Here is a 55,763-nt window from a genome sequence, read left to right on the forward strand (position 1 = left end):
AGCGCGTCGTAGCAATGCCCGCGCATGGTCAGCTCCACGGTATCCGCGATCGCCTCGCGCGAGGCCAGAGACGAGCGCATGCCTTCATGGCCCATGGCGATGCCGTCGGTGACGGTGATCGTGGTGAACTCGCGCGGGGTGCCGTGCGCCTCCTTGACGCCCATCTTCACCGCCTGGGCCTGCCGGTTCAGCGCGATGTTGCAGGGCGCGGCCTCGTTCCAGCAGGTCGCGACGCCGACGAAGGGCTGGTGGATCTCGGCCTCGGAGATGCCCATCGCGTAGTAATAGGACCGGTGCGGCGCGCGGGACGGGCCTTCGGTGACGTGGCGGCTGGGCAGGCGGGACTTGTCGATGGGGGGCATGGGCATGGCTTCCTTCGGGTCGTGTTGCCCTTGGGAATAGACGCCGCGGGAATGGGAGACAAGCGATTGATGGGCGCCGGGCGCCGGTCTAGGCTCGGCCGGTCAACGGACGCGGGCGCCATGCGATACCGACCCCACGAAAGCCTGATCCAGCCCGCCCGCGCCCGGCCCGAACTCTGGCGGCTGGTGGCGGGCGGCGTGATGGCCGTGGCGGTTCATCTGGGGCTGATCTACGCCGCCTTCGGGCTGGTCGCGGCGGCCAGCGGCACCGAGATCGCGGCCTCGGTCTTCGCGGGCGTGTTCGCCACCACGCTGACCGTTGCGGATGCCTTGTGGCTGCTGGCCTCCTTCGGTTGCCTGGTCGTGGGCACGCTGGTCGCGGCGCGCCTGGTGCACAACCGCGGGCTTGTCTCGCTGACCGGCCCGCCCGGGCGCGCCATCGCCGATTTCGCCCGCGTGCTGTGGGCGCTGGCGCTGCTTTACGCGGCGCTCTGGCTGATCCTGCCCACCGGCCTCGAGGTAACGCCAAATCTGGGGGGCGGGCGCTGGCTGGCCCTGCTGCCGCTGGCCCTGCCGCTGATCCTGTTGCAGGTCGGCGCCGAGGAACTGTTCTTTCGCGGCTACCTGCAACAGCAACTGGCCGCGCGCTTCAAAAGCCCGGCGATCTGGATCGGCCTGCCCGCCGCCCTGTTCGCCTGGGGCCATTACCTGCCCGAGCAAAGCGGCGGAAACGCGCTGATGGTGGCGGCCTGGGCGGGCCTTTTCGCGGCGGTGGCGGCCGACCTGACGGCGCGCACCGGCACGCTGGGGGCGGCGATCGCGCTGCATTTCGCCAACAATGCGGTGGCGATCCTGGTCATCGCCTTGCCCGGACCCGTCGCGGCGCTGGCGCTTTACACCTATCCGTTCGCCGCCGACGATCCGGCGCTCGGGCCGCTGTTCCTGGTCGACCTGGGGGTGATCGCCGTCTCGTGGTTGGCCGCCCGGGTGGTGCTTCGCGTCTGAGTTGAAGCCGCGCCGCCCCCGCGCTAGCTTGCTCCCGTCCACCCCTATGCCCGAGCCGCCATGCGATCCCCCCTATTCGAGGCCTTTGTCGAGCCCGCCCGCCTTTACCCCGAACTCTGGCGCCTGCTGCTGGGGCTGGGCGTGGTCGCCCTGATCTATGCGGGCTGCTTTGCGCTGATGCTGGTTGCGGCCTATCCTGTTCTCGGTCCGCTCAACTATTTCGGCTGGCTCCAGGGCCTGACCGCGCCCACCGCCCCGGGCCAGACGCTGTTCGTGCTGGCCACCTTCCTGGGCATGGGCCTGGGCGTGCTGATCGCCACGCCCGCGCTGCACTATCGCGAACCGGGCAGCCTGTTCGGCCCCCTACGCGACACGGCGCGCGGCTTTTTCACCGCGCTCGGCGCGCTGGTGCCGGTCTATGCGCTGCTGCTTTTCGTCAGCGGCGCGCTGATCCCGCTGGAGGGCAACCTGCCCCTTGGCGACTGGGCGCGGGTTTTGCCGCTGGCCCTGGGGCTGGTGCTGATCCAGACCGGGTCCGAGGAGTTGCTGTTCCGCGGCTACCTGCAACAGCAGCTTGCCGCGCGCTTTGCCTGGCGGGCGGTGTGGATGGGCCTGCCCGCGCTGATCTTCACCGCGCTTCACTTCAACCCGATGGCGGGCGGGACCGCCTGGGTCGTTCTGGTGGCGATCCTGGTCTTCGCGCTGGCCGCCGCCGACCTGACCGAGAGATCGGGCAGCCTCGGCTTTGCCATGGGCTGGCACTTCATCAACAATTGCAGCTCGCTGCTGTTCGTGTCGGTCAAGGGTACGATCACCGGGCTTGCGCTTTACGTCACGCCGTTCGACCTGACAGACGGCGCGATGGCGCCGCTGGCGCTGGGGCTCGACATCCTGGTGATCCTGGCGATGTGGCGGCTGTTGCGCGCGCTGATCTGACCGGCCGGGCCACGATTGCATTTCCCGGCCCCGCGGCTTATCTGAGCGGCCAGACCGTTCCGAGGGTGGCCCGCGCATGAACTGGATCAACAACTACGTCCGGCCCAAGATCAACTCGCTGTTCTCGCGCCGCGAGATGCCCGAGAACCTGTGGACGAAATGCGACGCCTGCGGAACGATGCTGTTTCACCGGGAACTCAGCGACAACCTGAACGTCTGCACCTCGTGCGGCCACCACATGGGAATCCGGCCCCGCGACCGGTTCCTGACGCTGTTCGACGGCGGCATCTTCACCGAGGTGCCGGTGCCCACGCCGCTGACCGACCCGTTGGGCTTTCGCGACCAGAAGAAATACCCCGACCGGATGCGCGCCGCCCAGAAGGGCACCGGCGAGAAAGAGGCGATGCTGGTCGCCGAGGGCGAGATCGGGCGTACCCCCGTGGTCTGCGCGGCGCAGGATTTCAGCTTCATGGGCGGGTCGATGGGGATGTATGTCGGCAATGCGATCATCGCCGCCGCCCAGCGCGCCGTCGAACGGCGCCGCCCGCTGATCCTGTTCTCGGCCGCCGGCGGCGCGCGCATGCAGGAAGGTATCCTCAGCCTGATGCAGATGCCGCGTTCGACCGTCGCGATCCAGATGCTGAAAGAGGCCGGGCTGCCCTATATCGTCGTGCTGACCCACCCGACCACGGGCGGCGTGACGGCGTCCTACGCGATGCTGGGCGACGTGCAGATCGCCGAACCCGGCGCGCTGATCTGCTTTGCCGGACCCCGCGTGATCGAACAGACGATCCGCGAAAAGCTGCCCGAGGGATTCCAGCGTGCCGAATACCTGCTGGAACACGGCATGCTGGACCGGGTGACGCCGCGCACGAAACTGCGCGAGGAACTGCTGACCATCGTCCGGATGCTGATGGGCCTGCCGCCCGCGGTGATCGCCGACCTGCCGCCGCCCGCCAGCTTCAGCCAGGGGCCCGCCGAGCCCGAGGCCGAGGATACCGAGAACGCCGCGCCGCCGCGCCGGCCCGCCCCCCCTGATGCCGAGCCGCCCGAGGCGGGCGCCAAGGGGTGAACGGCCTGTGAGCGGGGCGCAAAGCGACGCCCTTCTTTCCCGGATGATGGCGCTGCATCCCAAGATCATTGACCTGACGCTGGACCGGGTGTGGCGCCTGCTGGCGGCTCTCGACCATCCCGAACGGCGGCTGGCCCCGGTGATCCATGTCGCGGGCACCAACGGCAAGGGCTCGACGGTCGCGATGATCCGCGCCGGGCTGATGGGTGCGGGGCAGCGGGTGCAGGCCTATACCTCGCCGCATCTTGCGCGGTTCCACGAACGCATCCGCATGTCGGACGGGCTGATCGCCGAGGACGCGCTGGCCGCGGTGCTGGAAGAGTGCGAGCGCGCGAACGGCGGGCAGCCCATCACCTATTTCGAGATCACCACCTGTGCCGCCCTGCTGGCCTTTTCTCGCGACCCGGCCGATTTCTGCCTGCTTGAGGTGGGTCTTGGCGGGCGGCTGGATGCCACCAACGTGATCGACGCGCCGCGGCTGACCGTGATCGCGCCGGTCTCGCTCGACCACCAGCACTACCTGGGCGAGACCCTGCCCGAGATCGCCGCCGAGAAGGCGGGCATCCTCAAGCGCGGCGTGCCCTGCGTGGTCGGCCCGCAGGACGAGGCCGGGATGGAGGTGATCGAGGCGAAGGCCGCCCGCCTCGGCGCCCCGCTGATCGCCCACGGCCAGCACTGGCATGTGTGGGAGGAACGCGGGCGGCTGGTGTTCCAGGACGAGCACGGCCTGCTGGACCTGCCGCTGCCCCGGCTGATCGGCGCACACCAGGTGCAGAACGCGGGCATGGCGATTGCCGCGCTGCGTGCGCTGGGCATGGAAGAGGCCGCCTGCGAGGCCGCCGTCACCCGCGCCGAATGGCCCGCCCGGCTGCAACGGCTGCGCCTCGGCCCGCTGGTGGATGCGGCGGGCCGGGCCGAGCTTTGGCTCGACGGCGGGCACAACCCAGCGGCGGGCGTGGCCCTGGCCGAGGCGGTGACGCGCCTGCCCCCCCGACCGCTGCACCTGATCTGCGGCATGCTGAACACCAAGGATGTCGCGGGCTTCATGCGGCCGCTGGCGGGTGTGGCCGAGACCCTGACCGCCGTCTCGATCCCGGGCGAGGCCGCGACCCTTCCCGCCGAAACCACCGCCGCCGCCGCAACGGCCGCGGGCCTGCCCGCGACGACCGCCGACAGCGTGGCCGAGGCGGTGGCGCGGGTTGCCCGCGAGGTGCCGAACGCGCGGATCCTGATCTGCGGCTCGCTCTATCTTGCCGGAAAGGTGCTGGCCGAGAACGGCTGATCGCCCCGCCTCTCAGCCCCTGCCCCAGTCCGCCCCCTGCATCTCGCGCAACCGGCTGGCCGTGCGCTCGAACTCGAACGCGCCCTCGCCTTCCATATAAAGCATCTCGGGCACGTCCGCGGCCGACGCGATCAGCCGCACCCGGCCCTCGTAAAGCGCGTCCACCAGCGTCACGAAGCGCCGCGCCTCGTTGTAGTTCTCGGACGACAGCCGCGGGATATCCTCGAGGATCAGCACCCGCACGGCGTCCGCGACCGCCAGGTAATCGGCCGGCCCCAGCGGCTTGGCGCAGAGATCCCAGAAACTGGCGCGCGCCACCCCGTTGTGGAACCGTGGCAATTCCACGGCGCGCCCCTGCACGCGAAGGACCAGCGGCGCACCGGCGCCGCCGGTGAAATCGGCCCAGATCGCCTCCATCGCCTCGCGCGCCAGCCGGTCGGCCGGGGTGAAATAGACATCCGCCCCGGTCAGACGGTTCTGCCGGTAATCCGTGGGCGAGGCGAGGTGCATCACCTCGAGCCGTGCCTCGATCATGCGGATGAAGGGCACGAACCGCTCGCGCTGCAGTCCGTCCTTGTAAAGCGCGTCCGGTTCCCGGTTCGACGTGGTCACCACGGTGACGCCCGCGGCGAACATCAGCTCGAACAGGCGCCCCACGATCATCGCGTCGGTGATGTCGGTGATCTGCATCTCGTCGAGGCAAAGCAGCCTGAGCCCGCTGAACAGATCGGCCGCCACCGGTTTCAGCGCGTCGTCCGCCCCCTGCGCGCGGGCGGCGTGCAGGCCGCGGTGCACCTCCTGCATGAAGGCGTGGAAATGGACCCGCCGCTTGCCCTCGATCGCCACAGTGCCGTGGAAAAAATCCATCAGCATGGACTTCCCGCGCCCCACGCCGCCCCAAAGGTAAAGCCCCGGCACCGGATCGGGCGGCGGTGGCTTGCGGAACAGCCCGCCCCGCGGCGCGGGGGGCGGGTTTTCCAGCGCGGCGCGGATGCGCTCAAGCGGGCCCAGCGCCGCGATCTGCGCGGGGTCGGGGCGCAAGTCGCCCGAATTCACCCGGGCGTCGTAGAGGCGGCGCAAGCTCTGGTCCATGCCGTCAGGTCTAGGATGCTGCGGCGCAGAAGGGAAGGTGCGGAAATGTGCAGCTGCGCCGGATTGACGCAGGATCGCAACGGCGGTTAACTCGCCCGGCCTAGCCGGAGCCCCCATGGACCAGACCCGCGCCACCCTGTTCACGCCCGTCCTGATCGGCGGATGCCTGATCATCCTGATCAGCTTTGCGATCCGGGCCAGTTTCGGCGTGTTCCAGATCCCGATTGCCGAGGAGTTCGGCTGGCTGCGCGCCGACTTCTCGTTCGCCATTGCGATCCAGAACCTGGCCTGGGGCATCGGCCAGCCGCTGTTCGCCGCCCTCGCCGAACGTTTCGGCGACCGCAAGGCGGTGATCCTCGGCGCGCTGGTCTATGCGCTGGGGCTGGTGCTCTCGGCCTATGCGGTGACGCCCGGCCAGCACCAGTGGCTGGAGATCCTGGTGGGCTTCGGCATCGCGGGCACGGGCTTCGGCGTGATTCTTGCCGTAGTGGGCCGTGCGGCCAGCGACCAGCACCGCTCGCTGAGCCTCGGGATCGCGACGGCGGCGGGTTCGGCCGGGCAGGTGATCGGCGCGCCGACCGCCGAGGCGCTGTTGCGGGTGATGCCTTGGCAAAGCGTGTTCCTGGTCTTCGCGGGGCTGATCCTCCTGGTGCTGCTGGCCCTGCCGATGTTGCGCGCGCCGGTGCCTGCCGCCCGAACCGAAGGCCCCGGCATGGCCGCGGCGCTGGCCCGCGCGCTGCGCGACCCGTCTTTCGCGCTGATCTTCGTGGGCTTCTTTTCCTGCGGCTATCAGCTGGGCTTCATCACCGCGCATTTCCCCGCCTTCGTGACCGAGGTCTGCGGCGCCATCGACCCCTCTGGCCTTCTGGCCAGCATCGGGGTTGCCACGCCGTCCGCGCTGGGTGCGGTGTCGATCGCGCTGATCGGACTGGCGAACATCGCGGGGACGATCTACGCGGGCTGGCTCGGCAACCGCCATTCGCGCAAGTATCTGCTGGCGTGCATCTATCTGGGCCGCACGCTGGTCGCTGCGGCCTTCATCCTGACGCCGATGACGCCAGCCACGGTAATCCTGTTCTCGGTCGCCATGGGGGCGCTGTGGCTGGCCACCGTACCACTGACCAGCGGACTGATCGCGCAGATCTACGGGCTGCGCTACATGGGCACGCTTTACGGGATCGTGTTCTTCTCGCACCAGTTGGGCAGCTTCCTGGGCGTCTGGCTGGGGGGCAAGTTCTACGACCTTTACGGCAGCTACACGATGGTCTGGTGGGTGGGCGTCGGTGTCGGCGCGCTGTCGGCGCTGGTGCATCTGCCGGTGCGCGAGACGCCCATCGAGACCCGGACGGCGGCGGCCTGAGGGCTCACCGTCCCAGGAACGCCTCGATCGCGTCGTGCACCTGCGGCGCGTGGGTGATGGGAAGCACGTGGCCTGCGCCCGGCAGGGTCAGTTGCGCCGCCCCGGGATTCAGCCCGGCCAGCCGTTCGGACGCTGTGGGCGCGATCAACTCGTCCGCCTCGGCCCAGATCGCCAGAACGGGGAGGCCCGCCGCGGCGATCCGGCGGTGGTCGGGGGCGAAATCCCCGGCCAGCAGGTGGCGCATGCTGGACAGCATGGCGGGCAGGAAACCGCGATAGCGGGTTTCCTCGACCTGCGCCGCGATCAGCGCGCCGGGCACGTTCTGCGCCCGGCCGAGGATCCGCGCCACCGCCCGCACCATCACCCCGCCCAGCAACCCCATCGCCGCATCGCCCAGCCCCGGCAGGTCGCGGGCAAGCGCCGCGGGCCAGGGCGTGATCTGCCCCAGCCCCGCCGGGGCGATCAGGATCAGCCGGCCGACCCGCCCGGGCCGGTCGGCGGCCAGCGCCGTGGCGATGGCCCCGCCCATCGAATAGCCCAGAACGGTCAGCCCGCCGCCCACGCCCAGCGTGTCGAGTAACTCGTCGATCTGGCGCAGGAAGAAGGCGCGGGTCTGGGGGCCGGGCGGGCGGTCGGAAAAGCCACGCCCGTAAAGGTCGGGGACCAGCACCCGGTAGCCACGCCGTGCCAGCATCCCGGCCAGCCCCTCCGTGAACCAGCCCCCGGTCGAGATGCCATGCAGGCAGAGCGCGACGGGCCCGTTTTCCGGGCCGATCCAGCGGTAATGCGTGCGCCCCGAGGGCAGGTCCGCGATCTGGCCGGGCGCGCCCGCACGGGCGGCGGCATCCATCGGGCGCCGCCGTCCGGCCAGCAGGAAAAGCGCAACTGCCAGCGCCGCCAGAGCCCAGGTCATCGCCCGCGCCACGCCTCCAGGATATGGGCCGCAGTCATCAGGTCCAGATGCGCGCCGCCCCCGTTCTTGAACAGCGTGATATCGTCGTCCGACCGCCGCGCGAAGTTGCCCGAACCGAGGTCGTAGAAATCGGCCAGCACATCCGCCTCGCGGATTGCGCCACTGGCCAGCGGGATCTTCAACTCGCCGATATGGCCCAGCACCGTGTCGCGGCTGTCGACAAAAATCCGTGCCCGTTGCAGCGCCGCGTCGTCGGCCTCGCGCATGTCGGGGCGGAAGGCACCGATCAGGTCGACATGCTGGCCCGGGCGCAGCCAGTCGCCGCGGATCAGCGGCTGGGTCGCCATGGTTGCCGAAGTCACGATGTCGGCCGCGCGCACCGCGCTTTCCAGGTCGTCTGCCACCGCCATGCCCGGGCAGTCGGCGGCCAGCCGGGCTGCCGCGGCTGGCGTGCGGTTCCAGACCGTGAACCGCGCGTTCGGGAAGGCGCTGGAATAGGCCTCGTAAAGCGACCTTGCCACGGTGCCTGCCCCGACGATCAGGATGGTCTGGCTGTCCGGGCGGGCCAGCCTTGTGGCGGCCAGCAGGCTGTCGCCCGCGGTTTTCCACTTGGTCACGAGGTGGAAATCGACGATCGCCGCCAGCGTGCCGTCGGTGTCGGAATAGAGGCTGACGCCCCCATTCACCGCTGGCCGGTCCCGGGCCGGATTGCCCGGGAAGATCGTCGCCGATTTCACAGCGATCCCCAGCCCGTCGATCCAGGCCGCACGGTTCAGCAGCGTGTCGGCCCCGCGATAGACAAAGCTGTCGGCGATCGCGGCGCGCGGCAGGGTGTGGCCATGCTCCAGTGCCGCGCAGAGGCCGGGCCAGGTCAGCAGCCGCTCGCCCTCGGCGAAGCCGATGATCTCAGGCATGGATCGCAACCTCGGTCTGGTCCAGCACCCCTTCGGCCATCAGCCGCGCGGCCCAGCCCCCGGCGCCGTCGAACAGGTGGGTCTGCCAGCCGCGTGCCGCAGCCGCCGCGATGTTCTCGGGGCGGTCGTCGGTAAAGATCAGCCGGTCGGGGGCGATGCCGCTGTCCTGTTCCACGATCTCGTAGATCGCCGGGTCGGGCTTGATGACGCCCAGCCGCCCCGAGACATAGGCCCGGTCGAACAGATCGAAGAACGGATAGGCGGCGCGGGCGATGTCATAGGTCGGCACGCCGAAATTCGTCAGCGCGAAGACCGGCACGCCCCTGGCCTTGACCGCCCGCAGGATCTGCGCCGAGCCCGGGATCTCGGGGCTGGCCATGTCCAGCCAGTGGCTTTGCCACATCCGGATCGCGTCGGCCCAGCCGGGGTGCCGGTCGGCCAGTGCCTCGACCGCCTCGCCCAGGTCGGCGCCCAGGTCGACCGACAGGTTCATGCCATGCAGGTCGACCTCGGCAAACAGCGCGCACCGCCGCTCGGGGCCGAGGTGGCGGTCATAGAACGCCTCGGGCTGCCAGTCGATCAGCACGCGGCCGATGTCGAAGATCACTGCCTCGATGGGCATGGGGCCTCCTCTGCTCGGGTCGGCGGCAGGCTAGCGGCTGGCCCGGCTTCCCGAAAGGGGGATTCGGGCGGGCGCGCCTATCCGCCCCGGCGGGCGGCGCGCAACGCGCGTTCCAGCGCGTCGAGAAAGCGCGACCGGTCGGCCGCGGAGAATCCCCGGCCGCCGCCCTGCCGGAACGGATCGGCCGCGCGCAGGTCGGCCATCAGGTCGCGCGAGGCGAGTTTCGGGCCGATATTGGCCGGCGTGAACGCCTCGCCATTGTGGTTTAGAACCTGCGCCCCCGCCGCCACGCATTTCGCGGCCAGCGGAATGTCGGCCGTCACCACCACGTCGCCCGGCCCGGCAGTGTCCGCGATCCACTTGTCGGCCTCGTCCGGGCCTTGCGCCACATAGACCATGCGCGCCAGCGGATGATCGACCGGGCGGATGCCGCCATTCGCGACATAGTGGATCTCCACCCCGTGCCGCTCCGCCACCCGCAGCGCCTCGGCCTTGACCGGGCAGGCGTCGGCATCGACGAAGACGCGGCTCACCCGTACAGCGCCTCGGCATGGAAGGCGACGTGATCCTCCATGAAGGTCGAGACGAAGAAATAGCTGTGGTCATAGCCGCCCTGCATCCGCAGGATGCCTGCGTGCCGCGTCTCGGTGATCGCGGCGGCCAGTGCCTCGGGCATCAGCGAGTCGATGAACTGATCGCCGGTGCCCTGGTCGATCAGCATCGGCCCCTTGAACCCGTTCGCCCGCAGCGACAGGCAGGCGTCGTGCCGCGTCCAGTCCACCTTGCCCTCGCCCAGATAGGCATGGATCGGCTTCTTGGCCCAGTCCGACTGGCTGGGATGGGTGATCGGTGCAAAGGCCGACACCGACGCGAACCGCCCCGGATAGGCCATGGCGATGGTCAGCGCGCCATGCCCGCCCATCGAATGGCCGCAGATCGCCTGGCGTTCCTCGTCCACGGCGAAGGTGTTCACGATCACGCGGGGCAGTTCCTCGGCCACGTAATCCCACATCCGGTAATGCGCGGCCCAGGGATCTTCGGTGGCGTTGACGTAGAACCCCGCGCCCATCCCGAGATTGTACATCTCGTGATCCGCCACGCCCGCGCCGCGCGGCGAGGTGTCGGGAAAAACGAGCGCGATGCCCTGCTCGGCGGCCCATTGCTGGGCGCCCGCCTTGACCATCGCGTTCTCATGCGTGCAGGTCAGCCCCGACAGGTACCACAGCACCGGCACCGGGCCGTCCCCGGCCTCTTCGGGCAGGAACAGCCCGAAGGTCATGTCGCATTTGCAGGCATCTGAGGCGTGGCGGTAAACGCCCTGCATGCCCCCGAAGCATTTGTTCTCGGAAAGGGTTTCCATGGCTCTCGCTCCCTCGCTGGCCCGACCAAAGGGCTAGCGTGCCGATCCCGTTTCGGCAAGCTCAGAGCGTCAGGACCCAGGCGATCACCGCCGGAACCGTCAGGATCGAGGCCGCGGTCGAGATCAGGATCGACGTCGACACCCGCTGCGGCGCGACGCCGTAATGCTGGGCCAGCATGTAGACATTGCCCGCCACCGGCAGCGCGGCCGCCGCGATCATCACGCCCGCGGCATAGGGCGGGACATCGAACAGGACCAGCGCGGCCACCGCGACGGCGGCCGGGTGCAGCACCAGCTTGGCAAGGGACAACCAGCCCGCGACCGCCAGCCGTTCGGCCGACTTGGTGGCCAGCGAGGCGCCGATTGCGAACAGCGCGCCCGGCGTGGCGGCATTACCCAGCAGCGTCAGGAAGTCACCGGCCGGTTCCGGGATCGGCAGCCGGAAGGCCGACCAGCAAAGCCCCAGCACGATCGACACGATCATCGGGTTCTTCACCAGCCCGACGCCGACGGTGCGCAGGATGCCAAGCGAAACCCGCCCCTCGCGCGAGGCGGTGATCAGGATCACGATCAGGCTGGAAAACACGATCAGGTCTACCGCCAGCACCATCATCACCGGGCCGACCGATGCCTCGCCCAGCAGGACGGCCAGCATCGGAATCCCCAGGAACCCGGTATTGCCGATGGCCGCGCATTGCGCCTCGACCGCCGCCTCGGCCATGCCTCGGCCGCGCAGGAAGGCGACCGCGGTGGCCAGCAGGTAGACTGCCATCGTCCCGGTCAGGTAGGCCGCAAGGAAGGCGGGGTCGATCAGCTCCGCCACCGGCAGGTTCGCGGCAAAGCGGAAGATCATCGCCGAAAGCGCGAAGTAGAACACGAACTTGGTAAGGTACGCGGTCGCCTCGGGGGTAAAGAATCCGCTGCGCCCGGCCCCGTAACCAAGGCCGATCAGCGCGAAGAAGGGCAGGGTTTCCAGAAAGATCGCCAGCATGGGCGTGGGCTAGCATGCTGCGGCGGCCTTGGAAATGCCGACCTCGGTGTCAGGGCGCAGTGCCCGGCCGCGGCCCTAGCCCGACCCGATCAGGATGCCCGCGCCCAGCACCAGCGCGCCCCCCAGCACCACCTGAAGCGCGGCACGCAGGAACGGCGTTTCCATGTATTTCTTCTGGATCCAGGCGATTGCCCAAAGCTCGACGAAGACCACGACCATGGCGATGGTGGTTGCCGTCCAGAAATCTGGGATCAGGTAGGGCAGCGCATGGCCCAGCCCGCCCACCGCGGTCATAACGCCCGAGGCGAGCCCGCGCTTGATCGGCGAGCCGCGCCCCGAGATCTGGCCATCATCCGACGCCGCCTCGGTAAAGCCCATCGAGATCCCCGCGCCGACCGAGGCCGCCAGCCCCACCAGGAAGGTGGTCCAGGTATCCTGCGTGGCAAAGGCGGTGGCGAAGATCGGCGCCAGCGTCGAAACCGACCCGTCCATCAGCCCCGCCAGCCCCGGCTGCACCCAGGTCAGCACGAATTGCCGGTGCGCGGTGCGCGCCTCGCGCGTTTCGGCGTCCTCGCCGACATGTTTCTCGACCAGTGTGTCGGCCCGCGCCTCGTGCCCGGCCTCGGCGGCGGCCAGATCGCCCAGAAGCTTGCGGGTGCCCGCGTCCGATGTCCGCTGCGCCGCCTTGAGGTAGAAGGCATGCGCATCGCGCTCCATCATCTCGGCCTCGTCGCGGATGCGCTCGATCCCCAGGTTCTCGACCAGCCAGACCGGGCGGCGCGCGTAATAGCCCGAGACATGTTCGCGCCGGATCAGCGGGATCACCTCGCCGAACCGTTCGCGGTGCTTCTCGATCAGGCGCTGGCGGTGGCGGTCCTCCTCGCCGGCCATGTCCTGGAAGACCTTCGCCGTGTCCGGATAATCTGTGCGCAGCCGCTCGGCATAGGTGCGGTAGATGCGGGCGTCGTCCTCCTCGGACGAGATCGCAAGCGCAAGGATCTCCTGTTCACTGAGATCAGAGAAACGGCGGCGCTGGGTGACACCGGGAATCATCGGCGGCCTCTTTTTTGGAGCGGTTCCAAACTATTCCGCAAAAGGCGGATTTCAAGGGCATGTTTGCCGCATCCGCGTGGCCGGAACAGGGGGCCATTTGCCGCCCCGGTGCGGCTTGCCCCAAGTGAACCGGCCGGTTTAGACTGCCTCACCCAGCAAGCGACAGGCCATGCACGCCAATCCGGGACAGATCAGGAAGGGGCGCAAGTTCGAGCAGGTGCTGGAAGGCGCCCGCGACGTGTTCCTGCGCGATGGCTTCGAGGGGGCCAACGTGGACGCCATCGCCCGGGCGGCCGGTGTCTCCAAGGCGACGCTCTACAGTTACTTTCCCGACAAGCGGCTGTTGTTCATCGAGGTGTTCCGGCTGGAATGTGACCGCCAGACCATGGCCGCGCTGGACGAGATCGACTTTGCGGATCCGCCGGCCGTGGTCCTGCGCCGCGCCGCCGAGCACATGGTCGCCTCGTTCCTGTCCGAGTTCAACCAGGCCGTATTCCGGGTCTGCGTGGCCGAATCCGACCGCTTTCCGGAACTGGGCGCGGCCTTCTACCGCTCGGGGCCCCTGCGGCTGCATGACGAACTGGTGGCCTATCTGGCGCGGATCGACGGGCAGGGCGCGATGGCGATCCCCGATCCCCATCTGGCCGCCGACCAGTTCATCGAACTGTGCAAGGCCGATCTCTACCTGCGCCACCTGCTGCGCGTGACCGACACCTTCACGCCTGACGAGATCGCCCGAGTGATCGACGGCGCGGTGGCAACCTTCACCGCGCGCTACGCGGCCTGAGCCTCAGTCGACGCGGCGCACCTGCAACTGGTTTCCCACCTTGCGCGTCTCGAACCGTTTCAACTCGCTCACAAGGTCCGACAGCTTGCGCTTGCCATAGCTGCGCGTGTCGAAATCGGGGTTGTCGGCGGTGATGTACTGGCCCAGCTGGCCCAGCGTGTACCACTCGTCCTCCTGCTCGATCTTGTCCATCGCCCGGATGATCAGGTCGATCGCATCCTTGGGCGGCCGCTTGCCCGCGGGTTCAGCGGCGGGCCGGCCCTTGAGTGCGGGAACGGGCTCCTCGACGATGTTCTCGATCAGAACGAAGCGGTTGCAGACATTGCGCAGGGAAACCGGCGCCTTGGCCTCGCCGATGCCGATCACGTCCAGCCCGTGTTCGCGGATGCGGCTGGCCAGCCGGGTAAAGTCGCTGTCCGACGATACCAGCACGAAGCCGTCGAAGCGGCCCGAATGAAGGATGTCCATCGCGTCGATCACCAGCCCGATATCGCTGGCGTTCTTGCCCTTGGTGTTCGCCGTCTCCTGATGCGCCAGAAGGCCCAGCGCCAGAACCTTCTCGGCCCAGGGCTTCAGCCGGTCCGATGACCAGTCGCCATAGACCCGGCGCAGGGCCGGTTCCCCGAAGGACGTGATCTCCTTGAGGATCGCCTCGGCATAGCGGGCGGGGATGTTGTCGGCGTCGATCAGAACGGCGAGAAGGGGCGGCTTGGGATCGGGCATGACCTGACTGTTACCGGGTTTTCCCGCCGGTGCAATGGCAGATCGGCGCGCGATCCCGGGCCGCCCGCGACGCTGGCGGGCAGCGGTCCCGGCCCTGGAATGGAGCATCGCAGGGCAGGGTCCGGGATCAGGTCTTTTCGCGGAAGTCGTCGTGGCAGGACTTGCAGGTCTTGCCGATCTCCATCATCGACGCCTTGAGCGCGTCGAGCGAGCCCATGTCGGCCGCCGCGGCCGCCGCCTTCAGCGCCCCGGCCTTTTCGGTGAAGCTGCCGAAATCCTGCCAGATCGCCGGTTTCGCGGTTGATTCGGGGTCGTCGGCCTGGGTCTCGAACAGGGCGGGCGCGGTGCCTGCGGTCTCGGCGATCGCGGCGGCCGCGGCGCTGGCGGCGGCGGCGTCGAAGGCACGGTCGCCCTTGGCCATGTCACTGATCGTCTTCATGTTCTCGCCGATCTTCTCCATCGCCTCCTGGCGTGCCTTGACCGGCGGATTGGTGGCGTCGGCGGCATAGGCAAGCGTGGCGGTCGCGGCGACGAGCGCGGCGCAGGTCACGCGGGTCATGTGGCTGGGTGTCATGGCTGTCCTCCCTTTCCGGATGATGCCAAGCCTAGCCGATCGGGCGGCGGGCGGTGGTCACATCGCCGTGGGTGGCGAAGCCCGGCGAGCGGGGGCGCGCCGGGCGAAGCGCATGCGTGGGCAAGCCGCCGCCATGTCCGCCCGGCGGTCGCGACCGCGGGAATGTTGGCGGTCGCAAACGGATGCCGGGCGGGGTCTGGCGGGGAGTTTGGCTGATACCGCCCCGGCACGGTGCGGATCGCCGGGTTTCGCCCTGGCTGAGGCCAGGGCGACCCGCGCGGGGGGCGCTGCCCCCCGCGACCCCCCGGAGTACTTGCGCCAAGAAGAAGACAGGAACGCGCCTTTTCCGGATTGGAACCATCGTCGGGGGGAAGGACCAGGAAACGCGCGCCCTTGCGCCGCACAGGCCGTGGCGCGCTGTGCGGCGGCACCTGGTCATCGACATAGGGGGGAGACAAGCGAAGGCCCCGGTGCCGCAGGCTGGGTGGGGGCTATAAATCCGCGGCACCGGGGTAGCGTCTTCGCTATGAGGACAATGTCGCTCCGAATCCCGGCGGGAACACGGGGCATCCCGGGCCATCCAGGGGTATTTTTACGGCAAGATCCAGGCGGGTCTTGATTTGCCTGACCGGGAACGGCACGCTGTCGGGATGAATGTCGTGACGCCGACCCCGTTTCCCCGGGCCAGCACGCCCGAGCAGGTTTCCTTTGACCGGGCCGAGCTTGGGGCCATCCTCGCGGTCTATGGGCGGATGGTCGCCGCGGGCGAGTGGCGCGATTACGGCATTTCCTGCCTGCGCGAGATTGCAGTCTTCTCGATCTTCCGCCGCACTGCCGAGCACCCGCTTTACCGCATCGAGAAACGTCCCCGGTTGCGCAGCCGCCAGGGGATGTACGCGGTGATCGGGATGGACGGGCAGATCCTCAAGCGCGGCCACGACCTGAAGACCGTGTTGCGCGTGCTCGAGAAGGCGCTGATCCGCCCCGTCGACTAGGATGCGGCCCCATGATGTCTTGCCCAAAGCCGTGTGCATGGGATGAAGACGGCGGCTCGACAGGTGCGGGCGGATTTCCCGTATCGTGTTGCGATCTTCCGGACGTGTTCGAGCTTGTTGAAGACCTTCTCCACGAGGCTGCGCTGGCGGTCGATCGCGGCGGGATCGAACGATTGCTGGACCCTGCGGTCTCTATGGGTCGGAATGTGGCGTGCGTGGTCGTGGCGCTCCCATGGCGAACCTGTCCCATGGTGCTGTCATCCATCCCTTCGAAAGGATTGCACCATCAAGCCGTGGGATCAAACACCCAGGCCCGCGCCCGCCGCTAGAGCAGCAGCGCGAGCGCGACCGCCATGCCCCCGGCCACGGCGCCAAGCCCCACCCACAGCGCGGGGTGCAGCGCCGGGGCCCGCGATGGCGCGGGGTCGGGATTCGATTGCCGGATCAGCGCCGACTCGGCCAGTTCCGGCAGCCGCGGTCCGAACCGCGCCAGCACCCGCGCCGTCCGCGTCAGGTCGCGCAGCAGCGCCTTGGGTCCGATATTCTCCTTGATGTATTCCTCGACGATCGGCTTCGCGACCTCCCAGATATTGACCGAGGGGTTCAGCGAGCGCGACACCCCCTCGACCACGACCATGGTGCGTTGCAGCAGGATCAGTTCGGTCCGGGTTTCCATGCCGAAGCGTTCGGTCACCTCGAACAGATAGGCCAGCAGCTTGGCCATCGAGATATTGGTGGCGTCCATCCCGAAGATCGGCTCGCCGACCGAGCGCAGCGCCTGTGCGAATTCATCGATATCGCGATCGTAGGGCACGTAGCCCGCCTCGAAATGCACCTCGGCAACGCGGCGGTAATCGCGCCGGATGAAGCCGAAAAGGATCTCGGCATAGACGCGGCGGGTGTATTCGTCGATCCGCCCCATGATGCCGAAATCGAACACCAGGATATCGCCGTTCGGTCCGACCTTCATGTTGCCCTGGTGCATGTCGGCATGGAAAAAGCCATCCCGAAGCGCATGGCGCAGGAACATCGACAGCACCCGTTCGCCCAGGGCGCGGCGGTCGTGGCCCGCCGCATCCAGTGCCGCGTTGTCGCCGATCGGCTCGCCCTCGCACCAGCCCAGCGTCATCACCCGCTTGGCCGACAGGGGCCAGATCACCCGCGGCACGACGAAGCCAGCGTCGCCCTCTGTATTCGCGGCGAATTCGCCCGCTGCGGCGGTCTCGATCCGAAGGTCCAGTTCGCCCGTCACCACGCTGTCGAAATGCGCGATCACGTCCGTGGGCCGCAGCCGCCGCGAGAACGGCGCGAGGATCTCGATGGTCGAGGCCGCCAGGTAGAAGGCGTCGACATCCTTGCGGAAATCCCGCTCGATATGGGGCCGCAGCACCTTGACCGCGACGAGTTCGCCGGTCTCGCGCACCCGCGCCTTGTGCACCTGCGCGATCGAGGCCGCCGCGATCGGTTCGGAAAACTCCGAGAACACGTCGTCGGCCGACCGGCCCAGTTCGTGGCTGACGGTTTCCTTCGCGACATCGATCGGAAATGGCGGCAGCTTGTCCTGCAGCACGCGCAACTGCACCGCCATGTCGTCGCCTACCACGTCGGGGCGCGTCGAGAGGATTTGCCCGAACTTGATATAGGCCGGCCCCAGCGCGGTCAGCGCGCGGGTCACCGGCGGTTGCGCCGGATCGCCCTTCTTGCCAAGCCACTTGAACGGCCAGCCGAGGATGCGCGCGGCCACCCGCACGCTGGCGGGCGCGTCCATCGCCTCGAGCACGAAGCGGTTGGCGCCCGAGCGTTCGAAGGTGGCCAGCGTCTCGACCAGCCGCAGGATGTTGTGGGGACCGCGCACCTAGAGCTTCCACCCCGAATGAAGCGCCGCGATGCCCATCGACATGTTGCGGTATTTCACCTGCTCGAACCCCGCCCGCCGGATCATCGACGCGAAGGTCTCCTGGTCGGGGAACTTGCGGATCGATTCCACCAGGTACTGATAGCTGCCGCGGTCATTCGCCACGATCTGCCCCATCACCGGGATCACGTTGAACGAATAGCGGTCATAGGCCCATTGCATCATCGGGTTGGGCATCTGGCTGAATTCCAGCACCATCAGCCGCCCGCCGGGGCGCAGCACGCGATAGGCCTCGTTCAGCCAGTCCTGGATGCGGGTGACGTTGCGGGTACCGAAGGCGTTGGTCACCACGTCGAAACTGCCGGTCTCGAAGGGCAGCGCCATCGCGTCGCCCACCACCCAGTCCAGATCGTCGGCCAGCCGCTCGGCATCGGCGCGTTTCTGGCCTTCGACCAGCATCGACTCGGTCAGGTCGCAGACGACGGCCTGCGCCCCCGGCGCGCGTTTCAGGAACCGGAACGCGATGTCGCCGGTGCCCCCCGCCACGTCCAGCAGCCGCTGCCAGGGCTGCGGCGCCAGCCAGTCCATCATCGCGTCCTTCCAGACGCGGTGGATGCCCGCCGACATCAGATCGTTCATCAGGTCATAGCGCGAGGCGACGCGGGTAAAGACCCCGTGGACCATCCCCGCCTTTTCCTCTTCGGCCACCGTCTGGAAACCGAAATGGGTGGTGTTCTGGGCTTGCTCTGTCATGGGCCTTGCCGTTGATCTGCCGCGCCCTTCTTATAGGGCGCCCTGCGGGGACTACAATGCGAACCGGACCACAAGGAAGGCCCCGATGCCCGAATTGCCAGAGGTAGAGACAGTGCGTCGCGGCCTGTCGCCGGTGCTGGAAGGCCGGGTGATCGCGCGTGCGCAGGTCAACCGCCCCGACCTGCGCTGGCCCTTCCCCGAGGGCATGGCCGCGCGGCTGACCGGCGCACGGGTGATCCGGCTGGGGCGGCGGTCGAAATACCTGCTGGCCGATCTCGACACAGGCGAGACGCTGATCTGGCATCTGGGCATGTCGGGCCGGGTGCTGGTGTCGGGGCAGATGCTGGGCGACTATGTCCACGCCCATCCCGCGCCCGAGAAACACGACCATGTCGTTCTCGACATCGAGGGCGGCGCGCGCATCACCTTCAACGACCCCCGCCGCTTCGGCGCGATGGACCTGATCGCGACCGACTGTCTCGACACCCACCGGCTGCTGGCGGGGCTCGGGCCGGAACCCCTGGGCAACGCCTTCGACGAGCCCTATCTCGTCGCCCGCCTGCGGGGCCGCATGACCCCGATCAAGGCGGCGCTGCTGGACCAGCATGTCGTGGCGGGGCTGGGCAACATCTATGTCTGCGAGGTGCTGCACCGGGCGGGCATCTCGCCGAAACGGCAGGCGGGCCGGATTGCCGCACCCCGCGCGGCGCGCCTCGTGCCGGTGATCCGCACCGTGCTGGCCGAGGCGATCGAGGCGGGCGGGTCCAGCTTGCGCGACTATCGCCAGACCGACGGGGAACTTGGCTATTTCCAGCATGCGTTCCGCGCCTATGGCCGCGAGGGCGGGCCCTGCCCGACCCCCGGTTGTGGCGGGACAATCGTGCGAATCGTCCAGTCCGGGCGGTCGACCTTCTACTGCCCGCAATGCCAAAGATAGCTTGAAAGCCGCCGCGGGGCTGGTAAGGCTTCGGGCTCGAACGGAACGGAGGCGAGCCCGGATGGCTTACAAGACGCTGATCGTCGAGATCGAGGACCATGTAGCGCTGATCCGGCTGAACCGGCCCGACGCGCTCAATGCCCTCAACGCCGAGTTGATGGGCGAACTGGCCGACGCGGTGGCCCAGTCCGACGCCAATGACAAGGTGCGCTGCATCGTGCTGACCGGCTCGGAAAAGGCGTTCGCCGCCGGGGCCGATGTGCGCGAGATGAGCACCAAGAGCTTTGTCGACGTGTTCGCGGGCGACCTCTTCACCCCCGAAACCGAACGCCTGCTCGCCTGCCGCAAGCCGATCATCGCGGCCGTCTCGGGCTATTGCCTCGGCGGCGGCTGCGAACTGGCGATGATGTGCGATTTCATCATCGCCTCGGACACCGCCAAGTTCGGCCAGCCCGAGATCAACCTCGGCGTCGTGGCCGGCATCGGCGGCACCCAGCGCCTGACCCGCTTCGTCGGCAAGTCCAAGGCGATGGACATGCACCTGACGGGGCGCTTCATGGACGCCGAAGAGGCGGAGCGTTCGGGACTGGTCAGCCGCGTGGTTCCCGCCAAGAAGCTGATGGAAGAGGCGATGGCCGCGGCCACCAAGATCGCCGAGAAATCCGCGCTGACGGCGATGGCGGTCAAGGAATGTGTCAATCGCAGCTACGAGACGACGCTGCGCGAAGGCATGTTGTTCGAGCGGCGCATGTTCCACATGCTGTTCGCCACCGAGGACCAGTCCGAGGGCATGCAGGCCTTCGTCGAGAAACGCGAGCCGCAGTTCCGCGACAAGTAGGGGCGCGGCTCCGACAAAAGTCCGATGGAATTCCGATAGCGGTTTTCGGTCTTTCCTTCCGCCCGGATCTGACCTATAGGCCGGGGCTTACATGCGTGTGAGGCCCGCTTTGGCCGGAATCAGCCGGTAGTGCAAAACCCGGCCGGGGCTCGTATCGCGCGACAGTTTTGACGACGAGACCCGGAGAAGGGAACCACAACCGATGGCAAATTCACCCCAGGCCAAGAAGCGCGCCCGCCAGGCCGATCGCGCCTATGCCGTGAACAAGGCGCGCCGTTCGCGCATCCGCACATATCTGCGCAAGGTTGAAGAGGCGATCGCCTCGGGCAACCAGGAGGCTGCCGTTGCCGCCCTGCGCGAGGCCCAGCCCGAGCTGATGCGCGGCGTGACCAAGGGCGTCGTTCATAAGAACACCGCCGCCCGCAAGATGTCGCGCCTGTCGGCCCGCGTGAAGGCACTCGGCGCCTGATCGGCCATAAAAACAAGGCTTTTGAAGGGCGTGGCGCAGGCCGCGCCCTTTTGCATTTTCAGCGATTGTCCGGGGCGCGTGGCGCCTCTGCCACGAGGTCCGGATTCGTTTCCGGCAAAGCCGAAGTCAAGGTCGAAGTTCTGTTGCGCCTCTCGCGGGGGGCGGTCTACCGTCCTTGAAGCGATTCACAACGACTTGGGGGGACATGGCGCACGCGGTTCCCGTGAACGTTCCGAGGGCCGTCTGGTGCGCGGCCGGCACGTTCCCGGGGGTTATCCGAAATTCGCGACGAGGGGGATCCGCGAAGATCGGACGCGACACAGGCATTGCTCGAACGGCAGTATCCGGGCCCGCCTGAGCCTCATGTCCATGGTTGCCCGCGCGGAAGCGGAGCAGAAGAAACCGGAGCCGGTGCCTGGCAATCAGGCTTGACCGGGAGGTCTTTCTTTTGCCCGTCTGACCGGAAGAGGTGCGGGAAAAGACCTTGGAGTCACCCTTGTCGAGGGCGCAAGGGGACGGGTGTCTGCGGCCGGAAAGGCGCGGGCATTTCGTCTGCCAAATGGTCAGGGACGGAACGAAAGCGGGCGAAGATGACAGACGACACCTGGGGACGCGTGTGCAAGGATCTGGAGAGGACGATCGGAAAGAACAACTTCGTCACGTGGATCGCGCCGCTTGAATTCCGGGCGCTGGAGAACGGAGTCGCGCGGTTCGGCGTGCCCACGAATTTCGTGGGCGAGTGGGTGAACCGCAATTTCGGGGACAAGATCCTCGAGCAGCTGGGCCGCAACGGCGTTGCCGTCGACCGTCTGGAATTCGCCGTATCCAGCGTCAAGAGTCCGGCCAATGCCGCGTCGCGCCCGGCGCCCGTGGTTCAGGCCGATCAACGGTCGGACACCGATCTGCCCGGCGCGCCTCTGGACGCACGCTTCACCTTCGAGACCTTCGTCACCGGCAAGCCCAACGAACTGGCCCATGCCGCCGCGCGCCGGGTGGCCGAAGGTGGCTCTGTGACGTTCAATCCGCTGTTTCTTTACGGCGGCGTCGGTCTCGGCAAGACCCATCTCATGCATGCCATCGCCTGGGAACTGCGCGAGCGCGCGCCCGAGAAGAAGGTGGTCTATCTCTCGGCCGAGCAATTCATGTACCGCTTCGTGCAGGCGCTGCGCGAGCGCGACATGATGGGCTTCAAGTCGCTGTTCCGATCGGTCGACGTCCTGATGGTGGACGACGTGCAGTTCATCGCGGGCAAGGACTCGACGCAGGAGGAGTTCTTTCACACCTTCAACGCGCTGGTGGACCAGAACAAGCAGATCATCATCTCGGCCGACCGCGCGCCGGGCGAGATCAAGGATCTCGAGGACCGGATCAAGAGCCGCCTGCAATGCGGCCTCGTGGTGGACCTGCACCCGACCGATTACGAATTGCGGTTGGGAATCCTGCAACAGAAGGTGGACATGTACCGCCAGCAATATCCCGGCCTCGTGATCGCCGACGGGGTGCTGGAATTCCTCGCCCACCGGATCACCACCAACGTGCGGGTTCTGGAAGGCGCGCTGACGCGGCTGTTCGCCTTTGCCTCACTCGTGGGCAAGGAAATCACGCTGGACCTGGCGCAGGATTGCCTGGCCGACATCCTGCGCGCCAGCGAGCGCAAGGTCACCATCGAGGAAATCCAGCGCAAGGTCAGCGAGCATTACAACATGCGGCTGGCCGACATGGTCGGACCCAAGCGGCACCGCACCATCGCCCGCCCCCGCCAGATCGCGATGTGGCTGTCCAAGCAGCTGACCCAGCGCAGCCTGCCCGAGATCGGGCGCCGGTTCGGCGGGCGCGACCACACCACGGTCATGCACGCGGTCAAGCGCATCGAGGAGTTGCGGGTGGCGGACTTGCAGATCGCCGAGGACCTGGAGATGCTGCGCCGCATGCTTGAGGGCTGAGCCCGCGCGGCGATGGCCTTGACGCCCTTGCGAAAGTCTCGGACAGTCCAGAAAACGCTTGAGCCGGGGGGCCGAACCGCTAGGGTTCGCCTCCCGTCTGCATGAGGAGCGAGGGCATGAAATTCAGCATCGAACGCGGCACCCTGCTGAGGGCGGTCGGTCAGGCGCAATCGGTGGTCGAGCGGCGCAACACCATTCCGATCCTCGCCAACGTGCTGATCGAGGCGGAGGGCGACAAGGTCAGTTTCCGGGCCACCGATCTGGACATCGAGGTTGTGGACAAGGTGACCGCGCAGGTGGAACGGCCGGGCGCGACGACGGTGCCCGCGGTCACGCTGCACGAGATCGTGCGCAAGCTGCCCGATGGCGCGCTGGTGGAACTGGCCGATGACGGGGCCGCGGGGCGGATGACGGTGCGTGCCGGCCGGTCGCATTTCACTCTGGCAACCCTGCCGAAGGAAGATTTCCCGGTGATGGCCTCGTCGGAGTACAGTTCTAACTTCTCGGCCCCTGCGCCGGTGCTGCGCCGGCTGTTCGACAAGTCCAAGTTCGCGATCTCGACCGAGGAGACGCGCTATTACCTGAACGGCGTCTACATGCATGTGGCCGATGGCGAGGGCGGCCGGGCGCTGCGCTGCGTGGCGACCGACGGCCACCGCCTTGCGCGGATCGATGCGCCGCTGCCCGAGGGGGCCGAGACGATGCCGGGCGTGATCGTGCCGCGCAAGACCGTGGGCGAGTTGCGCAAGTTGCTGGACGATGACGACGCGCAGATCGCGGTATCGGTCAGCGAGACAAAGGTGCGCTTTGCCACGCCCGAGATCACCCTGACCTCCAAGGTGATCGACGGCACCTTCCCCGATTACAGCCGGGTGATCCCGACCGCCAATGCGCGCCGGCTGGAGGTGGACGCCGCCGAATTCGCGCAGGCCGTCGATCGGGTCGCGACGGTCAGTTCCGAACGCTCGCGCGCGGTCAAGCTGGCCCTCGAAGACGACCGGCTGACCCTGTCGGTCAACGCGCCGGACAGCGGCGCGGCCGAGGAGGAACTGGCCGTCGCTTATGGTGACGAGCGGCTGGAGATCGGATTCAACGCGAAATACCTGCTGGAGATCGCCAGCCAGGTGGACCGCGAGAACGCGGTGTTCCTGTTCAACTCGGCAGGCGATCCGACCCTGATGCGCGAGGGCAACGACGCCTCGGCGGTCTATGTCGTGATGCCGATGCGGGTCTAGGCCCGGCTCTGCCGGGCTGCCTCCGGCGGGGATATTTGCGGCCAGAAGAAGGACAGGGCGTGCCCAGGCTCGCGGTGACAGGGGTGACGCTGGCCCAGTTCCGGTCGCACGAGCGGGCGCGTCTGGCGTTCGATGGGCGCCCGGTGGCGATTTTCGGTCCGAACGGGGCGGGCAAGACCAATCTTCTGGAGGCTGTGTCGCTGCTGTCGCCGGGACGGGGGCTGCGCCGGGCGGCGGCCGAGGATCTGGCGCGGGCGCCGGGCGCGCTGGGCTGGAAGGCCGGTGCGGTTCTGCACTCGCTCTGGCAGGTGCACGAGGTCGAGACCTGGGCCGAGCCCGGCGGCACCCGGCAGCTTCGGATCGATGGCAAGGCGGCGTCGCAGGTGGCGCTGGCGCGGCTCGCGCGGGTGTTGTGGCTGGTGCCGGCGATGGATCGGCTGTGGATCGAGGGCGCCGAGGCGCGGCGGCGGTTCCTGGATCGGATCACGATGAGTTTCGAGCCGGGCCATGCCGAGGCGGTTCTGGCCTATGAAAAGGCGATGCGTGAACGCAACCGCCTGTTGAAGGACGAAGCCCGAGACGTTCACTGGTATGCCGCGCTCGAAGGGCAGATGGCCGAGGCGGGCGCGGCGATCGGGGCGAACCGGCGGGCGGCGCTGGCCCGTCTGGTGGTGGCGCAGGAGGGCGCCGAGACGGCTTTCCCGGTGGCGGAGTTGGCCCTGTCGGGGCCGGTCGGGTCCGATCCCGCGGATGCGGACGCACTGGCGGATGCGCTTGCCGCGGGCCGCGGGCGCGACATGGCCGCCGGGCGCACGCTGACCGGGCCGCACCGCGCCGATCTGGAGGCGGTGTTCGCCGCCAAGGGTGTGCCGGCGCGCCATTGTTCCACAGGCGAGCAGAAGGCACTGCTGATTGCGCTGATCCTTGCCAATGCCCGGGCGCTGGCAGAGGATTTTGGGGCGCCGCCCCTGCTGCTGCTCGACGAAGTGGCGGCGCATTTGGATGCCGGGCGGCGCGCGGCGCTTTACGACGAGATCTGTGCGCTGGGGGCGCAGGCGTGGATGACCGGGACGGGGGTGGACCTGTTCGAGACTCTGGGCGAGCGGGCGCAGTATTTCGAGGTGTGTGACGCCTGCGGGGCCAGCATCGTGACCGAAAGGGATGCGCCATGACCGTGACGCCGGGCGAGCTGTTGCTGTATGCGGGGGCGCTTTTCGTCCTGTTCCTGACGCCCGGCCCGGTCTGGGTTGCGCTGACCGCGCGGGCGCTTTCGGGCGGGTTCCGGGCGGCCTGGCCGCTGGCGCTGGGCGTGGTGATCGGCGACGTGCTGTGGCCACTGCTGGCGATCCTCGGGGTAAGCTGGGTGGTCGCGACCTTCGACGGGTTCCTCGTGGTGCTGCGCTACGTCGCAAGCCTGGTGTTCCTGGTCATGGGGGTCCTGCTGATCCGCCACGCCGATGCGACCATCGCCGCGGACAGCCGACTGACCCGCCCGGGCATGTGGGCGGGGTTCCTTGCGGGTCTGGCGGCGATCCTGGGCAACCCCAAGGCGATCCTGTTCTACATGGGGGTACTGCCCGGCTTCTTCGATCTGGCGCAAGTCGGGGGGCCGGACATCGCGGCCATCGTGGCGATCTCGATGGTGGTTCCGCTGGCAGGCAACCTGGTCTTCGCGCTCTTCATCGACCGGGCGCGGCGCATCCTGACCTCGCCCGCAGCGCTGCGCCGCACCAACCGGGTGGCCGGGCTATTGCTGATCCTGGTGGGGCTGGTGATTCCCTTTACCTGACACCAAATCTTGTGGGGGGCGCGTGACATTCCCACCACGAGTCCGTATAAATCAGGCAGAATGAAAAGGAACGTTCGCATGGCCGAAAACGCGCGGCAGCCCGAGGAATACGGTGCCGATTCCATCAAGGTTCTCAGGGGCCTGGAGGCGGTGCGCAAGCGCCCTGGGATGTATATCGGGGATACCGATGACGGGTCCGGCCTGCACCACATGGTCTACGAGGTGGTGGACAACGGCATCGACGAGGCGCTGGCGGGCCATGCCGACGCGGTGAGCGTGAAGATCCACGCCGATTCCAGCGTGTCGGTCAGCGACAACGGCCGCGGCATCCCGGTGGGCATCCACGAGGAAGAGGGCGTCTCGGCGGCCGAGGTCATCATGACCCAGCTGCACGCGGGCGGGAAGTTCGACCAGAACAGCTACAAGGTGTCCGGGGGCCTGCACGGGGTGGGCGTCTCGGTTGTCAACGCGTTGTCGGACTGGCTGGAACTGCGCATCTGGCGCGACGGCAAGGAGCACTATGCCCGCTTCGAGCATGGCGACACGGTCGAGCATCTGCGGGTCGTTGGCGAAGCCAATGGCCGCAAGGGAACCGAGGTGCGGTTCCTCGCATCCCTGGATACGTTCTCGAACCTCGACTACGTCTTCAAGACGCTGGAAAACCGGCTGCGGGAACTGGCCTTCCTGAATTCCGGTGTGCGGATCGTTCTGGAGGACGAGCGCCCGGCCGAACCGCTGCGGACCGAACTGTTCTATGAAGGCGGCGTGCGGGAATTCGTGCGCTACCTCGACCGTCACAAGACGCCGGTGATGCCCGATCCGATCTTCATGACCGGCGAGCGCGATGGTATCGGCGTCGAGGTGGCGATGTGGTGGAACGACAGCTACCACGAAACGGTGCTGCCCTTTACCAACAATATCCCCCAGCGCGACGGCGGCACCCACCTTGCGGGCTTTCGCGGGGCGCTGACCCGCACGATCAACAACTACGCCCTGTCGAGCGGGATCGCCAAGCGCGAGAAGGTGAGTTTCACCGGCGACGATGCGCGCGAGGGGCTGACCTGCGTTCTGTCGGTCAAGGTGCCCGACCCCAAGTTCAGTTCCCAGACCAAGGACAAGCTGGTCAGTTCCGAGGTCCGCCCCGCGGTCGAGAGCCTGGTGAACGAGAAGCTCGCCGAGTGGTTCGAGGAACATCCGCAGGTGGCGCGCCAGATCGTCGGCAAGATCATCGAGGCGGCGCTGGCGCGCGAGGCGGCGCGCAAGGCGCGCGAACTGACGCGCCGCAAGACGGCGATGGACGTGGCCTCGCTGCCCGGCAAGCTGGCTGATTGCCAGGAACGCGACCCGGCCAAGTCCGAACTGTTTCTCGTGGAGGGTGACAGTGCCGGCGGATCGGCGAAACAGGGGCGGTCCCGCGCCAATCAGGCGGTGCTGCCGCTTCGCGGCAAGATTCTGAACGTGGAACGGGCGCGGTTCGACCGGATGCTGTCCAGCCAAGAGATCGGCACGCTGATCACCGCGCTTGGCACCGGGATCGGCCGGGACGAGTTCGATGTGTCCAAGCTGCGCTACCACAAGATCGTCATCATGACCGACGCCGACGTGGATGGCGCCCATATCCGCACGCTGCTGTTGACCTTCTTCTTTCGGCAGATGCCCAAGATCATCGAGGGCGGGTATCTCTACATCGCGCAGCCGCCGCTGTACAAGGTCGCGCGCGGCAAGTCCGAGGTCTATCTCAAGGACCAAGCTGCGCTCGAGGAATACCTGATCGCGATGGGGATCGAGGGGGCGGTGCTGCGGCTGGGCAGTGGCGAGGAAATCGTGGGCGCCGACCTCGCCCGCGTCGTCGAGGAGGCGCGCCATGTGCGCCGCATCCTGCAGGCCTTTCCCACGCACTACCCGGCGCATATCCTTGAACAGGCCGCCGTCGCGGGCGCGTTCCTGCCGGGGCAGGTGGATTCTGACCTTCAGGGAACGGCGAATCGCGTGGCCGAGCGGCTGGACCTGATCGCCGTGGAATACGAGCGCGGCTGGCAGGGGCGTCCGACCCAGGACAAGGGGATGCGCTTTGCCCGGATGCTGCGCGGCGTCGAAGAGGTGCGGGTGCTCGATGGCCAGGTGCTGCGCTCGGCCGAGGCGCGGCGGCTCGGCAGTCTGACCGAAAAGCTGCAGGAGGTCTACGGCGCCCCCGCAACGCTGGTGCGCAAGGATCGCGACCAGCCGATCAACGCGCCGTCGGGTCTGCTCGACGCGATTCTCGCCGAGGGCGAAAAGGGACTGACGCTGCAACGCTACAAGGGGCTGGGCGAGATGAACCCCGACCAGTTGTGGGAGACGACCCTGGATCCCGAGGCGCGCACGCTGTTGCAGGTGCGGGTCGAGGATTTGGCCGAGGCCGACGACATCTTTACCAAGCTGATGGGCGATGTCGTCGAACCGCGGCGCGAGTTCATCCAGCAGAACGCGCTGAGCGTCGCGAATCTGGACTTCTGATCCCGCCGCGGCCGTAAGGGCCGCGGCGGAACCGGTTCGAATTTTCGCGAACATCCACCTGTTTCGCGCATCTTCGTGCTATTTCCGCCCGATTTTGCACCGACCCTCGCGGCATGGACGCCCGACGCAAGACGGCGCCGGGTGTTACCGCAACATGCGAGGACACGACATGGCCTGGACCACCCGCAAACCCTGTACCGTTGCCGAGGACGACATGCTCCATTGCGGCGACAACGTCGCGGTGGCGGCGATCGCGGCGCTGCTGCTCGGCCCCTTTGGTATGTTCTATTCCACGAGGACCGGCGCCATCGTGATGATCGTTCTGACCGTCCTGGTCGCGCTGCCGACGCTGGGCTTCGGGGTGCTGCTGACCTTGCCGCTCTGCGTGCTCTGGGCCGTGCTCGCGGCGATGCGCAACGCCTCCGGCTCTGCCCTGCAACACGCTTGATCCGGCCGGCCTGGCCGAACCGCGTTGCCATTCGCGCACCAGGGGTTATCCTCCGCCACGGTTCGGCAGCGGAGTAATAAATATGAGCGGTCTTCTGGCGCTCCTCGACGACGTCGCGGCCATTGCCAAGGTGGCGGCGGCCTCGGTCGATGACGTGGTGGGGCAGGCGGTCAAGGCCTCCTCCAAGGCCGCTGGCGCGGTGATCGACGATGCCGCGGTGACGCCGAAATACGTCCACGGCTTCTCGGCTGACCGTGAAATTCCGATCGTCTGGAATATTGCCAAGGGGTCGCTGTTCAACAAGCTGGTGATCCTGCTGCCGCTGGCCCTGGTGCTGTCGCTGTTCGCGGCATGGGCCATTGCGCCGCTCTTGATGCTGGGGGGCGCGTATCTGTGCTTCGAAGGGGCCGAGAAGGTCTGGCACGCGATCAATCCCGCCGATCACCACGAGGACGATCTCTACCGTGAGAAGCTGAGCGATGCGCATCTTGAGGAGAAGAAGGTCAAAGGGGCGATCAAGACCGATTTCATCCTGTCGGCCGAGATCATGACAATCACCCTGGCGGCGCTGCCTGCCGGGCTGCCGTTGTGGATGGTCGCCGCGGCGCTGGCCGTTGCGGGTGTCATCATTACCGTTGCAGTCTACGGGGCCGTGGGCCTGATCGTGAAGGCCGATGATGCGGGTCTTGCCCTGGCCGCCAAGGGGCGGCTGGCGGCGACCCGGGCGCTGGGCGTCGGGATCGTGCGCTGGATGCCCTCCTTCATGCGGCTTCTCGTGATTGTGGGTACGGCGGCGATGATCTGGGTCGGTGGCGCGATCATCGTCCACGGGGTCTACGAACTCGGCCTCAAGGCGCCCTACCTTGCGATCCACGACCTTGCCGTGGCCGCCAGTCAGGGTGTTCCGGAGCGGGCGCATGCCGCGGTGGAATGGGCGGTGACGGCGGGAATCGACGGCCTGATCGGCCTTGCCATCGGCGCGGTGCTGATTCCTCTGGTGAAATACGCGATCCTGCCCGTGGCGGGCCTGTTCACCCGCAAGCGCTGACCTGCCGGTGTGCCGCAGCCGCGTTCGCTGCGGCAACGCCCCGTTCTCTTTCACCCTCTAGACTGCTGCCGGTCGACGAGTACTCGCGGCGCGGCGGCTCTTGCCGTCGGCAGGTCCGGGACCGGTGCAAGTGGCGGACCCGGCAAGTCATGCAGCGGGGAAACATGGCCCATCGCGACAGAACCCGAACCGGAGCCCAGATCGCCGCGCTGCCCATGCGCTGGGGGTCGGATGGAACGCTGTATGTCCTGATGGTCACGGCGCGCGGTTCGGGGCGCTGGGTGATGCCGAAGGGCTGGCGCCTTAACGGCGGCGCACCCTGGAAGACGGCCGAGCACGAGGCGCTGGACCGGGCAGGCGCAATCGGCCATGTCGGCATCAACCCGATCGGCCGCTACCGGTATCACAGGGTGATGTCGCACGGGCTGGTGGATTCCTGCGAGGTCGAGGTGTTCCCGATGGTGGTCGAACGCCTTCGGCGTGACTGGAAGAACCGAAAGACCCGCCGACGCCGCTGGTTCGAGGTGAGTGAAGCGGCCGGGCATGTGCAGGACGTGGAACTGGCCGCGCTGCTGCAATCGCTTTCCACCAAACCGCCCAGGCGGACAGCGCTTCGGCGTCTGCTGTCCTGGTTCGACTGAAAGGGCCTGCCGGGCGCCCGGAAACTCAACCGGGCGCCCGGGCGGACAGCCGCCTCAGGCGGGCGACAGGGCGCCGAAGATGCTCTCGCGGTGCTGGTCCAGATAGATGCGCAGCCAGGGCGTATAGGCGTCGGGCTCGTCCCTCACCGCGTGGTCGAGGTCGTGCAGATCGATCCACTTGACGTCCATCACCTCGTCGGGGTTCATCTCGATCCCGAGATCGGGCCCGGCGGGCGCGACGAAGATGTCCACCACCTCGTGCTCGATCAGCCCGTTGCCCACATCGGCGCGGTACTCCACCTGCTGGCGGAAGTCGAGCGAAAGACCGGTGATCCCCAGTTCTTCCCTCAGCCGCCGCCGGGCGCAGTCCTCGGCGCTTTCGTCCCAGCGGGGATGGGTGCAGCAGGTGTTCGTCCAGAAGCCGGGCGTGTGGTACTTGCCCAGTGCCCGGCGCTGCAACAGCACGCGGTCGCCATCCATCACGAAGACCGAAATCGCCTTGTGCCGAAGGCCCTTTTGATGGGCCTCCAGCTTTTCGACGGGCGTCAGGTCGCCGTTGACCCAGGCCGGGATCATCTCGCTCATGTGTATTGCGGCGAGACGAGGCCGGTCAGGTGGGCAACGTTCTTGATGCCGATCTTGATATGGGCCAGCGGGCGCTTCTTCGTCAGCTTCTTGTTCATGTAGCTTTCGAAGGTCAGCTTCTGCACGTCCACGTCATGGCAGAGCGAGACGAAGCGCTCGCGCCGCTCGTCGCTATGGTAATAGGCGTCCTGCATGCTTTGCAGGGCGCGGAAGGTCATCTTGTGGTCCTTCATGAACATCTGGCGTGCCAGTTTCAGGTCCGACGCCCGGCCCGAGGCCAGCGCCGCGGACACCGCCATTGCGCCGATGCGCCCGCCATACATGGCGTAGTAGATGCCCTCGCCCGAGGACGGCGCGACGGTGCCTGCGGCATCGCCCACCACGACCACGTCGCGGCCGTTGTCCCAGCGATCCATCGGGCGCAACGGGATCGGCGCGCCCTCTTTGCGCAGCGTCTCGGCCTGCTCCAGCCCGGCCATCCGGCGCAGATCGGCGGTCGCCTGCTTCAGGTCGAACCCGTCGACGCCGGTGCCCATGCCGACCGAGCAGGTATGCCCGTGCGGGAACACCCAGCCGTAGAAATCGGGGCTGATCCGGCCATCATAGATCACGTCGCAGCGGTTGGGCTGGTAGTTACCCACCGCCATCGGGGCATCGATGATCTCGTGATAGGCAATGACGTAGGGGATCTTGTCGCCGCCCGGCACCTCGGCGCGGGCCACGTCCGAGCGCGCCCCGTCCGCACCGATCACGTATTTCGTCTGAAGCCGGATTTCCTCGCGGCTTTCCTTGTCGCGGAAGACGAGGAAGGTCTTTTCCTCCTCGCGCTCGATCCGCAGGAAGGTGCCCGTGAACCGCGTGGCGCCGGCACGTTCGGCCCGGGCACGCAGGAACGGGTCGAAATCCTTGCGGTCGACCATGCCGACAAACCCGTCCTCGATCGGGATATCGACAAAGCGGCCCGAGGGCGAGATCATGCGCGCGGTGTCGATCTTGGCCACGAGCTGCTGGTCGGAAATATCGAAATCCTTCATCAGGCGGGGCGGGATCGCGCCGCCGCAGGGCTTGATCCGGCCCTCGCGGTCGATCAGGGCGACCTTCTTGCCCGACCGGGCCAGGTCTTCTGCGGCCGTAGCCCCGGCGGGGCCGCCACCAACGACGACAACGTCAAAGATCATCTGCTTCACTCCCCCGGGACAAGGCCCGCGTTTTCTGTTGTGGGTCGGTTGGAATCCATGATCCTCCACGCCATCCAGGCGGACAGCAGAAAGAGGATCGCCTCGGTCAGGAACACCGTCCCGAAGGCCGGTGCGTCGTCAATCATGGTGCGCATCACGTCGGCCGCCGCTGCGCCCAGCAGCCCGCCAAAGCCCGCGGCAATCGCCTGCGCCGCGCCCCAAAGACCCATGCGCGTGCCCTCGCGCGCGCCGCGGCCCTCGCCGGCCAGCGCCATCATCGCGCTGATCGCGGCCACCGTGAACATCCCGTTGAAGAAGCCCATCAGCACCACGGCGGGCGTCAGCGGCAGATGCGCACCGTAATTTCCCAGCCACGTGATCGTGACCAGTGCCGCCGCCGAACCAAGGCAGCCTGCGATCACCCAGGTTCTCAGCGCGCCGATGCGCAGCACGGACGAGCCGATACCCACCACGATCATGCCGACGAAGACGCCACCATGCTGGGCGCCGGAAAGCGAGGTCGACTGCCCGGGCGTGAAGCCGAAGACGAGGCCCGAATAGGGTTCGAGGATCAGTTCCTGCATGAAATAGGCCGACATGGACAGGAACACGAAAAGGGTGAAGATGCGCGCGCTTCGCTCGGCCCAGACTTCCTTGAAGCCTTGCCAGAACGGCATCTCGTCGGGCTCGCGCCGCGCGACGACGCGTTTTTCGATACCCCAGACGGCCAGCGTGGTGACGATCACCGCGCCGATGGTGACGGTGGCGACGATCTTCAGCAGCAGCGCGGGAGTGTAGGGGTCAAGGAAGGCGCCGACCGTGCCCGCGGTGATGGCGATCCCGGCGATCATCATCAGCCAGGTGATCGTGGCCGCCGCCGCCCGGCGGTCGGGCGCGGTGGCGGTGGCCAAGAGCGCCAGAAGCGACGTTCCCGAGGCCGCGACGCCCACCCCGATCAGTGCATAGGCGAGGATCGAGATCGCGAGACCGGCCAGGTGGTTGGTCTCCATCACGACGACGCCCAGTGCGGCCGAGAACCCGCCAAGCGCAAGCATGGCCATGCCCCCGATGATGAAGCGCGTCCTCTGCCCCTTGGTATCGGACAGAAAGCCCCAGTTCGGCCGGGTGATCTGGATCGCGTAATGCAGCCCCACCAGCAGACCCGGCAGGATCGCGGGCAGCGCCAGTTCCACCACCATCAGCCGGTTCAGCGTAGAGCTTGTCAGCACCACGATGGCACCAAGACACATCTGGACAAGGCCCAGCCGGACGATCTGGAGCCAGCCCAGCGTCATGCGCCGGCCCCCAGCATGCGGATCGCGAAGGCCGAGATCATCATGCCCGAGACGTAAAGGACGACGCCCACGCCGTTATACCAGGGCGCCTTGCCCTTGGGATCCTTCATCATCACCGACATCGCCCAGAACTGGACCAGCAGAACGGCGGTGACGCCAAGCGCATGGAACGGCCGGTCCCAGAGGAACAGCAGCGCGATCACCACCACCTGTGGCACCGCCATGACGATACTGGCCACCCAGGCGGCCTTTTCCGGGCCAAGCGTCACGGGCAGCGAGTTGACGCCCATCTTGCGGTCGCCCTCAAGCGCCTTGAAATCGTTCAGCGTCATGATTCCATGCGCGCCGATCCCGTAGAGCAGCGCTATGATGACGACATAGACGGACGGCGCGCCTGCCGACAGCACCGCCGCCCCCGTGAACCACGGCAGGGATTCGTAGGACAGGCCCACCAGCCCCGGCCCCCACCAGCCGGATTTCTTCAGCCGAACGGGCTCCGCCGAATAGGCCCAGGCCGCGGCCACGCCGAGGATCGTGGCGACGAAACCCCAGGGGCCAAGTTGCCAGCCGATCACCAGCGACAACAAGGACATCGCCAGCGCGATCCACAGCCCCCAGCGGCCCGGGATGCGCCCCGAGGGGATCGGGCGGTAGGGTTCGTTGATCGCGTCCACATGCCGGTCGCACCAGTCGTTCGCCGCCTGGCTCATGCCGCAGACCACGGGGCCTGCCAGCACGATGCCCAGCAGCACGAGCCCCGGCTTGGACAGGGGCGAGACCCCCGACGAGACCGTGCCGCAGAGATAGGCCCACATCGGCGGGAACCAGGTGATCGGCTTGATCAGCGTCACCATGGCGGCGGGCTCCGGCAGGCGCCGGGTCTGGAGGTTCGAGATATCGGTCATGTCTTCCGCATGCTCTCCCTGGCCCGGTCCGGGCATCTGTTCCTGTCGGCGGGGCTCACTCGCCGCTGCCGTCCCTGCTCAGAAGCCCGTACTTGCGCAGCTTCACGTAAAGGCTCTGGCGCGAGAGCCCCAGCATCTCGGCGGCGGCGACCCGGTTGTTTCGGGTCAACTCGACCGCCGTCTCGATGCACATCTTTTCGACCACATCCGTCGTTTCGGCCACGATGTCCTTCAGCGTGGCCGAACCGACCAATTCCATCACCGACCGCATCGCGTCGTCCGACACCGCGACGCCGGGCTTGCGGACGCCTTCCAGCCGGCTGGCGTCGCGGATCACGAAGACGATGCAGGGGTGGTCCTGTTCGGACAGGTAGGTGGCCGAGATTTCAACCGATACCTGCGCGCCGTACTCCCCGGCCAGCTTGGTTGCGAACATCCGCATCTGCCCGGTGCGGGTCGCATTCTCGACCAGCACACGCAGATCGACGCTACCCCGCACCAGGTAGTCACCCAGCGACCGGCCCTTGACCGAGGAGACCTGCGGCGCATCCGCAAGCCCGAGAAAGCTTTCGTTCGCAGTCAGGATCACGCCATCGGGGTCGGTGAAGACGATGGCGTCGACGCCCTCTTCGAAGAAGGCGCGCAGCGTCTCGGTCATTTCGTTGCCGCCCGCCGCGGCGGCTTCGACCGGGTCGATCCGGCACAGGATCAGCGGCTCTCCCGCGGCGCGGAAGGCGGTGGGCATGATCCGCACCGGCGTCCGGGTGCGCCGGGCCTCTGCTTCGAGCGGGCCGGCCGTTTCGTCCATTGCCCGCAGGTTCAACGCCTCGACGAATTCGGCCCGGCGGCGGCCGTCGAATTCCTGGGCCACGGCGTTGCCGATCAGGTCGCTGCGCGCGACGCCCAACAGCGCGCAGGCCGCCGGATTGGCATCGATCACGCGGCCTGATTTCGTGCCGACGAAGACAAAGGCATCCCGCGTCGCCTCGCTGAGCACGCGATAGCGGGTGTCATATTCGCGCTGGGTCTCGTAGTCCCGCTCCAGCGCCATCTGCGCCTCGATCAGCTGCATCTGCATCTCGGCGATGGGGCGCAGGTCGCGGCCCAGAAGCAATAGCACGCTGCCATCCGGACCGATGCGGTGGAACGAGTAGCGCACCGGGAAATCCCAGTTCTCGCCATCCCGGTGGTTCAGTTCGACCGGCTTGGCGCTGTCGCCGCCTTCGGCGAACAGGTTGAGCTTGGCCTCCAGCTTGGGCTGGCTGTCCTCGGTCAATACATCGCGGATATCGCGGCCTTCCCAGTGGTCGAGCGCACCAAAGGACCGATGGCCCGCATTGACGAGCACCGAGAGAATCCGGCCTTCGAGCGACAGCACGATCGCGATATCCGAGGCCGCAGCAATGACCTCGCCCAGCATTTCGGGGGCGATCAGCGGTATCGCACCGCTGCTCCAGTATTTTGTGCCCCTTGAGCTCACCCCAGATCAAACGGCCGATCCGGCCGCCTCCGCATCGTCAAATCCTCGCCAGCCGGTCGTTCGGGGCCGGAACGGGCGCCCGGACGCCGCACAGCTTCAACGCCTCGCGGGGGTCGACCGTCGCATGATCGGCCCCGGTCAGCGCACACACGTCCTCGGTGCCTTCGACCACCCGTCCGCCGATCACGATCGGCACGCCCTCGCCGCAGGCGGCGCGGATCTGGCCGACCAGCCGCCGCGCCGAATCCAGTTTGTGGCGGCACGAGACCGAGATCGCGATCATGTCGAAGCGGCGCGCGGCCACCTTCTCCAATATCTCGTCCTCGGTCTGGCCGAGGCAGAGGCAGACCGAGATGCCCATCCGGCGCAGCTGGCTTGTCGCGGTCATGCCGCCCAGCGTGTGGAATTCCTCCAGCGGCACGATCAGCATCACGTTCGGTGCGTCGGCGGGTGTCATCGCGTCGGTGACCCAGGGCGCGCTGAGTTCGCGCATGATCGCCTGCAGGCGTGCCGAACCGATGGTGACATCGGCAAAGCTCAACTCGTCGCGGCACCAACGCTCGCCCAGCTCGCGCGCGGCCGCGGGGATATATCCGTCGAGGATCGCCGAGACGCCGACGCCCTTGCGCTGCAACTCGGCCACCGCGTCCGTCCGCAGCGACTTGTCGCCTTTCAGGATGTCGCTGCAGAACCGGTTCAGCATGGCCTCGTCGATCGCATGTCCGGATTGCCCGGACCTTTGCGCCAGCGCGGACAGTACCTGAGCGGCGAGCGATTCCACCTCGTCGTGGCGTGCCTGTCCCGGATCGGGTGGCAAGGCTCCGCGCGTGTCATGCATTCCAGGTCGCCTCCCGATCCTGCGCGGGATGGATTCGCCCAGCCCCGGTCAAGGGGCCCGTTCTCTCACTGTCCAGCGTTGTCAAAGACAATTGACACTTCCTCGCCCTCATGCGGAGAGGAATCAAGCTCGAACGGTTTAGCCTTTTGTTTTGTAATGGCTTTCACCGCCGCCCCAAGGGTGGGGGGACCTCTCCGTGTTGGTCGAGTGTAGACGGAAAGAGTGTAAATTACAATTGACACTTTCCGGCGCTGAGGTCTAACTTGACACCGCCACCGCCTGTCAGGGAGTCGGAGGATGTCGGAGAGAAGCGGAGCCGCCGGAAAGGTGGTCCAGCTCTATACCCCGGAAGAGCGCCGGAGACGTGACGAGACAGTCTGGACGGTTGTCCAGGGTGTTCTTGCGCCAGTGCAATTCCTGGTGTTCCTTGTGTCGATCGGTCTTGTGATCCGCTATCTGTGGACCGGCGCGGGCTATGAGGCAGCGACGATCTCGATCGTCGTCAAGACTTTCGTCCTTTACACGATCATGGTCACCGGCGCGATCTGGGAAAAGGTCGTGTTCGGCAAGTACCTGTTCGCCAAGGCGTTCTTCTGGGAAGACGTCTTCTCGATGCTGGTGATCTTCCTGCACACGCTCTATCTTTGGGCGCTCTTGACCGGGAATGTCGGCCCGACTGGCCAGATGTTCATCGCGCTGGCCGCCTATGCCGCCTACGTGATCAACGCGGCCCAGTTCCTGTGGAAATTGCGGATGGCGCGGCTGCAGGGCCATGCCGACTCCGCCGAGGCGATGGCATGAAGGATTTCGCGCCCCAGCCGCCGGCCCATGGCTGCCGCAACGCCCCCGTGCTGAAAGAGCGCGGCCAGCGCGAGGTGTTCTGCGGGCTGACCGGCATCATCTGGCTGCACCGCAAGATGCAGGACGCCTTCTTCCTGGTGGTGGGCAGCCGCACCTGCGCGCACCTGCTGCAATCGGCCGCCGGTGTGATGATCTTTGCCGAGCCGCGCTTTGGCACCGCCATCCTGGAAGAGAAGGACCTCGCGGGCCTGGCCTGCGCCAACGAGGAGCTTGACCGCGAGGTCGACCGCCTGCTGGCGCGTCGTCCCGACATCCGCCAGCTCTTCCTTGTCGGATCGTGCCCGTCCGAGGTCATCAAGCTCGACCTGCACCGCGCGGCCGAACGCCTGACCCAGCGCCATGCGCCGCATGTGCGGGTGCTGAACTATTCCGGCTCGGGCATCGAGACGACCTTTACCGAGGGCGAGGATGCCTGCCTTGCCGCCATGGTGCCGACCCTGCCCGACACCAACGAGCGCCAGCTTCTGCTGGTCGGCGCGCTGCCCGATGTGGTCGAGGATCAGGCCCTGGGTCTGTTGCGCGACATGGGCGTGGCGCCAGTGCGCTGCCTGCCGGCGCACCGCGCCGCCGAGACGCCGGGCGTGGGGGCGAACACCGTCGTCGCGCTGACCCAGCCCTTCCTGAACGAGACTGCCGCCTTCCTAGAACGCCGCGGTGCGCGCCTGCTGTCCGCACCCTTCCCCTTCGGCGAAGAGGGCACGACCGCTTGGCTCTGGACCATCGCGCAGGAGTTCGGCGTCGATGCCGACACCTTCGCCCGCGTCACCGACGCCCCCCGCGCCCGCGCCCGCAAGGCCATCGCCGCGGCCGCCGAGACGCTGCGGGACAAGTCGATCTTCTTCTTCCCCGACAGCCAGCTTGAAATTCCGCTGGCCCGCTTCCTGACCCGCGAATGTGGCATGACGGCCGTCGAGGTCGGCGCGCCCTTCATCAACAAGCAGATCGTGGGCCCCGATCTCGACCTCTTGGCCGAGGGGCCGGTCATCGCCGAGGGGCAGGATGTCGACCTGCAGCTTGATCGCTGCCGCGCGGCGCGGCCCGATCTGACGGTCTGCGGGCTGGGCCTTGCCAACCCGCTGGAGTCCGAAGGCATGGCGACGAAATGGGCCATTGAGCTCGTCTTCACCCCCGTTCATCTTTATGAACAGGCCGGGGATCTCGCCGGCCTGTTCGCCCGCCCGCTGCGCCGCCGCGCGCTGCTGAGCGGTCTGGAGGGCGCGGCATGAAGCTGACGGTCTGGACCTACGAGGGCCCGCCCCATGTGGGTGCCATGCGGGTGGCGACGGCCATGAAGGGGCTGCACTACGTCCTGCACGCGCCCCAGGGCGACACCTATGCCGACCTGCTGTTCACGATGATCGAGCGGCGGGGCCACCGCCCGCCGGTCAGCTACACCACCTTTCAGGCGCGCGACCTCGGTGCCGATACGGCGAACCTGTTCAAGACCGCGCTGCAGGACGCCTATGACCGGTTCAAGCCGCAGGCGCTGATCGTGGGGTCGTCTTGCACGGCGGAACTGATCCAGGACGATCCGGGCGGCATGGCGGAAACCATGGGCCTGCCCGTTCCGGTGATCCCGCTGGAACTGCCGAGCTACCAGCGCAAGGAAAACTTCGGCACCGACGAGACCTTCTTCCAGATCGTCAAGGCGCTGGCCCGCCCGATGCAGCGCAGCGCGCATGTCAGCGCGAACCTGATCGGGCCCACGGGCCTTGGATTCCGCCACCGCGACGACATCGTCGAGGTGACGGCAATGCTGGAGGAGATGGGGATCGGCGTGAACGTGGTCGCGCCGATGGGCGCGACGCCCGCCGACATCGCCCGGATGGGGGCCGCGCATTTCAACGTGCTGATGTATCCCGAACATGCCGAGGCCGCGGCGCGCTGGGCCGAAAAGACCCTGGGCCAGCCCTATACCAAGGTCGTGCCCATCGGCGTCGGCGCGACGCGCGATTTCATCGCGGAGGTCGCGGCGCTTGCGGGTGTTCCGCCGAAGTACGACGACAGCCGCCTGCGGATGCCCTGGTATTCGCAGTCGGTCGACTCGACTTACCTGACCGGCAAGCGGGTCTTCCTGTTCGGCGACGCGACGCATGTCAAATGCATGGCGCGCATGGCGCGCGACGAGATGGGCTTCGAGGTCGTGGGGCTGGGCTGCTACAACCGCGAATTCGCTCGTGATATCCGCGCGTTGGCCAAGGAGTACGGCGTCGAGGCGCTGGTCACCGACGACTATCTCGAGGTCGAGAAGGCGATCGAGGACCTGGCGCCCGAGATGATCCTCGGCACCCAGATGGAACGCCATATCGGCAAGCGGCTGGGCATCCCCTGCGCGGTGATCTCGGCGCCTGTCCATGTTCAGGATTTCCCCGCCCGCTACTCCCCCGTCATGGGCTGGGAGGGGGCGAACGTGATCTTCGACACGCTGGTCCACCCGCTGGTGATGGGCCTCGAGGAACACCTGCTGCACATGTTCCGCGAGGACTTCGAGTTCCACGACGAGGCCGGCGCCTCGCACCATGGCGGCGCGGCCAAGCTGCGCGCGCTGGACGAGTCGCCCGCGGCCGAGCCGGAACCCGCCATGGCCGCGGCCGGCGCGGCGCCTGCCGAAGGCAACATCGTGTGGCTGTCGGATGCCGAGCGCGAGTTGAAGAAGATACCCTTCTTCGTGCGCGGCAAGGCCAAGCGGAACACCGAGAAATTCGCGCTTGAGAAGGGTGTCACCCAGATCAGCGTCGAAACCTTGTACGAGGCGAAGGCACATTATGCGCGATGATCGTCACATCCCCGGCTATCGAGTCGTCATCGTCACGCTGGATTCCCACTCGGCGGGCCCCGCGGCCCGTGTCACCGAGCGGCTGCGCGACGACTTTCCGGGGCTGACCGTCTCTGTCCATGCCGCCGCGACCTGGGCCGAAAACCCCGAGGCGCTAGCCCGCGCCAAGGACGACGTTCTGCATGGCGACATCATCATCGCCAACCTTCTTTTCATCGAGGAACACATCACCGCGATCCTGCCCGAGCTTCAGGCCCGGCGCGAGTCCTGCGACGCGATGATCGGCGTGATCGCCGACAAGCAGATCGTCCAGCTGACCCGGATGGGCGATCTGGACATGATGAAGCCCGCCTCGGGGCCGATGAAGCTCTTGAAGAAGCTGCGCGGATCCAAGGAAGGCACGAACGGCGCGCCCAAGGGCGGCGGCGAAAAGCAGATGGCGATGCTGCGACGCCTGCCCAAGATGCTGAAATACATCCCCGGCAAGGCGCAGGACCTGCGCGCGTGGTTCATGACCATGCAATACTGGCTGGGTGGCTCGGACGACAACGTCGAGCAGATGGTGCGTTTCCTGATCTCGCGCTACGCGCATGAGAAATCCTGGCGCGGTGCCCATTCCGAGGCGCCGGTCGAGTATCCGGAGGTCGGCCTTTATCACCCTGACCTGCCGCATGGCATCACCACCGACCCGGCCCACCTGCCGCGCCCCGCGCAGCCCGTGGCCACGGTCGGCCTCCTTCTGATGCGGTCCTACATCCTGGCCTCCGACACCGCCCATTACGACGCGGTGATCCGTGCACTGGAAGAACGCGGCATCCGGGTGATCGCGGCCTTCGCGGGCGGTCTGGATGCGCGGCCCGCCATAGACGCCTATTTCCGCGGCGAGACCGGCGTGCATGTCGACACGCTCCTGTCGCTGACCGGGTTCAGCCTGATCGGCGGGCCCGCCTATAACGACAGCGAGGCGGCGGTCGAGACGCTGAGCGCGCTCGACGTGCCCTATATCGCCGCGCACCCGCTGGAATTCCAGACGCTGGGCCAGTGGGGGGCATCCTCGGGCGGGCTTGGCCCGGTCGAGACCACGATGCTGATTGCGCTGCCGGAACTGGACGGGGCGATCTCGCCCACCGTGTTCGGCGGGCGCCACGGCCCCGAGGGCTGCCAGGGCTGTGCCAAGGGCTGTGCCTGCCTGACCGAGACCAAGGCGATGGCCGCCTGTTCCGAGCGGGTGGCGACGCTGGCGGCCCGGGTCGAGCGGCTGGCGCGCCTGCGCCGGTCGCAGGTGGCCGAGCGCAAGGTGGGCGTGATCCTGTTCGGCTTCCCGCCGAACGCGGGCGCGGTCGGCACCGCGGCCTATCTGTCGGTTTTCGAGAGCCTGTTCAACACGCTCCACAGGATGAAGGCCGAGGGCTACCAGGTGGGCGAGTTGCCCGCCAGCGTGGACGACCTGCGCAAGGCGATCCTTGACGGCAACGCCAAGCAGTATGGGCAGGAGGCGAATGTCTGCGCCCATGTGCCCGCCGACGACCTGGTGCGCGGCACGCCGTGGCTGAATGAGATCGAGGCGGTCTGGGGACCGGCGCCGGGCAAGATCCGCTCGGACGGGCGCGGTGTCTTCGTTCTGGGCCGCGAGTTCGGCAACGTCTTCGTGGGCGTCCAGCCGACCTTCGGCTACGAGGGCGACCCGATGCGCCTGCTGTTCGAACGGGGCTTTGCCCCGACGCATGCCTTCAGCGCGTTCTACCTGTGGCTCAAGAACACGTTCCGCGCCGATGTCCTGCTGCATTTCGGGATGCATGGCGCGCTGGAATTCATGCCGGGCAAGCAGTCCGGCATGGGCGCGCGCGACTGGCCGGACCGGCTGATCGGCGACATGCCGAACGTGTATCTCTATGCCTCGAACAACCCCTCCGAGGCGACGCTGGCCAAGCGGCGATCGAACGCGGTGACAATCACCCACCTGACGCCCCCGCTGGCGGCCTCGGGCCTCTACAAGGGGTTGCAGGAACTCAAGGACAGCCTGACCCGCTGGCGCCAGATGGAACCCGGCTCGCCCGAGCAGGCCGATCTGGAAGAGCTGATCCGCATGCAGGCCGAAGCGGTCGACATGGGCGGCACGCCGCCCGAGAAGCTGTGGCTGAAGCTGCTGGAAACCGAGGACGCGCTGATCCCCGACGGGTTGCACGTTCTGGGCCGGCCGGTCACCGATGCCGAACGCGCCGAGCATCTGCGCGTTATGTGCGATGTCGACGACGAGACCCGAGAGCGGGTCGATCACTGGCTGCAGCAGGACACCGAGATCCCGGCGCTGCTGCGCGCGCTGGGCGGGCGCTACATCCAGCCGGTGCCCGGCGGCGACCTGATCCGGTCGGCCGAGGTCCTGCCGACGGGGCGCAACATCCACGCCTTCGACCCGTTCCGCATGCCGACGATGTTCGCCATGCAGGAAGGCGCGAAACAGGCGCAGAAGCTTCTGGAGGCGCACCCGACCCTGCCCCGGTCCGTCGCGATGGTCCTGTGGGGGTCGGACAACATCAAGTCGGATGGCGGCCCGATCGCGCAGGCGATGGCGCTGATGGGGGCGAAGCCGCGCTTCGATAGCTATGGCCGGCTCTGTGGCGCCGATCTGGTGCCGCTGGCCGAACTCGGCCGGCCCCGGATCGACGTGGTGATGACGCTTTCGGGCATCTTCCGCGACCTGCTGCCCCTGCAGACAAGGATGCTGGCCGAGGCCGCCTGGAAGGCCGCGATGGCCGCGGACGAGCCGCTGGACATGAACTTCATCCGCGCCCATTCGCTGGCGCACGCCCAGAAGATGGGCGTCGACATGGACACCGCCAGCCTGCGGGTCTTCTCGAATGCCGAGGGTGCCTATGGCGCGAACGTCAACGGGCTGATCGACTCGGGCGCCTGGGGCGAAGAGGACGAACTGGCCGACGCCTACGAAGCCCGCAAGAGCTTTGCCTATGGCCGCGACGGCAAGTCCAAGGCCAATGCCGCGCTGCTGCAGCAGACGCTGAAGGATGTGGACATCGCCTATCAGAACCTCGAAAGCGTGGAACTGGGCGTGACCACGGTCGATCACTACTTCGATACGCTGGGCGGGATTTCCCGCGCGGTGAAACGCGCCAAGGGCGAAGAGGCCGCCGTCTACATCGGCGACCAGACCCGCGGCGAAGGCAAGGTGCGCACGCTCAAGGAGCAGGTCGCATTGGAAACCCGGTCCCGCAGCCTGAACCCCAAATGGTTCGAGGGCATGCTGAAGCACGGGCACGAAGGCGTGCGCCAGATCGAGGCGCAGGTCACCAACACCCTGGGATGGTCGGCAACGACTGGCCAAGTGGAGCCCTGGGTGTATCAACGGCTGTCGGAAACCTTCGTCCTGGACGAAGAGATGCGCAAACGGCTGGCAAGCCTGAACCCGGCGGCCTCGGCCAAGCTGGCGAACCGGCTTCTGGAAGCGCATGACCGCAACTACTGGCAACCCGACGCCGAAACCCTGGCCGCGCTTCAGGCGGCCGCCGACGAGCTGGAAGACCGGCTCGAAGGCATAGTGGCGGCCGAATAGAGCCGCGAACGGAGGGAACCAATGAGCCCCAGAGATGAAATTCCGACCCTGAGAGGCGAGGACGGCGAAGGCTCTGTCCAGGTCCATCAGGACGAGACGATGAAGATCGAGGGGGCCAAGGTCTTTTCGGTCTACGGCAAGGGCGGCATCGGCAAGTCGACGACCTCGTCCAACCTGTCGGCGGCCTTTTCCATGCTGGGCAAGCGCGTGCTTCAGATCGGCTGCGACCCCAAGCACGATTCGACCTTCACCCTGACCGGGCATCTGCAGCCGACGGTTATCGACGTCCTGAAGGAGGTGGATTTCCACCCCGAGGAACTGCGCCCCGAGGATTTCGTCACCAAGGGCTTCAACGGCGTGATGTGCGTCGAGGCGGGCGGCCCGCCGGCGGGCACCGGCTGCGGCGGCTATGTCGTTGGCCAGACCGTCAAGCTGTTGAAGCAGCACCACATGCTGGAAGACACCGATGTGGTGATCTTCGACGTGCTGGGCGATGTGGTCTGCGGCGGCTTCGCCGCGCCCTTGCAGCATGCCGACCGTGCGGTGATCGTGACCGCCAACGATTTCGACTCGATCTACGCGATGAACCGCATCATTGCCGCGGTCCAGGCCAAGTCCAAGAACTATCATGTGCGGCTTGCGGGCTGCATCGCCAACCGGTCCGAAGACACTGACCAGGTGGACAAGTATTGCAGCCGCGTCGGGTTCAACCGGATTGCGCATATGCCGCTGGTCGATGCGATCCGGCGGTCGCGGCTGATGAAAAAGACGCTGTTCGAGATGCCCGATGACGAGGATATCGTGAACTGCCGCGCCGAATACATCCGGCTGGCCGAAACGCTGTGGAACGGTACCGAGCCGCTGGCGCCCGCGCCGTTGCCGGACCGCGAGATCTTTGAATTGCTCGGGTTTGATTGATGTCCAGCAGTTATGCCAAGACACGGGAACGTCTGGAACACTACTTCGACCGCACCGCATCGAAGACGTGGGAACGGCTGACCTCGGACGCCCCGGTCTCGCGTATCCGCCAGACGGTGCGTGAGGGGCGCGACCAGATGCGCGCGGGTATGCTTGCGCGGCTGCCGGACGACCTGACCGGCAAACGCGTGCTCGACGCCGGCTGCGGCGCAGGGCCGATGACGCTTGAACTGGTGCAGAAGGGTGCCGAGGTGGTGGCCTGCGACATCTCGCAAAGCCTTCTGGATGTTGCGAAAAGCCGCATCCCCGAGAAATATCACCGGCAGATCACCTTCATCGCGGGCGACATGCTGTCCGACCGGCTGGGCAGCTTCGACTACGTGATGGCGATGGACAGCCTGATCCACTACAAGGCCACGGACATCGCTGCGGCGCTGGGCAAGCTTGCCGCGCGCACCCGTGGCAAGATCATCTTTACCGTCGCGCCGAAAACGCCGCTTCTGTCGGCGATGCATGTTGCGGGCAAGCTGTTCCCGCGCTCGGACCGGTCGCCGCGGATCATCCCACATTCCGAGGCGCGCATCGCGAATGCGCTGCGCAAGGCCGGGGTCAAGGGGCATCTAAGGCCGGTCCTTAGGGTGGCCAAGGGCTTCTACATCAGCCAGGCGATGGAGCTTGAGCCATGATCCTCAGCGCCCGGAAGATGGCACAGCTCAGCATCCGCTATCTGCCCTTTGCCGATGCGGTGTCGGACGATTTCCCGCTTCGGCAATTGCTGCGGCTGTCGCTGTTCCAGGTCTCTGTCGGCATGGCGACGGTGATGCTGCTGGGCACGCTGAACCGGGTGATGATCGTCGAGTTGTCGATTCCCGCGATGATGGTGGCGCTGATGATCGCGCTGCCGGTGATGACGGCGCCGTTCCGGGCGCTGATGGGATTCAAGTCCGACAATTACCGTTCGGCCATCGGCTGGAAGCGCATCCCCTACATGTGGTTCGGCACGCTCTGGCAGATGGGCGGGCTGGCGGTCATGCCGTTCGCGCTGATCGTGCTGTCAGGCGACCAGACGCTGGGGCCCGCCTGGGCCGGCGAGGTTCTGGCGGGCATCGCTTTCCTGATGACGGGCCTCGGGATCCACATGACCCAAACCGTGGGGCTTGCGCTTGCCTCGGACCGGGCGACCGATGAAACACGGCCGCGCGTCGTGGCGCTGCTTTACGTCATGTTCCTGGTCGGCATGGGTGTTTCCGCGCTGGTGATCGGCTGGCTGCTGCGCGACTTCAGCCAGCTGACGCTGATCCGCGTCGTGCAGGGCGCCGCCGTGGCGACGCTGGTGCTCAACCTCGTGGCGCTCTGGAAGCAGGAGCCCATGAACCCGATGAGCAAGGAGGAACGCTCGACGCGTCCCCCCAGCTTCTCCGACGCCTGGCGCGATTTCGCCTCGGGAGGGCAGGCCGGGCGGCTATTGGCCGTGGTGGCGGTCGGCACGCTTGGCTTCAACATGCAGGACGTGCTGCTGGAACCCTATGGCGGCGAGGTGCTGGGCCTGTCGGTCTCGTCCACGACGATGCTGACCGGCACCTGGGCCGCGGGGGCGCTGGTGGGCTTTGGCCTCGCGGCGCGATGGCTGGCGCAGGGCATGAACCTTTACCGCATGGGGGCCACCGGTGTCCTGTCGGGGATCGGCGCCTTCACGCTGGTGATCCTGTCCGGGCCGCTTGGCGCGGCGCCCCTGTTCTTCTTCGGCGCGGGGCTGATCGGCTTTGGCGGCGGCCTTTTCGCGGTTGCGACCCTGACAGCGGCGATGGTGATGCCTGCCGACGGCAAGGCTGGTCGCGGGCTCGCGCTGGGCGCCTGGGGCGCGGCGCAGGCGACCGCGGCGGGGCTTGCCGTGGCGATCGGCGGCACGCTCAGGGACGTTATGAACCACTTCGCGCTTTCGGGCGCGTTCGGAAAGGGGCTCGAAACCCCTGCGACGGGATACGCGGCGGTCTACCACATTGAGATCGTCCTTCTCTTCGTGACACTCATGGTTCTGGGGCCGCTCGTGCGGCCACAGGACGGCAACCATCCCAACAGGGATTCCTCGGCCAAGATCGGGCTGGCCGACTTCCCAACCTGACCCGGAGGACCGAACCCATGGTCAACGCTTTTTTCGGAAACTTCGATCTCGCCAGTCTGTCCATCTGGTCATTCTGGCTGTTCTTCGCCGGACTGGTCTTCTACCTCCAGCGCGCGAACATGCACGAGGGCTTCCCGCTCGAAGACGAGCTGGGCAAGGCCGCGCCCAACCAGGGCCTGTTCTGGGTGCCGGAAAAGAAGACCTACAAACTGCCGCATGGCCAGGGCGACAAGACGGTGCCCGACATGCAGACAGATGCGCGCAATGCCAATCTTCCGCTGAAGAAGGGCACGCCCAACAACGGCTACCCGCTGATCCCGACCGGCGATCCGATGGTCGACGGCGTGGGCCCGGCCTCCTGGTGTGCCCGCAAGGATGAGCCCGAGCTTGACGGCCGCGGCCATCCCAAGATCCAGCCGATGGCGGCGCTGGCCGGCTTCAAGGTGTCGGCGGGGCGTGACCCGCGCGGCATGACCGTGGTTGCCGGGGACGGCGAGGCGGTCGGCAAGATCGTCGACATGTGGGTGGACGAGCCCGAACAGCTCGTGCGCTATCTCGAGATGGAACTTGACAGCGCCCATGGTGGCGGTCGTCGGCTTATCCCCATGCAGGTCGCCAAGATCAGCTGGTTCAACCCCGAGGTCCGCGTGCGCCTGATCTACGGCAAGCACTTTGCCGGCGTGCCCACGATCAAGTCGGCCACGCAGGTGACCAAGCTTGAGGAAGAGAAGATCTGCGCCTACTACGGCGGTGGCATGCTCTATGCCGATCCCGCCCGGCAGGAGGCCGTCATCTAGGAGAGAGTGGACCGATGTCCCACGACGATTTCGCCGTCGAACCCATCAGGGGCCTGCCCACGCACTTGCCCGAAGGGGAGGAAATCCTCTGGCAGGGCGCGCCCGACTGGTTGGCGCTCGCCAGAGAGAGCCTCGCGCTCTACTGGGCGGCGGGCTATTTCGTCGTGCTCTTTCTCTGGCGTGTGATCGTCGCCACCGAGACGATGTCTCTGGCCCAGGCGGCGGTCGCCTCTTCGTTCTTCCTGGTCCTGGGGGCCGTGGTCTGTGCCCTGCTCATGATCACGGCCTTCGTCCAGGCCAAGGCGACCGTCTATACCGTCACCAACAAGCGCGTTGCGCTGCGGATCGGGGCAGCGCTTACCATGACGCTGAACCTGCCCTTTACCTGGATCGGTAACGCGAACCTCGACCTTCGGAAATCCGGGACGGGGACGATCGCCTTCGAACTGATGGGCAAGACGCAGTTTTCCTATCTCTTGTGCTGGCCGCATGTCCGACCATGGCGGATGGCCCGCACGGAACCCGCGTTCCGCTGCATCCCTGACGCGGCGAAGGTCGCACGGATCATCGCCGACGCGGCGGAAACGCGGGTTTCCGAACCCAGGCTTGCGCGTGTCCCCGACGAAGACACGCTGGCAGCGGAGTAAGACATGGCCGCCACCGATCCCCAGAAGCGACCCCGCCAGCAGGACGGAATGGAGAAGATCCCGCCGATCCTGATCAAGGCGATGTTCGGGATGGTCCTGTTCTCGCTTGTGATCGTCGCCTGGGCGCGGTTCACTGACCAACCCCTGTCCGCCTTGCCCGACCAGACCGAACCGGTCGCGGTCGAGCGGATGATCGTGATCGAGGGCAGCAATTCGGGACGTGCCACTGTCTACGACACGGATGGCAATGTCATTCGAGTCTATGGACCCCTGGAGGGGGGGTTCATCTCTGGAATCTGGCGGGTGCTGAGACATGAGCGCGGCAAGATCGACGCGCCGCTCGACGCGCCCGTCAGGCTTGTCCGCTACGAAGGCGGACGGCTCTCTCTGTACGACGACCTGACCGGTTGGCGTGCGGAACTGATCGGCTTCGGTGCCGATAACGCGGCAGCTTTCGCGCGGCTGCTGGACTGACCGGGAGGATAGGGAACATGGGTCCTCCCACAAAAAACAGGGAACCAAGAAATGGGAATATTTACCCGCGAGAAGGAGACCGCGCCCTGCACGGTTGAGATCTCCCACAAGTTCGAAAGCCTTCACGCGCATGTGCGCTTCAACAACGGGGCCGTCGTCCACCCGGGTGATGAAGTATTGGTGCATGGCCCCGAGATCATGGCCCCCTATGGCGAGGTCGTGACAGAGGATCGCGTGGCCACCATCACCCGCGCCTCGGCGGTCGAACGGCTTTGGACGAAGATGACCGGCGATCTGGAAGTCATGGAACTCTGCGAGTTCTCCTTCTCCGAGGAGGCCACGCTATGAACGTCCATACCGCAGACGCCACCACCGTCGAAGAGGGCCTTGCCATCCAGGAGGCGCAGGCCGTTCTCGACAGCGAGAGCGCGACCGCCGTCGCGATGCAGGACACCCTGCTGACGCCCCGGTTCTACACCACCGATTTCGACGAGCTCGACTCGATCGACGTCTCGCCCGTGCGCAAGGACTGGGACCAGCTCATCGAGGAAATGAAGGCCGACCCCAACAAAGGCCACTTCAGGAAGGACGAGAACTGGGACCATGTCGACTGGGACGGAATGGACCCGGAGTTGCGCAAGGAATTCATAGACTTCCTGATCTCCTCGTGCACAGCCGAATTCTCGGGCTGCGTGCTCTACAAGGAGATGAAGCGCCGCGGCAACAACCCCGACATCACCGAGCTGTTCCAGTTGATGGCACGGGACGAGGCACGTCATGCGGGCTTCATCAACGACGCGCTGCGCGAGGCTGGGATCGCGGTGAACCTCGGTTTCCTGACGCAGCGGAAGAAGTACACCTATTTCCGGCCCAAGTTCATCTACTACGCCACCTACCTGTCGGAAAAGATCGGCTATGCCCGCTACATCACCATCTACCGCCACCTGGAGACGCATCCCGACAAGCGGTTCCACCCGATCTTCAAGTGGTTCCGCGAGTGGTGCAATGACGAGTTCCGCCACGGCGAGGCCTTCGCCCTGCTGATGAAGACCGACCCCAAGCTGACCTCGGGCGTCAATGTCTGGTGGATCAAGTTCTTCCTGACCGCGGTCTATGCCACGATGTACGTCCGCGACCACCAGCGCCCGGCCTTCCACAAGGCGCTGGACGTCGATACCGACTGGTACGGGCAAGAGGTGTTCCGCAAGACATCGGAACTGTCGAAGCAGGTCTTCCCGATCACGCTGGACATCGACCATCCGCGCTGGATGAAGGGGCTCAAGACCCTGCAGGAGGCGTCGGTCGGGATTGACCGCGCAAGGAAGGCCGGCGGTGTCGGCGGCAAGCTTTCGGAATGGGCGGGCAGTGCGAAGGCCGCCTGGGCCTTCGCGATGCTTTACACGATCCCGGCGAAACGCCATCAGGTCCCCGCAAAGACCAGACTGGAGCCCGTCTATTGATCGCATCGGGATGGTTCGCGGCGCTCGGGGCGCTTTTCATCTGGTGGTTCTCCACCGGGGCGATCCTCGTGGTCGTGCGCCATGCCGAGCACCGCGGGCGCCTTGCCCATCTGCGTGCCACGATCCTGGCCCTGCCCCTTCTGGGGGGCGGGGTCTGGCTGTTCGAACTGACGCGCCATGTCGAAACCGTGGCCTCGGCCTACCTTGCCTTCCTTGCAGCGATCGCGATCTGGGGCTGGGTCGAACTGGCCTTTCTGACCGGCGTCATCACCGGGCCGAACACCACTCTTTGCCACGATGGCGCCCGCGGGTGGGAACGGTTCATGCGCGCCTACGGCACCATCGCCTATCACGAGACGCTGTTGGTGGTGATCCTGTTCGTGATGCTGGTGACCACGCAAGGGGCACCCAACACGGTGGGGCTCTGGACCTTCATCGTGCTGTTCTTTGCCCGAATCTCGGCCAAGCTGAACCTGTTCCTCGGCGTGCCCAAGATAAATGTCGAGTTCCTGCCGACGCCGCTTGCCCACCTGCCCAGCCATTTCCGGATCTCCAAACTGAACTGGCTGTTCCCGTTCTCGGTCTCGTTCCTGACCTTCGCCGTCTATTGCTGGCTTGAACGGCTTTACTCGGTCGCGATACCGCATGAAGTGATCGGCTTCGCGCTGTTGTCCTCGATCACAGCGCTGGCGCTTCTGGAACACTGGCTGATGGTTCTGCCCCTTCCCGACGAAAGGCTCTGGCGCTGGATGCTGCCCGCGCGCAAGGACGGTGCCGAGAAGGCCGAGATTCGGCGCAAGGACCTGCGCGGCATCTGAGGCGGGCCGGATTTTCGTCCGGTCCGAGGTCCGGGTGAAGTGCGACAGGTTGCCGCATCTGCGGCACGAACTCGATCTTTCGCCGGTCCTTGGCAGGCTCGGGTCACGCCCCGCAGATTGGAATACCTCTAATTCTGTGGGAGCCTTCACATTGTGGTGGCCGCACAGGTGCGGGAACCCCGGTTCTGTCCTGCAACTCGGCTCTGCTCAAAGGTAATTGGTTTGACCTTGCCAAAACTGCACTCCATGGTATGCGCGGTTTATTCGAGTCAGGGAGAGACTGATGATCAGAAAATCCGCTCTTGTCGCGGCCGCCGCGCTCGCCGTTGGTCCCGCGATCGCCCAGGAGGCTTCGGGCGACGCCGCTGCCGGCGAGAAGGCGTTCAAGCAATGCATCACCTGCCACGTCGTCGTGAACGACGCGGGTGAAACGCTGGCCGGCCGCAACGCCCAGGTGGGCCCGAACCTCTACAAGGTACCCGGCCGCCACGCCGGCGCCGTCGAGGGCTTCAAGTACTCCAGTTCCATGACGGATGCCGGCGAAAAGGGTCTCGTCTGGACCGAGGAGGAGTTCGTGAAGTATACGCAGGACCCGACCGGCTACCTGCGCGCCTATCTTGGCGACGACAAGGCGCGCGGCGCGATGACCCACAAGGTCCGCAAGGAAGAGGAGGCGATCGACGTCTACGCCTACCTCGTCAGCCTCGGCGTGCACGAGTAATCCCGCGAGCCGGGACCGAGACGGGGGCCGCCGGCATGTTCCGGCGGCCCTTTTCTTTGCGGTGACGGCTCAGAGATGCGCTGCCAGAAATGCCGCGATGCGGGCCGTGACCTCTTCGGGCGCCTCTTCATGGGCAAGATGGCCAAGCCCCGGCATCCTCAGAAGGTCCGCATTGGGCAGACGCTGGGCGGCCCGGACCGAGGCCTCGGGCGGCACGGCCCGGTCGGTGTCGCCGACGATCAGCAGCGTCGGTACCGCGATCCGCGGCAGGTCGTGCCAAAGCCCGTCCAGCGTCCATTGCGCGACCATGGCAAGCGTCGCGTCGGTATGGTGCCGGTCCGCCACGAGCCGCCGGTAAAGCGCCAGTCCCTCGGGCGAAACATGGCTGCCGATCCCCGCGATCATGTATTCGACGCCTGTAGCGTTCCCCAGCCAGCGCGAGATTTCCGAGGCCGAGAATGGGTTCAGCGCCATCATCCGGGCCATCATCGGGAACAGCCAGCCCGCCATACCCTTGAAGTTTTCCAGCGCCGCGTTGATGCCGACAATGGCCCTGGGTGGCCGCTTGAGATCTCGCACCATCCGCAGCGCGAGCGCCGCCCCCGCGGAATGGCCGACGATCGCGTCGGGCAACAGGTTCTCGCCATCCAGCAACGCCGATATGTCCTGGCTCATCGCGTCCAGCCCACAGCGTTGCCGCGCCCCCATCCGGGTAAAGCCCTGCCCGGGCAGGTCCAGTGCAACCACGTGATAGTCGCGCGCAAGGATCGGAAAGACGTCACGCCAGCTATGCGTGGCCCCGCCCGTGCCATGCAGCAACAGGAGCACCGGCCCCTCGCCCGCCTCCTGGATGTGCCAATAGTGCGGGCGGTGCCGGACAAAGCGGGAGTGGTTCCGGTTCGGCCAGTCCTTTCCGTCCCGGGTCCAGTCCATGGCTCACCCCTAGGCGTCGAGGGCGGCCGACACGGCAGAGGAAAGTCGGTTCGCGTCGGCCCTTGGAAGGGGAATGTAGGGGGCGCCCAGCGTATCCGCCAGCGCCTTGAGCGACCGTTCGGGCCGCTGGCCCATGTCGATCACCAGCGACGGGAATCCTTGCAGCCGAATCGCGGTTGCCATCCGTTCGGCATCCTCGGCGGCCAGCGCCCGGTTGGCCGAACCGTCAAGCGCGATGTTTGCCCGCCCGTCGGTCATCAGCGCCACCGTCGGGGTCATGCCCCGACCCTTGGACTGGATCGCGACCTCGAGCGCGACCTTCAGCCCCGCAGCCAGCGGCGTGCCGCCCCCGCCGGGCAGGGCCGCCAGCCGCCGCTTGGTCTGCACCAGCGACCGGGTCGGCGGCAGCAACAGTTCGGCACCCTCGTTGCGAAAGGCCACCAGCGCGACGTGGTCGCGCCGGGCATAGGCCTCGGCCAGCAGGATCTCCACCGCGCCCTTGGCCTCGGCCAGACGGGTCATCGCGGCAGAGCCCGAGGCGTCGACGACAAAGATCAGCAGACGGTCGGATTTCTCCTCGAACCGCTTGATCCGGAAATCATCGCTGCGGATATGCAGGGACCGTTCGAACCGGCTTTCCTGCTTGCGGATCGTCTGCCATGGCGCGGCGGCGCGCAGCGTCGAGATCACGTCGAGTCGCGCGCCCGTCTCCAGCCGTCCGCGCCGCGACGGGATCGGCCGGCCACGCCGGTTGCCCTTGTGCTTGGCGCCTGCGCCCGCGCTGCCCCCGCCCCCGCGATTGGCCCGCTTCGCGGCCAGCATCGCCAGCAGATCGGCGGGCAGGGTGGCCTTGGCAGCCTCCAGCAGGATGTCCTGAAGCGGGATGTCGTCCAGTGACTGGCTCTCGCCCTCGTCCTGTTCACCCTTTTCGGGGTCCGGTTCGGGCGGGGTCGGGTCCTGATCGGGGGGCTGGTCGGGTTCCGGCTCGGACTCGGGGAATTGTGTGGCGCGCGGGGCCAGCACCAGTTCCACCGCAGCGGTCAGATCGTCCACCGCGACCTCGTCGTTGCCCGCGATGGCTGCCAGCGCGCGGGCGGTGCGCAATGCCAGCATCGGGGCGCGCAGGCTGTGAACACCCAGCCGCACGGCCAGCAGCGTCAGATCCTCCAGCACCTTGCCCGCCGCACGGACCCGCGGCAGGCGTTCCCGCGCCGCAGCCAGCGCCGCCTGCTCCAGCACGATGGGGTCCGTCTCGCCATAGGGCAGGGCGTCAAGGTCAACGTGCAGCGCAAGGCGATCCGTCAGCGCCTCGGGCAGCGTCTCGCCGGGTTCGGCGCCCTCGTCCAGCGCGATCAGGCAATGCCCGGTCCCCTGGTCCATCGCGCCCGCAAGCCGCGCGGCAAGACCCGGCAGGGTGCGCTCGGCCATCGGCAGGACCAGAACGGCGGGCTCCGCCAGAAGGCCGGCGCGCTCGACCAGCTTGCCCGAGGAGAGCGTCGCGGTCAGGTCGATGCCGCCGAACAACTGCTCGTCACCGATGGACGGGTGCAGCCGTTTCAGCGGCAAGGGCAGGGCGCCCAGCGCCTCGGTCACGCGGTCGCGCACCGGCCCCGACCGTGCCCGTAGCCAGAGCCCGCCGAGCCCCGCAGGGTCGACGGCCAATGCGTTCAGGCCAATCTCGACCCGCGTCCAGACGGAATTGTCAGGCAGGCTCACCCAGCACCTCGTCGACAACACGGGCGACCCGCGTGGTAGACCCCGCCTCGTCCAGCGGATCACGGCGCAGGCGGTGGCGCAGCGCCGACGGCGCGACCGCCCGCACATGTTCGCGCGTGACCTTGTCGGCGCCCTCGAACGCGGCAAGCGCCCGGGCGGCCTTGAGCAGCGTCAGTTCGCCCCTCAGCCCGTCCGAACCCAGCGCCACGCACAGTTCGGCACAGTCGCGCAGCACGTCGTCCGAGCTTTGCATCGCCTTCAGATGATCGCGCGCGGCAAGGATGCGGTCGCGCAGCACGGCATCCTCGGGGCGCCACTTGGCCATGAAGCCCTCGAAATCGGTCTCGTAGGTGTCGCGGCGGCGGATCACCTCGATTCGCGTGTCGATATCCTTGGGCGAGGTGACTTCGACCGAAAGGCCGAAGCGGTCCAGCAGTTGCGGACGCAACTCGCCCTCTTCGGGGTTGCCGGACCCGACGAGCACGAAGCGCGCCGGGTGCCGGATCGAAAGTCCTTCCCTCTCCACCACGTTCTCGCCCGACTGGGCGACGTCGAGCAGCAGGTCGACGATGTGATCCTCAAGCAGGTTCACCTCGTCGATATAGAGATAGCCGCGATTCGCCCGCGCCAGGAGGCCCGGCTCGAACGCCTTCACGCCAGAGGACAGCGCCTTCTCGATATCGAGCGCGCCCACCACCCGGTCCTCGGTCACGCCAAGCGGCAGGTCCACGACGGGCGTGGGCCGCTTGACGATCTCGGTCGATGTCAGATGCGCCCATTCGGGGCATCTGTCGAGCGAGGGGGAATTGACCGGGCAGCTCGCGACCGCGTGGATCGGCGGCAAAAGGGCGGCCAGCGCGCGCACGGCAGTCGATTTGCCGGTCCCGCGGTCGCCGAACACAAGTACGCCACCGATCCCCGGGTCGATCGCCGTGAGGATCATCGCCTGCTTCATCTCCTCCTGCCCGACGATGGCGGAGAAGGGAAAGGGTTGGGTCATGCAGTCTCTTTCGCTTTCTTCGGCGCCTTGGACTTGTTCGGTGCCGTCCTGTTCGTCGTGGGTTGAGCCATGGGCTCGGGTGCCGGCGTCGGCGCGTCCAGCCGTTTCAGCGGGCTCCCATCCTCCCAACTACCCTCTTCTTCGAGGATGTTGAAGCGGGCATAGAGTTCTTCCTTGA

The 55,763-nt window shown here is 67.0% G+C and carries 55 protein-coding genes (2 of these 55 cut by a window edge); 32 read left to right on the forward strand and 23 right to left on the reverse strand.

Annotated features, from left to right (window positions below):
- Positions 1 to 368 carry the 5' portion of a dihydroxy-acid dehydratase gene (gene ilvD / locus EV655_RS03640; RefSeq protein ID WP_424511296.1) on the reverse strand. Its footprint begins 1,366 nt before the window's first position, so 368 of the gene's 1,734 nt are visible here — the first part of the coding sequence; it begins with the start codon at positions 366 to 368; its stop codon lies beyond the left edge, outside the window.
- A 114-nt stretch (positions 369 to 482) separates the two neighbouring features.
- Between ilvD and EV655_RS03645 the strand changes: the two genes are divergently transcribed.
- From EV655_RS03645 to EV655_RS03660, 4 genes are all read left to right on the forward strand, one after another.
- Positions 483 to 1,367 carry a CPBP family intramembrane glutamic endopeptidase gene (locus EV655_RS03645; protein WP_165905257.1) on the forward strand — a complete coding sequence of 295 codons (885 nt, stop codon included), beginning with the start codon at positions 483 to 485 and terminating at the stop codon, positions 1,365 to 1,367.
- A 60-nt stretch (positions 1,368 to 1,427) separates the two neighbouring features.
- Positions 1,428 to 2,303, forward strand: coding sequence for a CPBP family intramembrane glutamic endopeptidase (locus EV655_RS03650; protein ID WP_132541935.1), 876 nt, complete (start codon positions 1,428 to 1,430; stop codon positions 2,301 to 2,303).
- Positions 2,304 to 2,379: 76 nt separating this feature from the next.
- On the forward strand, positions 2,380 to 3,375 hold the full coding sequence (gene accD / locus EV655_RS03655) for an acetyl-CoA carboxylase, carboxyltransferase subunit beta (RefSeq protein ID WP_132541937.1): 996 nt from the start codon (positions 2,380 to 2,382) through the stop codon (positions 3,373 to 3,375).
- Positions 3,376 to 3,418: 43 nt separating this feature from the next.
- Positions 3,419 to 4,657: a bifunctional folylpolyglutamate synthase/dihydrofolate synthase gene (locus EV655_RS03660; RefSeq protein WP_424511299.1), complete on the forward strand. Its 1,239-nt coding sequence runs from the start codon at positions 3,419 to 3,421 to the stop codon at positions 4,655 to 4,657.
- Between the two features lie 12 nt (positions 4,658 to 4,669).
- Here EV655_RS03660 and zapE read toward each other — a convergent pair whose 3' ends face one another.
- Positions 4,670 to 5,749, reverse strand: coding sequence for a cell division protein ZapE (gene zapE, locus EV655_RS03665; RefSeq protein WP_132541941.1), 1,080 nt, complete (start codon positions 5,747 to 5,749; stop codon positions 4,670 to 4,672).
- Positions 5,750 to 5,864: 115 nt separating this feature from the next.
- Here zapE and EV655_RS03670 point away from each other — a divergent pair, with 115 nt between their 5' ends.
- Entirely contained in the window at positions 5,865 to 7,109 is a 1,245-nt protein-coding gene (locus EV655_RS03670) for an MFS transporter (RefSeq protein WP_132541943.1), read from the forward strand.
- Between the two features lie 4 nt (positions 7,110 to 7,113).
- Here the strand turns inward: EV655_RS03670 and EV655_RS03675 are convergent, their stop codons facing one another.
- The 7 genes from EV655_RS03675 to mbfA all read right to left on the reverse strand — a co-directional run bounded on the left by EV655_RS03675 (position 7,114) and on the right by mbfA (position 12,962).
- A complete protein-coding gene (locus EV655_RS03675; protein ID WP_132541945.1) occupies positions 7,114 to 8,022 on the reverse strand; it encodes an alpha/beta fold hydrolase in 909 nt (302 codons plus the stop codon).
- Positions 8,019 to 8,936: an ornithine cyclodeaminase family protein gene (locus tag EV655_RS03680; protein WP_132541947.1), complete on the reverse strand. Its 918-nt coding sequence runs from the start codon at positions 8,934 to 8,936 to the stop codon at positions 8,019 to 8,021. The genes EV655_RS03675 and EV655_RS03680 overlap by 4 nt, the downstream gene beginning before the upstream one ends.
- Positions 8,929 to 9,558 carry an HAD family hydrolase gene (locus EV655_RS03685; protein WP_132541949.1) on the reverse strand — a complete coding sequence of 210 codons (630 nt, stop codon included), beginning with the start codon at positions 9,556 to 9,558 and terminating at the stop codon, positions 8,929 to 8,931. Before EV655_RS03685 ends, EV655_RS03680 begins: the two co-directional genes overlap by 8 nt.
- Before the next feature lie 77 nt (positions 9,559 to 9,635).
- Positions 9,636 to 10,091 carry a YaiI/YqxD family protein gene (locus EV655_RS03690; protein WP_132541951.1) on the reverse strand — a complete coding sequence of 152 codons (456 nt, stop codon included), beginning with the start codon at positions 10,089 to 10,091 and terminating at the stop codon, positions 9,636 to 9,638.
- Entirely contained in the window at positions 10,088 to 10,918 is an 831-nt protein-coding gene (fghA, locus tag EV655_RS03695; protein WP_132541953.1) for an S-formylglutathione hydrolase, read from the reverse strand. The genes EV655_RS03690 and fghA overlap by 4 nt, the downstream gene beginning before the upstream one ends.
- Before the next feature lie 61 nt (positions 10,919 to 10,979).
- On the reverse strand, positions 10,980 to 11,909 hold the full coding sequence (locus EV655_RS03700) for an AEC family transporter (protein ID WP_132541955.1): 930 nt from the start codon (positions 11,907 to 11,909) through the stop codon (positions 10,980 to 10,982).
- Positions 11,910 to 11,984: 75 nt separating this feature from the next.
- The gene (gene mbfA, locus EV655_RS03705; protein ID WP_132541957.1) at positions 11,985 to 12,962 is read right to left on the reverse strand and encodes an iron exporter MbfA; all 978 of its coding nucleotides are present in this window, start codon (positions 12,960 to 12,962) and stop codon (positions 11,985 to 11,987) included.
- A 169-nt stretch (positions 12,963 to 13,131) separates the two neighbouring features.
- Here mbfA and EV655_RS03710 point away from each other — a divergent pair, with 169 nt between their 5' ends.
- Positions 13,132 to 13,749: a TetR/AcrR family transcriptional regulator gene (locus tag EV655_RS03710; RefSeq protein WP_132541959.1), complete on the forward strand. Its 618-nt coding sequence runs from the start codon at positions 13,132 to 13,134 to the stop codon at positions 13,747 to 13,749.
- Between the two features lie 3 nt (positions 13,750 to 13,752).
- Here the strand turns inward: EV655_RS03710 and EV655_RS03715 are convergent, their stop codons facing one another.
- The gene (locus EV655_RS03715) at positions 13,753 to 14,472 is read right to left on the reverse strand and encodes an NYN domain-containing protein (RefSeq protein WP_132541961.1); all 720 of its coding nucleotides are present in this window, start codon (positions 14,470 to 14,472) and stop codon (positions 13,753 to 13,755) included.
- A 127-nt stretch (positions 14,473 to 14,599) separates the two neighbouring features.
- Positions 14,600 to 15,046: a c-type cytochrome gene (locus EV655_RS03720; protein ID WP_132541963.1), complete on the reverse strand. Its 447-nt coding sequence runs from the start codon at positions 15,044 to 15,046 to the stop codon at positions 14,600 to 14,602.
- 650 nt (positions 15,047 to 15,696) lie between these two features.
- Here EV655_RS03720 and EV655_RS03725 point away from each other — a divergent pair.
- Positions 15,697 to 16,041, forward strand: coding sequence for a DUF2794 domain-containing protein (locus EV655_RS03725; RefSeq protein WP_132541965.1), 345 nt, complete (start codon positions 15,697 to 15,699; stop codon positions 16,039 to 16,041).
- 325 nt (positions 16,042 to 16,366) lie between these two features.
- Here the strand turns inward: EV655_RS03725 and ubiB are convergent, their stop codons facing one another.
- Together ubiB and ubiE are read right to left on the reverse strand one after the other, a co-directional pair.
- Positions 16,367 to 17,896 carry a 2-polyprenylphenol 6-hydroxylase gene (gene ubiB / locus EV655_RS03735; RefSeq protein WP_132541967.1) on the reverse strand — a complete coding sequence of 510 codons (1,530 nt, stop codon included), beginning with the start codon at positions 17,894 to 17,896 and terminating at the stop codon, positions 16,367 to 16,369.
- Positions 17,897 to 18,649: a bifunctional demethylmenaquinone methyltransferase/2-methoxy-6-polyprenyl-1,4-benzoquinol methylase UbiE gene (ubiE, locus tag EV655_RS03740; RefSeq protein WP_132541969.1), complete on the reverse strand. Its 753-nt coding sequence runs from the start codon at positions 18,647 to 18,649 to the stop codon at positions 17,897 to 17,899. It abuts the gene before it with no gap.
- Positions 18,650 to 18,734: 85 nt separating this feature from the next.
- On the opposite strand from ubiE, the gene mutM reads away from it, so the two are divergent.
- The 11 genes from mutM to EV655_RS03795 all read left to right on the forward strand — a co-directional run bounded on the left by mutM (position 18,735) and on the right by EV655_RS03795 (position 30,493).
- Entirely contained in the window at positions 18,735 to 19,586 is an 852-nt protein-coding gene (gene mutM, locus EV655_RS03745) for a bifunctional DNA-formamidopyrimidine glycosylase/DNA-(apurinic or apyrimidinic site) lyase (protein WP_132541971.1), read from the forward strand.
- A gap of 61 nt (positions 19,587 to 19,647) precedes the next feature.
- Entirely contained in the window at positions 19,648 to 20,424 is a 777-nt protein-coding gene (locus EV655_RS03750) for an enoyl-CoA hydratase (RefSeq protein WP_132541973.1), read from the forward strand.
- A gap of 202 nt (positions 20,425 to 20,626) precedes the next feature.
- Positions 20,627 to 20,893: a 30S ribosomal protein S20 gene (rpsT, locus tag EV655_RS03755; RefSeq protein ID WP_132541975.1), complete on the forward strand. Its 267-nt coding sequence runs from the start codon at positions 20,627 to 20,629 to the stop codon at positions 20,891 to 20,893.
- 590 nt (positions 20,894 to 21,483) lie between these two features.
- A complete protein-coding gene (gene dnaA, locus EV655_RS03760; protein WP_132541977.1) occupies positions 21,484 to 22,836 on the forward strand; it encodes a chromosomal replication initiator protein DnaA in 1,353 nt (450 codons plus the stop codon).
- A 116-nt stretch (positions 22,837 to 22,952) separates the two neighbouring features.
- On the forward strand, positions 22,953 to 24,071 hold the full coding sequence (dnaN, locus tag EV655_RS03765) for a DNA polymerase III subunit beta (protein WP_132541979.1): 1,119 nt from the start codon (positions 22,953 to 22,955) through the stop codon (positions 24,069 to 24,071).
- A 59-nt stretch (positions 24,072 to 24,130) separates the two neighbouring features.
- Complete coding sequence (gene recF, locus EV655_RS03770; RefSeq protein ID WP_132541981.1) at positions 24,131 to 25,243, forward strand: DNA replication/repair protein RecF; 1,113 nt, start codon at positions 24,131 to 24,133, stop codon at positions 25,241 to 25,243.
- Positions 25,240 to 25,860, forward strand: coding sequence for a LysE family translocator (locus tag EV655_RS03775; protein ID WP_132541983.1), 621 nt, complete (start codon positions 25,240 to 25,242; stop codon positions 25,858 to 25,860). The genes recF and EV655_RS03775 overlap by 4 nt, the downstream gene beginning before the upstream one ends.
- A gap of 78 nt (positions 25,861 to 25,938) precedes the next feature.
- Complete coding sequence (gyrB, locus tag EV655_RS03780; protein WP_132541985.1) at positions 25,939 to 28,356, forward strand: DNA topoisomerase (ATP-hydrolyzing) subunit B; 2,418 nt, start codon at positions 25,939 to 25,941, stop codon at positions 28,354 to 28,356.
- Positions 28,357 to 28,525: 169 nt separating this feature from the next.
- A complete protein-coding gene (locus EV655_RS03785) occupies positions 28,526 to 28,804 on the forward strand; it encodes a hypothetical protein (RefSeq protein WP_207901928.1) in 279 nt (92 codons plus the stop codon).
- Positions 28,805 to 28,886: 82 nt separating this feature from the next.
- Positions 28,887 to 29,852, forward strand: a complete 966-nt coding sequence (locus EV655_RS03790; RefSeq protein ID WP_132541987.1) for a DUF808 domain-containing protein — start codon at positions 28,887 to 28,889, stop codon at positions 29,850 to 29,852.
- A 164-nt stretch (positions 29,853 to 30,016) separates the two neighbouring features.
- Positions 30,017 to 30,493 (forward strand): NUDIX hydrolase, encoded by a 477-nt coding sequence (locus tag EV655_RS03795; RefSeq protein WP_132542135.1) that lies wholly within the window; start codon positions 30,017 to 30,019, stop codon positions 30,491 to 30,493.
- Between the two features lie 54 nt (positions 30,494 to 30,547).
- Here the strand turns inward: EV655_RS03795 and idi are convergent, their stop codons facing one another.
- From idi to EV655_RS03825, 6 genes are read right to left on the reverse strand one after another with little or no spacing between them, the layout of a single operon-like run.
- Entirely contained in the window at positions 30,548 to 31,078 is a 531-nt protein-coding gene (idi, locus tag EV655_RS03800) for an isopentenyl-diphosphate Delta-isomerase (RefSeq protein WP_132541989.1), read from the reverse strand.
- Positions 31,075 to 32,256, reverse strand: coding sequence for a geranylgeranyl diphosphate reductase (locus EV655_RS03805; RefSeq protein WP_132541991.1), 1,182 nt, complete (start codon positions 32,254 to 32,256; stop codon positions 31,075 to 31,077). The genes idi and EV655_RS03805 overlap by 4 nt, the downstream gene beginning before the upstream one ends.
- A 5-nt stretch (positions 32,257 to 32,261) precedes the next feature.
- The gene (locus EV655_RS03810) at positions 32,262 to 33,551 is read right to left on the reverse strand and encodes a BCD family MFS transporter (RefSeq protein ID WP_132541993.1); all 1,290 of its coding nucleotides are present in this window, start codon (positions 33,549 to 33,551) and stop codon (positions 32,262 to 32,264) included.
- Complete coding sequence (gene chlG / locus EV655_RS03815) at positions 33,548 to 34,456, reverse strand: chlorophyll synthase ChlG (RefSeq protein WP_132541995.1); 909 nt, start codon at positions 34,454 to 34,456, stop codon at positions 33,548 to 33,550. Before chlG ends, EV655_RS03810 begins: the two co-directional genes overlap by 4 nt.
- A 55-nt stretch (positions 34,457 to 34,511) precedes the next feature.
- Positions 34,512 to 35,936 carry a transcriptional regulator PpsR gene (ppsR, locus tag EV655_RS03820; protein ID WP_132541997.1) on the reverse strand — a complete coding sequence of 475 codons (1,425 nt, stop codon included), beginning with the start codon at positions 35,934 to 35,936 and terminating at the stop codon, positions 34,512 to 34,514.
- Positions 35,937 to 35,973: 37 nt separating this feature from the next.
- Positions 35,974 to 36,774 (reverse strand): cobalamin B12-binding domain-containing protein, encoded by an 801-nt coding sequence (locus tag EV655_RS03825; protein WP_132541999.1) that lies wholly within the window; start codon positions 36,772 to 36,774, stop codon positions 35,974 to 35,976.
- Between the two features lie 297 nt (positions 36,775 to 37,071).
- On the opposite strand from EV655_RS03825, the gene bchF reads away from it, so the two are divergent.
- From bchF to EV655_RS03895, 14 genes are all read left to right on the forward strand, one after another.
- Positions 37,072 to 37,575, forward strand: a complete 504-nt coding sequence (bchF, locus tag EV655_RS03830) for a 2-vinyl bacteriochlorophyllide hydratase (protein ID WP_132542001.1) — start codon at positions 37,072 to 37,074, stop codon at positions 37,573 to 37,575.
- Positions 37,572 to 38,861 (forward strand): ferredoxin:protochlorophyllide reductase (ATP-dependent) subunit N, encoded by a 1,290-nt coding sequence (locus EV655_RS03835; protein WP_132542003.1) that lies wholly within the window; start codon positions 37,572 to 37,574, stop codon positions 38,859 to 38,861. The genes bchF and EV655_RS03835 overlap by 4 nt, the downstream gene beginning before the upstream one ends.
- The gene (bchB, locus tag EV655_RS03840; RefSeq protein ID WP_132542005.1) at positions 38,858 to 40,411 is read left to right on the forward strand and encodes a ferredoxin:protochlorophyllide reductase (ATP-dependent) subunit B; all 1,554 of its coding nucleotides are present in this window, start codon (positions 38,858 to 38,860) and stop codon (positions 40,409 to 40,411) included. Before EV655_RS03835 ends, bchB begins: the two co-directional genes overlap by 4 nt.
- Entirely contained in the window at positions 40,401 to 43,979 is a 3,579-nt protein-coding gene (locus tag EV655_RS03845) for a magnesium chelatase subunit H (RefSeq protein WP_132542007.1), read from the forward strand. Before bchB ends, EV655_RS03845 begins: the two co-directional genes overlap by 11 nt.
- Before the next feature lie 21 nt (positions 43,980 to 44,000).
- Positions 44,001 to 44,897, forward strand: a complete 897-nt coding sequence (bchL, locus tag EV655_RS03850; protein ID WP_132542009.1) for a ferredoxin:protochlorophyllide reductase (ATP-dependent) iron-sulfur ATP-binding protein — start codon at positions 44,001 to 44,003, stop codon at positions 44,895 to 44,897.
- A complete protein-coding gene (gene bchM / locus EV655_RS03855; RefSeq protein ID WP_132542011.1) occupies positions 44,897 to 45,583 on the forward strand; it encodes a magnesium protoporphyrin IX methyltransferase in 687 nt (228 codons plus the stop codon). Before bchL ends, bchM begins: the two co-directional genes overlap by 1 nt.
- Positions 45,580 to 47,019, forward strand: coding sequence for a PucC family protein (locus EV655_RS03860; RefSeq protein ID WP_132542013.1), 1,440 nt, complete (start codon positions 45,580 to 45,582; stop codon positions 47,017 to 47,019). The genes bchM and EV655_RS03860 overlap by 4 nt, the downstream gene beginning before the upstream one ends.
- Before the next feature lie 17 nt (positions 47,020 to 47,036).
- On the forward strand, positions 47,037 to 47,816 hold the full coding sequence (gene puhA / locus EV655_RS03865) for a photosynthetic reaction center subunit H (RefSeq protein ID WP_132542015.1): 780 nt from the start codon (positions 47,037 to 47,039) through the stop codon (positions 47,814 to 47,816).
- Between the two features lie 14 nt (positions 47,817 to 47,830).
- On the forward strand, positions 47,831 to 48,463 hold the full coding sequence (gene puhB / locus EV655_RS03870; protein ID WP_132542017.1) for a photosynthetic complex putative assembly protein PuhB: 633 nt from the start codon (positions 47,831 to 47,833) through the stop codon (positions 48,461 to 48,463).
- A gap of 3 nt (positions 48,464 to 48,466) precedes the next feature.
- A complete protein-coding gene (gene puhC / locus EV655_RS03875; protein WP_243644974.1) occupies positions 48,467 to 48,937 on the forward strand; it encodes a photosynthetic complex assembly protein PuhC in 471 nt (156 codons plus the stop codon).
- A 51-nt stretch (positions 48,938 to 48,988) separates the two neighbouring features.
- Positions 48,989 to 49,285: a hypothetical protein gene (locus EV655_RS03880; RefSeq protein WP_132542019.1), complete on the forward strand. Its 297-nt coding sequence runs from the start codon at positions 48,989 to 48,991 to the stop codon at positions 49,283 to 49,285.
- Complete coding sequence (gene acsF / locus EV655_RS03885) at positions 49,282 to 50,397, forward strand: magnesium-protoporphyrin IX monomethyl ester (oxidative) cyclase (protein ID WP_132542021.1); 1,116 nt, start codon at positions 49,282 to 49,284, stop codon at positions 50,395 to 50,397. Before EV655_RS03880 ends, acsF begins: the two co-directional genes overlap by 4 nt.
- Positions 50,394 to 51,215, forward strand: a complete 822-nt coding sequence (puhE, locus tag EV655_RS03890; protein WP_243644975.1) for a putative photosynthetic complex assembly protein PuhE — start codon at positions 50,394 to 50,396, stop codon at positions 51,213 to 51,215. Before acsF ends, puhE begins: the two co-directional genes overlap by 4 nt.
- A gap of 283 nt (positions 51,216 to 51,498) precedes the next feature.
- A complete protein-coding gene (locus EV655_RS03895; RefSeq protein WP_132542025.1) occupies positions 51,499 to 51,936 on the forward strand; it encodes a c-type cytochrome in 438 nt (145 codons plus the stop codon).
- 69 nt (positions 51,937 to 52,005) lie between these two features.
- On the opposite strand, the gene bchO is transcribed toward EV655_RS03895, so the two are convergent.
- The 4 genes in view from bchO to EV655_RS03915 are tightly spaced (at most 9 nt apart) and all read right to left on the reverse strand, a layout consistent with a single transcriptional unit that may run on beyond the window.
- Positions 52,006 to 52,869, reverse strand: a complete 864-nt coding sequence (gene bchO / locus EV655_RS03900; protein ID WP_132542027.1) for an alpha/beta fold hydrolase BchO — start codon at positions 52,867 to 52,869, stop codon at positions 52,006 to 52,008.
- A gap of 9 nt (positions 52,870 to 52,878) precedes the next feature.
- Positions 52,879 to 54,585: a magnesium chelatase subunit D gene (locus EV655_RS03905; RefSeq protein ID WP_165905244.1), complete on the reverse strand. Its 1,707-nt coding sequence runs from the start codon at positions 54,583 to 54,585 to the stop codon at positions 52,879 to 52,881.
- On the reverse strand, positions 54,572 to 55,585 hold the full coding sequence (gene bchI / locus EV655_RS03910) for a magnesium chelatase ATPase subunit I (protein WP_132542031.1): 1,014 nt from the start codon (positions 55,583 to 55,585) through the stop codon (positions 54,572 to 54,574). Before bchI ends, EV655_RS03905 begins: the two co-directional genes overlap by 14 nt.
- Positions 55,582 to 55,763: the final stretch of a spheroidene monooxygenase gene (locus tag EV655_RS03915; RefSeq protein ID WP_132542033.1), read on the reverse strand. The gene runs 616 nt beyond the window's last position; only the last 182 of its 798 coding nucleotides appear in the window; the start codon falls outside the window, past its right edge; it ends in the stop codon at positions 55,582 to 55,584. Before EV655_RS03915 ends, bchI begins: the two co-directional genes overlap by 4 nt.

It is taken from the genome of Rhodovulum euryhalinum (genome assembly GCF_004342445.1).
GTDB lineage: Bacteria > Pseudomonadota > Alphaproteobacteria > Rhodobacterales > Rhodobacteraceae > Rhodovulum > Rhodovulum euryhalinum.

Excerpts from the sequence above, each read along its gene's own strand:
- EV655_RS03710 (WP_132541959.1), top strand. The coding sequence starts at position 13,132 with ATGCACGCCAATCCGGGACAGATCAGGAAGGGGCGCAAGTTCGAGCAG.
- EV655_RS03660 (WP_424511299.1), top strand. The coding sequence starts at position 3,419 with ATGATGGCGCTGCATCCCAAGATCATTGACCTGACGCTGGACCGGGTG.
- bchL (WP_132542009.1), top strand. The coding sequence starts at position 44,001 with ATGAGCCCCAGAGATGAAATTCCGACCCTGAGAGGCGAGGACGGCGAA.
- dnaA (WP_132541977.1), top strand. The coding sequence starts at position 21,484 with ATGACAGACGACACCTGGGGACGCGTGTGCAAGGATCTGGAGAGGACG.
- EV655_RS03795 (WP_132542135.1), top strand. The coding sequence starts at position 30,017 with ATGGCCCATCGCGACAGAACCCGAACCGGAGCCCAGATCGCCGCGCTG.
- dnaN (WP_132541979.1), top strand. The coding sequence starts at position 22,953 with ATGAAATTCAGCATCGAACGCGGCACCCTGCTGAGGGCGGTCGGTCAG.
- EV655_RS03725 (WP_132541965.1), top strand. The coding sequence starts at position 15,697 with ATGAATGTCGTGACGCCGACCCCGTTTCCCCGGGCCAGCACGCCCGAG.
- EV655_RS03645 (WP_165905257.1), top strand. The coding sequence starts at position 483 with ATGCGATACCGACCCCACGAAAGCCTGATCCAGCCCGCCCGCGCCCGG.
- bchM (WP_132542011.1), top strand. The coding sequence starts at position 44,897 with ATGTCCAGCAGTTATGCCAAGACACGGGAACGTCTGGAACACTACTTC.
- EV655_RS03825 (WP_132541999.1), bottom strand. The coding sequence starts at position 36,774 with ATGCATGACACGCGCGGAGCCTTGCCACCCGATCCGGGACAGGCACGC.
- rpsT (WP_132541975.1), top strand. The coding sequence starts at position 20,627 with ATGGCAAATTCACCCCAGGCCAAGAAGCGCGCCCGCCAGGCCGATCGC.
- EV655_RS03675 (WP_132541945.1), bottom strand. The coding sequence starts at position 8,022 with ATGACCTGGGCTCTGGCGGCGCTGGCAGTTGCGCTTTTCCTGCTGGCC.
- EV655_RS03750 (WP_132541973.1), top strand. The coding sequence starts at position 19,648 with ATGGCTTACAAGACGCTGATCGTCGAGATCGAGGACCATGTAGCGCTG.
- EV655_RS03775 (WP_132541983.1), top strand. The coding sequence starts at position 25,240 with ATGACCGTGACGCCGGGCGAGCTGTTGCTGTATGCGGGGGCGCTTTTC.
- puhB (WP_132542017.1), top strand. The coding sequence starts at position 47,831 with ATGTCCCACGACGATTTCGCCGTCGAACCCATCAGGGGCCTGCCCACG.
- puhC (WP_243644974.1), top strand. The coding sequence starts at position 48,467 with ATGGCCGCCACCGATCCCCAGAAGCGACCCCGCCAGCAGGACGGAATG.
- EV655_RS03835 (WP_132542003.1), top strand. The coding sequence starts at position 37,572 with ATGAAGGATTTCGCGCCCCAGCCGCCGGCCCATGGCTGCCGCAACGCC.
- zapE (WP_132541941.1), bottom strand. The coding sequence starts at position 5,749 with ATGGACCAGAGCTTGCGCCGCCTCTACGACGCCCGGGTGAATTCGGGC.
- acsF (WP_132542021.1), top strand. The coding sequence starts at position 49,282 with ATGAACGTCCATACCGCAGACGCCACCACCGTCGAAGAGGGCCTTGCC.
- EV655_RS03785 (WP_207901928.1), top strand. The coding sequence starts at position 28,526 with ATGGCCTGGACCACCCGCAAACCCTGTACCGTTGCCGAGGACGACATG.
- chlG (WP_132541995.1), bottom strand. The coding sequence starts at position 34,456 with ATGACCGATATCTCGAACCTCCAGACCCGGCGCCTGCCGGAGCCCGCC.
- EV655_RS03700 (WP_132541955.1), bottom strand. The coding sequence starts at position 11,909 with ATGCTGGCGATCTTTCTGGAAACCCTGCCCTTCTTCGCGCTGATCGGC.
- bchI (WP_132542031.1), bottom strand. The coding sequence starts at position 55,585 with ATGACCCAACCCTTTCCCTTCTCCGCCATCGTCGGGCAGGAGGAGATG.
- EV655_RS03650 (WP_132541935.1), top strand. The coding sequence starts at position 1,428 with ATGCGATCCCCCCTATTCGAGGCCTTTGTCGAGCCCGCCCGCCTTTAC.
- EV655_RS03670 (WP_132541943.1), top strand. The coding sequence starts at position 5,865 with ATGGACCAGACCCGCGCCACCCTGTTCACGCCCGTCCTGATCGGCGGA.
- EV655_RS03715 (WP_132541961.1), bottom strand. The coding sequence starts at position 14,472 with ATGCCCGATCCCAAGCCGCCCCTTCTCGCCGTTCTGATCGACGCCGAC.
- EV655_RS03685 (WP_132541949.1), bottom strand. The coding sequence starts at position 9,558 with ATGCCCATCGAGGCAGTGATCTTCGACATCGGCCGCGTGCTGATCGAC.
- mbfA (WP_132541957.1), bottom strand. The coding sequence starts at position 12,962 with ATGATTCCCGGTGTCACCCAGCGCCGCCGTTTCTCTGATCTCAGTGAA.
- EV655_RS03680 (WP_132541947.1), bottom strand. The coding sequence starts at position 8,936 with ATGCCTGAGATCATCGGCTTCGCCGAGGGCGAGCGGCTGCTGACCTGG.
- EV655_RS03860 (WP_132542013.1), top strand. The coding sequence starts at position 45,580 with ATGATCCTCAGCGCCCGGAAGATGGCACAGCTCAGCATCCGCTATCTG.
- bchB (WP_132542005.1), top strand. The coding sequence starts at position 38,858 with ATGAAGCTGACGGTCTGGACCTACGAGGGCCCGCCCCATGTGGGTGCC.
- idi (WP_132541989.1), bottom strand. The coding sequence starts at position 31,078 with ATGAGCGAGATGATCCCGGCCTGGGTCAACGGCGACCTGACGCCCGTC.
- bchO (WP_132542027.1), bottom strand. The coding sequence starts at position 52,869 with ATGGACTGGACCCGGGACGGAAAGGACTGGCCGAACCGGAACCACTCC.
- EV655_RS03895 (WP_132542025.1), top strand. The coding sequence starts at position 51,499 with ATGATCAGAAAATCCGCTCTTGTCGCGGCCGCCGCGCTCGCCGTTGGT.
- ubiE (WP_132541969.1), bottom strand. The coding sequence starts at position 18,649 with ATGACAGAGCAAGCCCAGAACACCACCCATTTCGGTTTCCAGACGGTG.
- bchF (WP_132542001.1), top strand. The coding sequence starts at position 37,072 with ATGTCGGAGAGAAGCGGAGCCGCCGGAAAGGTGGTCCAGCTCTATACC.
- accD (WP_132541937.1), top strand. The coding sequence starts at position 2,380 with ATGAACTGGATCAACAACTACGTCCGGCCCAAGATCAACTCGCTGTTC.
- puhA (WP_132542015.1), top strand. The coding sequence starts at position 47,037 with ATGGTCAACGCTTTTTTCGGAAACTTCGATCTCGCCAGTCTGTCCATC.
- EV655_RS03810 (WP_132541993.1), bottom strand. The coding sequence starts at position 33,551 with ATGACGCTGGGCTGGCTCCAGATCGTCCGGCTGGGCCTTGTCCAGATG.
- EV655_RS03845 (WP_132542007.1), top strand. The coding sequence starts at position 40,401 with ATGCGCGATGATCGTCACATCCCCGGCTATCGAGTCGTCATCGTCACG.
- fghA (WP_132541953.1), bottom strand. The coding sequence starts at position 10,918 with ATGGAAACCCTTTCCGAGAACAAATGCTTCGGGGGCATGCAGGGCGTT.
- EV655_RS03720 (WP_132541963.1), bottom strand. The coding sequence starts at position 15,046 with ATGACACCCAGCCACATGACCCGCGTGACCTGCGCCGCGCTCGTCGCC.
- mutM (WP_132541971.1), top strand. The coding sequence starts at position 18,735 with ATGCCCGAATTGCCAGAGGTAGAGACAGTGCGTCGCGGCCTGTCGCCG.
- gyrB (WP_132541985.1), top strand. The coding sequence starts at position 25,939 with ATGGCCGAAAACGCGCGGCAGCCCGAGGAATACGGTGCCGATTCCATC.
- EV655_RS03805 (WP_132541991.1), bottom strand. The coding sequence starts at position 32,256 with ATGATCTTTGACGTTGTCGTCGTTGGTGGCGGCCCCGCCGGGGCTACG.
- EV655_RS03880 (WP_132542019.1), top strand. The coding sequence starts at position 48,989 with ATGGGAATATTTACCCGCGAGAAGGAGACCGCGCCCTGCACGGTTGAG.
- EV655_RS03790 (WP_132541987.1), top strand. The coding sequence starts at position 28,887 with ATGAGCGGTCTTCTGGCGCTCCTCGACGACGTCGCGGCCATTGCCAAG.